We start from the raw sequence: 57671 nt of genomic DNA, 5'->3' as shown, positions 1-57671 counted from the left end.
AGCAGATACACGGCCGCCGTGCCGAACTTCGCGGCCAGGGAGACCCCCGTGGTGAAGGGGAGCAGCACCAGGATCGCGGTGGCCAGACCCACGATCCACGAGAAGAAACGCTCGGGCCGCGGCGTCGCCACGACCAGCAGGTGCAGCAGCCCCGTCGCGGCGAGCGCGGCGACCGCCGAGCCGAGCGCCAGGGCGCCGGTCGTCGCGTCGCCCATCGCGCCGTCGCCCTCCGGGGCGAACACCGGGATGCCGAGCACCCCGCGCACCAGAAGCAGGGCGACGACGGCGGTGAGCGCCGCGACCACCGCCGTCATCACGCCGCCCGCCCACAGCCGTCCGGCGTCGAGGCGGGGTCCCGCGGGCGGCTCGGGCGGGTACTCGGGAGCCCGCGGGGGCGGCGGGCTGTAGGGAGCACCGGACCTGCCGTAGGGCGTGTTCGGAGATTCCACGGGACCTTTCCTCTGATGTCGGGTGCCGGTCTGTCAGGCGGAGGCGAGGAACTTCGCCTTGGCCTGCGCGAATTCCTCGTCGGTGAGCGAACCGGCCTTGTGGAGTTCGGCGAGCCGCGCCAGTTCGTCCGTACCGCCGGTCCCGGACGGATTCTGTGCCGCCGCCTTCCGCACGTAGTCCTGGAAAGCCGCCTCCGCCTGCTGGGAACGCTGGATGTCGCGCTGCCCCATTCCCTTTCCGCGGGCGATGACATAGACGAGGACCCCCAGGAAGGGGAGCACGAGACAGAAGATCATCCAGCCGGCCTTGCCCCATCCGCTGAGGTCGTCGTCGCGGAAGATGTCCATGACGACCCGGAAGAGCAGGAAGAACCACATGATCCAGAGGAAGAAGAAAAGCATGGTCAGAAAGAGGTCGAGAAGGGGATAGTCGTCCATGGCATTTCCTCTTTCTGTCTTTGGACGTGTGTCCGTCGGGTGCTGAGCAGTATCTCCCCCCTCCGCTCCTCCCGCATTTCGGGGAATTGAGTCATCTGGCGCAGTCGAATGGCGGCGCTCTCAGGGGCGGGTGACGCTGGGTCCGGCGTCAACGCCCATCGCCGTAAGGGGAGTTCCATGACGGAGGACATCCGGTCGAATCCGGCGGGAGCACGGATCGTCGCGGCGAACGAGGCGGTGCTGCGGCGCTGTCCGTTCGACTACACCCGGGACATGGACGACTCCCGGCGGGGCTTCCTCGGCACCGCCGACGACCCGCCGATCCGCGACGCCGAGGGCCGCGTGGTCCGGGACCTCGACGCGTACGGCTTCCTGGAGATCACCCTCGACGAACGGGCCTTGCGGACCGTCCTGCTCGGCTCGCCGGCGCCGGCCGAGCTGCCGTCGCGGGGCGCCGCCACCGTCGAGGGCGACCCGGGCGGACTCATCGAACTCCTCGGGCACCTGGACGCGCCCGACCCCGACTTCGCCATCGTCACGCCCTGAGTCTCGTCACGCCCTGAGAGGGGCCCTCGGATGCCCACAGTCGACGCGGTCGCCGTCCGCCGGATGACCGACACGCTCTTCATCGAGCGTTCGCTGCGCAGCCCCGGTTCCACCCGCTTCTGGGGTCTCCTCACCCTGGCCGCGGTCATCGCGGGCGCCGGCGTGATCGGCGACTCCACGGCGACCGTGATCGGCGCGATGATCGTCGCCCCGCTGATGACACCGATCCTGGGCAGCGCACTCGCCCTCGTCCTCGCGGACCGGCCGCAGGTCGTACGGTGCGTGCTGCTCGTGCTCTGCGGCGCGCTCGCGGTGATCGTGATCGGCATGCTGCTCGGCTGGGCGCTCGCCCCGCCGGACGACTTCGCCTCCAACAGCCAGGTGTCGTCCCGGATCAGCCCGCGCCTGATCGACCTGCTCGCCGCTCTGGCCACGGGCACCGTCGGCGCGTTCGCCCTGGTCCGCGCCGACATCTCCGACACGCTGCCCGGCGTCGCCATCGCCATCTCGCTCGTGCCGCCGCTCGCGGTCACCGGGCTGCTCATCACCGTCGGCCGCTACCACGACGCGAGCGAGTCGGCGCTGCTCTTCGCGACGAACGTGGCCGCCATCGTCGCCACCGGCACCATCGTCTTCCTGCTGTACGGGGTCCGGGGCGCGGCCCAGGAATCCGGTCACGCGGTGGGGCAGTTCCACGGGCGCACGCTCGTCGCGGTGGGGGCGCTCCTGGTGCTCATCGCGGTCCCGCTCACCACCGGCACCATCGCCGTCGCCCGCGACCAGGCCCTGGCCGCGAACGCCCGGCCCGTGGCCGAGACGTGGGCGTCGACCGGTACGTGGCAGATCGCCTCGGTCGACGCCCGCAACGGTGTCGTCGTCATCGGCGTCCTCGGCCTGCCGCCCGAGCCCGCCCCGACCGCCCTGCGCGCGGCCCTCGACCGCAACGGCATGCGCGACGCCGACCTCGAACTCCATCTCGTCGGTGGCCGCACGCACTGGTGCCCCGCGGACACGGACACCTGCTCCGTGAAGGAGTCGTCCGTCAGCTGACGTCGGCCTCAGGCGGGCAGCCGCTCCAGGAGCGCCGCGAAGTCCGTGCCGGGCGGCAGCGTCCCGAAGGCGAGCCCCCGGTCACCGGCGAGCCGCGACGCGCAGAACGCGTCGGCGACGGCCGCGGGCGCGTGCCGTACGAGGAGCGAGCCCTGGAGCACGAGCGCCGCCCGCTCGATGACGCGGCGGGCGCGCAGCGGGGCGTCCTCGGTGAGCACCAGTTCGCCCTGGAGCTCGCGCCACGCCGTGTCGAGCCGCGCGTCGGCCCCGGCCGCCGCCTCGATCTCCGCGCGGAACGCCTGGAGCGACTCGGGCTCGCGGGCCAACGCCCGCAGCATGTCGAGGGCGTTGACGTTCCCCGAGCCCTCCCAGATGCCGTTCAGCGGGGCCTCGCGGTAGAGCCGGGGCATGCCTGACGCCTCGTCATATCCGTTGCCGCCGAGGCATTCCAGGGCCTCGGCGACCGCGACGGGCTGCCGCTTGCACACCCAGTACTTGCCGACCGCGGTGGCCAGGCGCAGGAAGGCGCGCTCCCCGTCGTCGCCGCGGTGGGCGCGGTCCGCGGCGCCCGCGAGGCGCAGCGCGAGGGTCGTCGCGGCCTCCGACTCCAGGCAGAGGTCGGCCAGGACGTTGCGCATCAGCGGCTGGTCGATCAGCTTGGCGCCGAACACCGCGCGGTGACGGGTGTGGTGGGCGGCCTGCGCCAGGGACTCGCGCACATGCGCGGCCGAGCCGAGCACGCAGTCGAGCCGGGTCATGGTGACCATGTCGATGATGGTGCGGACGCCCTTGCCCTCGTCGCCCACGAGCCAGGCGACGGTGTCGTCGAACTCCGGCTCGCTGGACGCGTTCGAGCGGTTGCCGAGCTTGTCCTTGAGGCGCTGGATGCGGAACGTGTTGCGGGTTCCGTCGGGCAGCACGCGCGGCACCAGGAAGCAGGAGAGCCCGCCCGGCGCCTGCGCGAGGACCAGGAACAGGTCGTTCATCGGGGCGCTGGTGAACCACTTGTGGCCGCGCAACCGCCAGGTGCCGTCGGCCTGTTCGACCGCCGCGGTGGTGTTGGCCCGCACGTCGGTGCCGCCCTGCTTCTCCGTCATGCCCATCCCGGCGAGCAGCCCGCGCTTGGCGGTGGGCGTGGTCAGGCCGGGCTCGTAGACGCGGCTGGTCAGCAGTGACTCGTACGTCTTCGCGAGCTCGGGGGCGCGGCGCAGCGCGGGCACGACGGCGTACGTCATGGAGACCGGGCACATGTGCCCCTGCTCGACCATGGTGGCCACCATGAACGTGGCGGCGCGGGCGACATGGGCGCCCGGCCGCTCGTCCGCCCACGCGGAACCGGCCGCGCCCGCGGCCACCGTGGCGCGCATCAGCGAGTGGTACGCGGGGTGGAAGTCGACCTCGTCGACCCGGTTGCCGTACCGGTCGTGCGTGCGCAGCTCGGGCTCGTGACGGTTGGCCTGCTCCGCCCAGGCGCGGGCCTCCTCGCTGCCCGCGTACCGGCCGAAGCGGTGCAGCTCCTCCAGGTGCCACGCGGCACCCTCGCGGCGCACGCCTTCCAGGAGCACGGCGTCGTCCGCGACGTCGTGACCCGTCAACGGCGGGGCCTGGTTGGTCACTTCATGCGTCACCGACGGGCTCGTGTGCATGGTGCCTCCGTACTGTGTGTCGTCGAGTGGTCAGGCGGCCGGTGCGCCCGCGCAGCGCAGGGCCATGGCGGTGAGTTCGGCGAGGAGTTCGCCGGCGTCGGCCTCGTCGTGGGTGCCGAGCGGGTCGACGAGCACCTCGCCGACCGCGCCGGTGAGCGCGGCCGCGGTGATCTCGCCGTTCTGCTTCGGCAGCAGGCCCGCCGCCATGCCCTCGTGCACCACCTCGGCGAACAGGGCGTGGTAGCGGCGCCGGAAGTCGAGCCGCTCGGCGCCGACCTGCGGGTCGGCGGGGGCGGCGAGCAGGGCGTAGGCGAGACCGCGGTTCTCCAGGGCGCGGCGGGCGAACACCTCGACGCCGCGCGCGAGCCGGTCGACCGGCTCTCCCGGGCCGTGCAGCACTTCGCCGAGCACCTGGATCTCGCGCTCCGCGGCCCGCCGGAACACCTCGACGGCGAGCGCGGCCTTGGACGGGAAGTGCTGGTACACCGAACCGGCCGCCATGCCCGCCGCGTCGGCCACGGCGGTGACGGACGCCTGTGACCAGCCCACTTCGGCGACGACCGCGGTGGCGCAGGTGACGAGGCGGTCCCGGGCGGCTTCGAGCCGGCGAATTTCGGCTGGGGTCTTGCGGTAGGCCATGAAAGAAGTGAACCATCATTCAGAGTTTCCCGCCACGGTCGGCACAGCCCCGGATCCGATCGGCTCGGCTCGTCAGGAGAACGTGATGCACCTCAGTGCCCTGCTGGACAACGCGGTTCGCTCGGCCGGCCCCAAGGAGGCCGTCGTCTACGGCGAACAGCGCTGGACGTACACGGAGTTCGCCGTCGCGGCCAGGCGCGCCGCGACCGTGCTCCGCGACGCGGGCCTGCACCCCGGCGACCGGCTCGCCGTGATGACGTACAACACCCCGGCGTTCCTGCTCGCGGCGTTCGGTGCCTGGTACGCGGGGGCCACCCTGGTGCCGGTCAATCACAAGCTGGCGACCGCCGAGGTGGCGTACCAACTGCGGCACTGCGGCTCCCGGTTGGCGCTCGTCGACGCGGAGATCGGCGAGCGCGCGACGGCCGCCGACGCGGACGTGCGCTGGCTGATCAGCCACCCCGACGCCGCCACCGGCACCCGCCCCGCCGACTCCTTCGAGTCCCTGGTCGCCGCCGCTGAACCGTACGACGCCGAGTCCGGAGCGGACACGGACATCGCGCAGATCCTCTACACGTCCGGCACCTCGGGCCGCCCCAAGGGCTGCGTCCACACGCATCGCGGCATCGCCCTGACCGCCACCTACACCGGCGTCTCGGTCCCGCTCCGCCGCGACGAGCGCTTCCTGATCTGCATGCCGATCTGGCACGCGTCCCCGCTCAACAACTGGACGCTCGGCACCCTCCTGCTCGGCGGCACGGTCGTCCTCCAGCGCGAGTACGCGCCGCGCGAGATGCTGGAGACGGTGCGGCGCGAGCGGATCACCGGCGTGTTCGGCGCGCCCATCGCCCTCATCGCCCCGGTCCAGGCCGTCCCGGACTTCGCGGACTTCGACCTGTCGTCCGTACGCGCATGGATCTACGGAGCCGGACCCCTGGACGCCGACACCGCGCGCCGCCTGATGAAGGCCTACGGCTCGGAGGACTTCCACCAGGTGTACGGGATGAGCGAGATGGGCCCGGTCGGCGCGACGCTCTCACCGGCCGAACAGGTCGAGAAGGCCGGGGCGATCGGGCGCGGCGGTATGCCGGGCGTGGACCTGAAGGTCGTGCGGGCGGACGGCGGCTACGCGGCGCCGGGGGAGAGCGGCGAGATCTGGCTCCGCTCGGACACCCGGATGGTCGGCTATCTCGGCGACGAGGCCGCCACCGCCGAGGCGTTCGCGGGGGACTGGTACCGCAGCGGCGACCTCGGCCGGGTCGACGAGGAAGGGTTCGTCACCCTCGTCGACCGGATGAAGGACGTCATCATCACCGGCGGCGAGAACGTCGCGTCGCAGGAGGTCGAAGGCGCCCTGCGCGGCCACCCGGACATCCTCGACGTGGCCGTCGTCGGCCGCCCGCACCCGGAGTGGGGCGAGACGGTCGTGGCCGTCGTCGTGCCGAAGGAGGGTGCCGGGCTGGACCTCGCCGGGGTGCGCGACTGGCTGGAGACGAGGATCGCCCGCTACAAGATCCCGCGTGAACTGGTGCTGCGTGGCGCGTTGCCCCGTACGCCCTCCGGAAAGATCACCAAGCATGTGCTGCGGGACGAGCTCGCCGCCGGGTGAACGGGCCGGCGAGCGGCGCGGTCCCGGGTCCGCGTAGGGTCGGCCGCATGGTCGGGGAAGAGGGGCAGCGGCGGCAGCCGGAGCGCAGAGGGCCGGGCCGGCCGCGGCAGGAGCACGTGACCCGGGCCGTGCTCGACGCCGTCGTGGAGCTGGTCGCCGAGAGCGGGATGGGCGCCCTGACGATGGACGCCGTCGCCGCCCGCGCGGGGGTCAGCAAGCCGGCCATGTACCGGCGCTGGCCCACCAAGCAGGACCTCGTCCTCGCCGCCGCCGAGTCCCGGATCGGCCCGCTGACCGTGCCGGACATGGGCGACTTCCGCGCCGAACTGCGGGCGGTCCTGACCGCCCGCGTGGAGGCGTACCGGCAGCCGGGCGTCGACCGGCTCCTCGCCGGTGTCATCGGCTCCGCCGCCGAGGCGGGCGCCGAGCGCGGGGCGTACCGCGCGTACACGGCCCGGGTGACGAGCGAGACGCGGCGCCTGCTCGAGCGCGGGGTCGAGCGCGGTGACGTACGGCCGGATGTCGACGTGGACGCCGCCACGACGCTCGTCGCCGCCTCCCTCGTCTTCCGCATGGTCGGCGAGCAGCGGACGCCGGACGAGGCGCTGGTCGACTCCGTGGTGGAACTGATCGGCCGGGCGGTCTCCGTCACCGCGTGACCGTGCGCTGACCGGACGTCACATCCCGTGCGTGCCAGGCGAATGGGGCCTGGCGCGCGCTTCCGTGTGCCCGCATTTGTGTGCGTGTGCACCGCTGGAAAGGCTCCGGAAATCCATGGGCCCGCACCCCTTGCCCCCGCGCCGCCGAATATCGATACTCGCGGTTACGTAATGAGCGTTCGCAGCCTGGAGGTCCACCCATGCACGACGTCGCGACGAACCCCGTCGAGAACCCGAAGCCGATCCTGGACAAGCCCCTGATGCACTACGGCAGCCGGGTCCTCGAGCGGCTCGCGCCGGGCGCGGAGCAGGCTCCGTACAAGCTCGTCGAGATCAGCCCGCTCACCCCGCACTTCGGCGCCGTCCTGGGCGGCGTGGACCTCACGCGGCCGATCACCGACGCGCTCGCCGACGAGCTGCGGCAGGCGCTCCTGGAGTGGAAGGTGATCTTCTTCCGCGGGCAGACCGGGTTCAACGCCGAGCACCACCTCGCCCTTTCGGCGGTCTGGGGCCCGCCGGAGCCGAACCCGTTCTTCCCGAAGACCGGGACCGTCGGCCTGTCGCGGCTCGCCAAGGACGCCAAGGCGGCCGGCAACAAGAACATCTGGCACAGCGACCACTCGTTCATGGCCAACCCGTCGCTCGGCGCGGTCCTGCGCGCCGTCGAGGTGCCCGAGGCCGGCGGCGACACGATGTGGGCCGACATGGGCGCCGCGTACGACAACCTCCCCGAGGACCTCAAGGAGCGGATCGAGAACCTCACCGCGGTCCACGACTGGGAGGCCAGCTGGGGCGCGCTCATGAACGACGAGCAGAAGGCCGCCTTCCGCGCGCTGTGGCCGCAGGTCGAGCACCCCGTCGTCGTCCGCCACCCGCGCAGCGGCCGCAAGACGCTCTACGTGAACGAGCCGTTCACCCGGCACATCAAGGGCCTGTCCGAGGCCGAGAACCGCGAACTCCTCGACATCCTCGTCCTCCAGGCGCGCATCCCCGAGTTCCAGATCCGCTTCCACTGGGAGCCCGACTCGATCGCGATCTGGGACAACATCGCCGTCCAGCACTACGCGGTCAACGACTACTTCCCGCAGAAGCGCGTCATGGAGCGCATCGCCATCGCCGGGGTCCGGCTGTGACGGCCGCGCCGGCCCTGACTCCAGGGCGGATCGAGGCCCCTGGTGGCGTCGACCGACGCGCCTGGACCGTCACCGCGCTGCTCGTGGTCTTCATGATGGTCAACTTCGCGGACAAGTCCGTCCTCGGACTCGCCGCCGACGAGATCCGCGCCGACCTGCACCTGGACGCCACTCGGTTCGGGCTCGCCAACAGCGCGTTCTTCCTGCTGTTCTCCGTCGCCGCGATCGTCGTCGGGATGCTCGCCGACCGGGTCTCGCCCAAGCTCCTCATCCTCGTCATGGCCGTGCTGTGGTCGGTGGCGCAGGTCCCGGCGGCCCTCGGCGGCGGACTCGCCGTGCTCGTCGCCTCCCGGGTGTTCCTCGGCGCGGCGGAAGGGCCCGCCTTCCCCGTCGCCCAGCAGGCCACCCTGTCCTGGTTCCCGAACGAGCGGCGCGCCCTGCCCGGTGCGCTGATCACCGTCGGCATCACGCTCGGCGTGATCATCTCGGCGCCGGGTCTCACCTGGGTGATCCAGCACCACGGCTGGCGCGCGGCGCTGTGGGTGGTCGCCGCCCTCGGTGCCGTATGGGCCGTCCTCTGGGCGCTGTTCGGCGCGGACAGCCCGCGCCGCAAGGCCGTGAAGGAAGCCGCCGCGGACACGGCGCCGCAGGCCTCGTACCGCAGGATCTTCGCCAGCCGCACCTGGATCGGCACCACGCTCGCCTACTTCTGCAGCTACTGGACCGTGGCCCTGATGCTGGTCTGGCTCCCGTCCTACCTGCGCAACGCGCTGGACTACTCGGCCGGCACCGCGGGCACCGTCGTCGTCGCGCCCTGGGCGGTCGGCGCCGCGGTCCTGTTCGGCCAGGCCTGGCTGACCGGCCGGCTGATGCGGCGGGGAGCGAGCAGCAAGACCGCCCGCGGCCGGGTGGGTGCGTGGACGCTCACCGTCGGCGCCGCCGCCTGTCTCGCCGTCCCCATGACCGACTCCGTCGCCGCGCGGACCGTCCTGATCGCCGTCGGTTTCGGGTTCGGCGGCGCCTACGCCACCATCGCCGCGACGACCGTCGCCGAGATCGCCCCGGGCGCCCGCAGCGGCGGCGCCCTCGGCCTGATGAACGCCATCGTCACCGTCTCCGGGCTGCTCGCGCCCGCGGTCGTCGGCGCGCTGGTCGACGCGCAGGGCGAGGCCGGGTACCGCAACGCGGTGCTCGTCTCGGGCGCCCTCATCGCGATCGGCGCCGTCGCCGCCTTCGCGCTGATCGACCCGGACCGCGACAAATCCCTTCTGTCACAAGCCGCCTGACGGCGCATCAGTACTATCGCCTCCCACCCCCTTACGCAGCACAGGAGTTGACCCGTGACCGCCCCAGCAGAAGCACGCGACACCGCCCCGCTCGACCAGGCCGTCCACGAGCTGCGCGAGCACGCCGAGGCGTGGAGCGGTACCGCCCTGCCCGAGCGGATCGCCCTCCTGGAGCGGATGCTGCCGCGGATCGCCGACGGCGCCGCCGCCATGGTCGCCGGCGCGGCCGCCGCCAAGGGCTACCCCACGACGTCGCCGTGGGCCGCCGAGGACTGGACCACCGCGCCGTGGGCGCTCGCCCAGACCATCGGCGCCTACCTGCACGTATTGCGCCGCGTCGCCGCGGGCCGCGACCCGCTCGACGCGCGGGCCGTCCGCTCCCGCGACGGCCGCACCGTCGTCGACGTCTTCCCCGCCACCGCCTCCGACCGGCTGCTGCTCAACGGCTACACGGCCGAGGTGTGGGCCCTGCCCGGCACCACCCGCGAACAAGTACTGGCCCGCGCGGCGGGGGAGTACCGCGGGCGGCCCGGCGACCCCGCCGTCGCCCTGGTGCTCGGCGCGGGCAACGTCGCCGCGATCACCGCGCTCGACATCGTGCACAAGCTGTACGTGGACGGCGAGGTCGTCCTCGCCAAGATGAACCCCGTCAACGCCTATCTGCGCCCGCACTTCGAGAAGGTCTTCGCCGAGTTCGTGGAGCGCGGCTTCGTCCGCTTCGTCGACGGCGGCGCCCCCGAGGGCGCGTACCTCACCACCCACGACGGCGTCGACACCATCCACGTCACCGGCAGCGACCGCACCCACGACGCGATCGTCTGGGGCACCGGCGCACGCGCCGAGGAGCGCCGGCGCGCCAACACCCCGGTGAACAACAAGCCGTTCACCAGTGAACTCGGCGGCGTCAGCCCGTGCATCGTGACGCCAGGACCGTGGAGCGCGGCCGACCTGCGCTTCCAGGCCGAGCACATCGTCACCAGCAAGCTCAACAACTCCGGCCACAACTGCGTAGCCACACAGGTCCTGTTGGTGCCGGCCGACTGGGACGGTACGGAGAAGCTGCTCACCGAGATCCGCCGCGTCCTGCGCGAACTCCCGCCCCGCGCCGACTACTACCCGGGCGCCGCCGACCGCGTCGGCAGGGTCACCGCCGCCCACCCGGGCGCCGAGGCGCTCGGCCCGGACGACTCCTGCCGGGTCCTGGTCCCCGACATCGAGGGTCTGGACGACGTCATGCTCACCGACGAGGTGTTCGCCAGCGCCCTCGGCGTGGTCCGTCTGCCCGGCGCCGACGCACCCCAATTCCTGCGCACGGCAACGGAGTTCGCCAACGAGCGGCTGCCCGGCACCCTCGGCGCCACGCTGCTCGTCCACCCGCGCACCGAACGCGCCCACCGCGCCGCCGTCGAGGAGGCCGTCGCCGCGCTGCGCTACGGCACGCTCGGCGTCAACTGCTGGTCCGCGTTCGGCTTCCTGCTCGGGTACACGCCGTGGGGCGCGTACCCCGGCCACACCCGCCAGGACATCGGCAGCGGCATCGGCTTCGTGCACAACGCGTTCATGCTGGAGGACATCGAGAAGACGGTGCTGCGCGCGCCGTTCGCCCCCGCGCCGCGCGGCCTGTTCACCGGCTCGCCGTCCCTGTCGCCGCGCCCGCCGTACTACGTCACCAACCGCACCGGCCTGACGACGATGCGGCGCCTCACCGCCTACACGACGGATCCGAGGGCGGCGAGGCTGCCGGGCATCTTCGCGTCGGCGCTGCGCGGGTGAGACCGGTTCCTCGGCCGGTTCCTCGGCCGGTTCTCCGGCCGGTTCTCCGGCCGGTTCTCCGGCCGGTTCTTCGGCCGGTTCCTTGGCCGGTCAGGAACTCAGGATGCGGGCCTTCTCCGTGGCGAACTCCTCCTCCGACAACAGGCCCTGGGCCTTGAGGTCGGCGAGCGCCGTGAGCTGCGAGACACGGTCCGTCGCGGCGGGCGCGGGGACGGGGGCCGCCGCCGGGGGTTGCTGGGCGTAGGCGTTCTGCGCGGCCGCCTGGGCGGCTGCCTGGTCCACCAGCTGTTGCTGCTGGGCCTGGTAGGCCGCCTCCTGCTCCATCTCGCGCTGCGCGCCCCTGCGCTGCATGCGCCCGGACACCGCGGTGGCGGTGCCCGTGATCACGGCGGTGCGCGCCATCGTGCCCAGCAGTCCGGGCCGTCCCATACGTCGAGGAATCACTGACCGTCTCCTTCGCGTGCTGTCTTTTGCCGGGCCGGGCTGTGCGGTCTCAGTCGGCGTCGAGCGCGCCGATCGCCTCGACGACGACGTCCCTCGGGATGCGCTCGAACAGCAGCATCTCGCCCCGCGAATCGCGGACGGCGGCGCCGAGCCGGGCGGCCCAGGTGTTCTCCCAGACGATGACGACGGCCGAAGACTCGGGCGCGAGGCCCTCGGCGACGCCCTGGAGGTCCTCGTCGCTGAGCAGGTCGAACCGGGAGTCGGCGAACTGGCCGAACTCCTCGGCCACCTCGGCGTCGGCGATCTCGACGACGTCGACCGACCCGTCGCCCGACTTCCGTACGAAGGTCAGGTCGAGGATCCGTACGGTGCCGTCCTGCTGCAGCTCGCGCAGCGCGGGCACGATCTCGCCGTTGAAGCGGTTGCCGTCGAAGGCGACCACGGCGACATCGACAGGACCGACCGTGTCGGCCCGCAGACCGCCGGTCTCGTTGGCCACATTGGTCCCACTGGTCACGAGGGAGCCACCTCCAAAGGTGCACAGGCACGGTGCGCGGGCAGGAGTGCGCAAGCCGGAAAGTACAAGTGCGTACAAACCGGATCATAGGTGCGCGTGGAATGCGCGGCGAGCGGTGCCGGAGCGCTGCCGTTACGGCAGATGTGTGGCCGTGCCGCGTGTCGGGCGCGGGTGACCGCCGCGGCACGCACGGCGTTCGGAGGCTGGCCCGGCGGCGACCGCCGTACCGGTCCAGACGAAGGGCGGACGCCCATGACGCAGCACACGTCCCCGGGGCGAGCGCTCCCGCTGCTCCTCGTGGCGGCCCCGCGCGACAAGCATCCGACCGTGATGCGGGAGCTCCAGGACACCCGGTTCACGTACCACCTCGTGCACACCGGGCGGGACGCGCTGCGCGACCTGTACCGGTACCGCCCCGACCTCATGCTGCTCGGCCTGCGCATCACCGACCCCGGACCGTGGGAGGTGCTGCGACGCGTCCGCGAGATCAGCGAGGACCTGCGGGTCATGACGATGGACCGCAAGTACCGGGAGGCCGAGGCGCTGCGCGCGCTGCGGGCGGGGGCCGACGACCTGCTCTGGGGCGACATGCCGATGCCCCTGGCGAGGGAAATGATCATCGCGCGGCTGCGCCGTTCGCTGCCGGTCGAGCCGGCGGACCAGCTGATCGAGGACGGCTATCTGCGGCTCGACGTGCTGGCCCGCGAGGCGTCGGTCGCCAACGCGTTCCTGCCGCTGTCCTCGCTCGAGTTCGACCTGCTCTTCGCGCTGGCCTACAACTCCGGCCAGGTGCTCGGCACCGAGCAGCTGCTGCGGCTCGCCTGGCGCACCCGCCCGGACGGCAGCCCTTCCAAGGTCAAGTACGCGGTGCTCCGGCTGCGCCGCCACATCGAGCAGGCCACCGGCGCCGAGGCTCCGATCGAGACCGTACGCGGCATCGGGTACCGGTACCGGCCGCCGGGCGCGCATCGGTCGTAGGGCCCGGGCCGAACGTCCCTTCCTGCGCCTCGCGGGGCCGCGCAACCCTCGCGCAACCCGTGTGCGACGGCCGGGCCACCGGGCCGTCCCAGAGTCGTGGATGTCGCAGCGAGACCGGCTGCGGCTTCGCGACAGAGCAAGGGACAGCTCGTCAATGACACTCGTAGCGCTCATCCCCGCACACAACGAACAGGACCGCATCGTCGCCACGCTCGCCGGCCTCTACCGGCAGAGCGTGCGCCCGGACCGCATCGTCGTCGTGGCCGACAACTGCGACGACCGCACCGCCCGCATCGCCGGCCACTGCGGCGCCGAGGTCTTCGTGCCGACCGACAACAAGGACAAGAAGGCCGGCGCCCTCAACCAGGCGCTCGTCCCGCTGCTCGCCGAGCTCGACGACGACGCGCAGATCCTCGTGCAGGACGCCGACACCGTCCTCAACCCCGACTTCGTGCGCTGTGCCATCGAGGCCCTGGAGGACGAGACGGTCGGTGCCGTCGGCGGCATCTTCTACGGCGAAGAGGGCGGCGGCCTGCTCGGGATGCTCCAGCGCATGGAGTACCAGCGCTACGCCCTGGAGATACGCCGCAAGAAGAACGAGGCCGTCGTCCTCACCGGCACCGGCACCCTCTTCCGCGCCTCCGTCCTGCGCGAGGTCCGCGAGGCACGGCTCGCCGGCACGATCGGCGGCGGCGAGGGCCACTACTCGCTGGCCTCCCTCACCGAGGACGACGAGATGACGAAGGCCGTCAAGACGCTCGGCCACCGCACCGTCTCGCCGGACGGCTGCTGGCTGACCACCGAGGTCATGCCCTCCGTCCGCAAACTGTGGCACCAGCGGCTGCGCTGGCAGCGCGGCGCCCTGGAGAACCTGCGCGACTACGGCTGGACCTCCGTCACCGCCCCCTACTTCCGCCAGCAGATGCTGCTCGGCGCGGGCACGCTGGCCCTCGCCCTGTTCGCGACGTTCGCCGCCCTCAACCTCGCCCTCGTCGGCTGGGGCGGCCTCTCCCTCTTCTGGACCGCGATCACCCTGCTCTTCGTCGTCGAACGCACCCTGACCGTGCGCCGCCTCGGCTGGCGCGCCGCGCTCCTCGCCCTGCCACTCCTCCCCGAGCTCCTCTACGACGCGTTCCGCCAGGCCGTCTTCGTCCGCTCCCTCATCGACCTGCTGCTGCGCCGGGAGGCCCACTGGGTGGCGACCTGATCCACCCACCCCGGAAAATCCCTGAACCCGGATCCCCGAACCCTGAATCCCGAACCCTGAATCCCTTACGGAAACAAGGAGTTGACCCTCATGTACGGAAGGCCCACGAACGCCGCGATACTCGGCGGCGGCGGAACCGGCGCCCTCGCCGTCACCGGAGCGAACCCGCTCGCCCTGCTCGGCCTCGTCGTCGGCTGCCTCACCCTGATCGCCGCGGGCCTCGCGGTGCGCAGCCTCGTCCCCGTGGTGCGGGGAAAGGACAGGGGTCCCGGCCCGCGCTGACCTGCTTGCCGTTCCGGCAACTTTGTGTGCCGTTCGGCGCGATCCGGCGCAGTATCGACAGAGCAGGCGACACGAGGGACAGGAGGCACCCGGTGACAGACCAGGCAGCTCGCGCAGGACAGCACGAGCACGAGCACCGGCACGGCGAGCGCGACGGGCAGTCGGTCGACGCGATGTTCGAGCCGGCGGGCTGGGACGAGCGGTACGCCGGGCAGGGGCGGTTCTGGAGCGGCAAGCCGAACCCGCAGCTCGTCACCGCCGCCACGGACCTCACCCCCGGCACCGCGCTCGACGTCGGCTGCGGCGAGGGCGGCGACGTCATCTGGCTGGCCGGGCAGGGCTGGCGCGTCACCGGCGCCGACTTCTCGGCCGAGGGCCTGGCCCGCGCCGCCCGTCACGCCGAGGACGCGGGCGTGGCCGACCGCGTCGACTGGTGGCAGGTCGACGCCCGCACCTTCGACGCCGGGAACCGCGCCTACGACTTGGTCACCAGCCACTATCTGCACGCCCCCGACGGCGGCATGGTCGAGGTGACCCGCCGCCTCGCCGGGGCCGTCGCCCCCGGCGGCCTGCTCCTCGTCGTCGGCCACGCCCCGTCGCACGAGTTCTCCCAGCTCTCCGAGAGCCACCGCAAGGCGATGTTCCTCGCCGAGGAACTCCTCCCGGGCCTGCCGGCCGACTTCGAGCCCGTCACCGTGGAACAGCGCACCCGCACCCTCCACCGCGACACCGGTCCGGTCGAGGCGGAGGACTCCCTGCTCCTGGCACGCCGGTCCCGCTGAGACAGGGCCGCCCAGCTCCAAAGGATCCCGCGATCTTGTAATGGATCGTCGCGGGATCCTTTTCTGTTGCCCGGAACCGCTCTCGGGCCTCTTCGGCCGTCTCCCGCAGGATTCGGCGTTTTCGCAGTTCAGGCTCCACGTCGGGCCATGCCTGAAAGGCATGAATCCCAGCCCTGTCAAGTATTTGAGGCTATGGCTGGCTGGCTGCATTCTTGGCCCATCGGAATGCGCGGTTATCGACACCCGAATCTCCGTCGACTTCTCCGCGTACAACAATCCTTTCGATTGGCTGGTTCCCGCATGGCCCGCCCCCTGCCCCTGATCCTCGCCCAGGCGCCCGGCCGCCCGGCCGACGACCTCGCAGGCTTTGCCACCGACGTGGAGCGGCGCGTGAAACCCCACGCACCCGGCGCCCTCGTCGTCTACCCCGAACTGCACCTCGGCGAGAGCGCGCCCGGCGTTCCCGCCGCCCCACAGGAGGCGGCCGAGCCGCTCGACGGCAAACGTGACGCGGCCTTCGCAGAGCTCGCGGGTGATCTGGGCATCTGGCTGGTGCCCGGCAGCGTCTACGAACGATGTACCGACGACCACGTCCACAACACGGCACCGGTCTATTCACCCCAGGGTGAACGCCTCGCCGCGTACCGCAAGATCTGCCCGTGGCGCCCGTACGAGACGACCACTCCGGGCAACCGGTTCGAGGTCGTCGACCTCCCCGGGGTCGGCCGCATCGGCCTTTCCATCTGCTACGACACCTGGTTCCCGGAGATCTCCCGCCAACTGGCCTGGATGGGAGCGGAGTTGATCGTCAACGTGGTCCGCACGTCGACGAGCGACCGCGCACAGGAAGTCGTCCTCAATCGCGCCAACGCCATCGCCAATCAGGTGTTCGTCGCCAGCGTCAATTCCGCCGCCCCTTCCGGGACGGGCCGCAGTCTCGTCATCGATCCCCAGGGCACGGTGCGCGCCGAAACCGTCGATGCCGGCGACTCCACACTCACCGACGTGATCGACCTCGACGAGGTGAGCAACGTCCGCCGCTACGGCACCGCGGGCCTCAACCGGATCTGGGACCAGTTCCGCCCCGGTGACCCGGCCCTCGAACTCCCGCTCTACGGGGGCCGTATCGACCCCGCGACCTGGAACCCCGCCCACACCACCGAGGAGCCGCCGCGATGAACGACGAGACCACCGAGAACACCATGAGACTGGAGGGCGACCTGAGTCTCCTCTCCGTCGTCCTGTTCGGCCTGGCCTACATCTCCCCGGGCATCGTCGTCACGATCTTCGGCGTGGTCGCCGCCACCAGCGGCGGCGCGGCTCCCACCGCGTTCGCCATCGCCACCCTCGCCATGCTGCTCACCGGGCTGAGTTACGCGAAGATGGCACGCGCCGTGCCCGGCGCGGGGTCGGTCTACACCTACGCCCGCACGATGCTCGACAGCCGCATCGGGTTCCTGTCCGGCTGGGCGATGCTGCTCGACTACTTCTTCATCCCGATGGTCGGCTGGCTGATCACGGCGATCTACTTCAACGCCCAGTTCCCCGAGGTACCCAAGTGGGTCTGGCTGATCGTCTCGGTGGGCCTCACCACCGCGGTCAACGTCTTCGGCATGAAGCTCGCGGACCGCGTCAACAAGGTCCTGATGTTCATCGCCCTGGGATCGCTGGTCCTCTTCGCCACCCTGTGCGTCGTCTTCCTCGGCAAGCACGGCTCCTCCGCCCCCGCCACGGACGCCGTGTGGAACTCCGGGACGTCGATCGGCGCGGTCACCGCCGCCGCTGCCATCGCCGCCTACTCCTTCCTCGGCTTCGACGCCGTCTCCACGCTGGGCGAGGAGGCCAGAGGAGGAGCGCGGACGATCGGCCGCGGCATCATCGGCTGCGTCATCGCCGCCGGAGCGATCTTCATCGTGCTGTCCTTCGTGATGCAACTGGTCCACCCCGGCGCGAAGTTCGCCGACGTCGACGCGGCCGCCTACCACCTGAAGGTCCAGGTCGGCGGCGAGACGTACGCCGAGATCATCAACTTCGTCACCATCGCCGGATCCATCGCCTCCTGCATCGCGCTGCAAGCCTCCGCCGCCCGCCTCATGTACGTCATGGGACGCGACGGCGCGCTGCCCAAGGCCGTCTTCGGGAAACTGTCGGCGAAGACGGGCACGCCCGTCCTGAACCTGCTGCTCACCGCGGCCGCCGGTGTCATCGCGATGAAGCTCGACCTGACCACGGCCACCTCGTTCATCAACTTCGGCGCCTTCCTCGGCTTCACCCTGGTGAACGTCTGCGTGATCGCCCACCTGGTCCGAGAGCGCCGCAGCGGCCGCACCCCCAACCTCTTCTCGTACCTGGTGATGCCGGCCATCGGCGCCGGAGTCTCCGTCTACCTGCTCACCAAGCTCGGCGACGACGCCCTGCGGATCGGTGGCGTCTGGCTGGCGATCGGCGTCGTCTACCTGGCCGCCCTGACCAAGGGCTTCCGTCGGCCCGCGCCGGAGATGACCTTCGACGACGACACCGCGGCCACGGATGCGGCCACCGTGTAGCGGCCCCTCCGGATGCGCGCCGTGCAGGGGCGATGCCGGCGGCCTGCACGGTCATGTCCGGGCCGGCTGGGTCAGCGGCCCGGTGCGGGGGCGGCCGAAACCATGGGGGAGAGCTTGTTGGACTCGGAAACGGCCGCGCTCCAGCCGAATTCGTTGTTGTCGCTGAAGTAGTAGTAGGTGGAGCCGTTGGGCATCATCGCGATGGTGATGCCGCCGAACCCGGACATGAACGGGACGTGGAACGGCTGGGTGTACGCGGGGTCGTCCGAGGACGTGAACTCTCGCCCCCAGAAGCCGTTCTGATAGTGCATCGGCGTGGTGCCCGTGGTGGTGGCCCCGCGTTCCGACGGGTTCCGCTGCAGGGAGTCGGCCAGCAGGCCGGGGTGCAGGACCTGGGTGCCGCCCACCGCGCCGCCGTCGTTGTTCAGGAACTTGCCGAACTTGGCGACATCGTCCTGGGTCCAGAACATCCCGTACCCGCCGAAGGGGACGCCGTCAGCGCTGTTGTCCGTACGGGAGGAGACGCGGGCGTCCGGGCTGATGCCGATCGGGGTGAGGACGTCGTCGCGGAGCATGTGGAACAGGTCCGCGCCCGAACCAGCCCGGTTCCGGAGGTAGTTGTTCATCGCGCGGGCGGCCAGGAAGGTGTCGGAGGTGTGGTAGACCCACTTGCTGCCCGGCGCGGCCTTGCGACGGAAGGACAGCGCCGTGTCCCTTTTCGTGGCGTAGGGCTCGGCCAGGAAGAAGTCGGACATGGTGTTGCCCGCCTCGTCGACCTCGTAGCCCGCCGAGGTGTAGTTGCCGGTGGTCATGTCCAGGGTCTGGTCGAGGGTGACACCTGACCAGGCGGCCTTCCCGGCGGCTTCCGGTATCAGGTCGGCCAGGCGCTCGTTCGCGACACCGGCGCCGTAGCGCTGGGCGAGCCGGAGCAGGGCCGTGCCGGCGAAGGCGGACTTGGCGGTGGAGTAGGAGGGCAGCAGCATCTGCCCGCAGAACGGGTACTGGCCCTGCCTCGTCCGACAGCCGCCGACGTAGTTCACGCCGTCGTAGTAGAAGCCGTAGGTGCTGAGTGCGCCGGGAGTGATTCCCGCGCCGAACTTCGCGGTGTCCACGCCGGCGCCGGGGTGGTCGGTGGCGAGCTGCGCGATGGGTTTGGTGGGCAGCCGCCCTGCGACCTCGGCCGCGTAGGCGTCGCGCGCGGCTTCGCTGCCGGGAACGGTGCCCGGCCGGTAGGTGGCGGCCACCTGACCCCACATGTCGAACTGGTGATAGGTGCAGGTTTCCGCGGTGATCTGGTAGCGGACCCGGGAGACCGATGACGCATCGAAGAGGAAGGAAAGCACCCCGTTGTGCACGCAGTTGGCGTTCCGCTCGACCAGCGCGAAGGGCAGTGCGGCGCGCGTGCGGCCGCCGTCGCCGTCTTCCTGCCAGGCCCGGCCGGCCCCCACGGCGAGGTTCCAGGCGATGTTCCCGGTGTAGCGCAGCCCGCGGACGGTGGGGACGAGGTGACTGCCGTTCTGTACGAGGGTGGCACTGAACGGCGGGAGGTGTCGGGTGGCCTCGGTGTCGGAGTAGCCGTAGGGGTCCTTCAGCTTGCGGTAGCCGCCGGCCGTGGCGGTGCCGTCGAGGCTCAGGGTGCCCTCGAAGGTGTGGGCGGGCGGCGCCGCCTCGGTGGGCAGGGCGAACGCGCTGTCCGAAACGGTGTCGTCGGGGGCGGCGGCGCCGGAGAGCTGAGCGGCGGTGAGGACCGTACGCGGCACGGCGCCGCTGCCGGTCAGCGGATCGCCCGGCACCGGGGACGCGCTCCCGGCGAGCACGGGGGACGGAGCCGTGAGCATGCCGGCGAGCAGCGCGGTGAGCAGTGCCGTGACCGTCGCAAGACATCGCAGACCGCGGGGGCGGCGGGCGGCCGGACTGGAAGTCATGGGTGTCCCTCTTCCGGAGCGGGGGCTGTTGTTGCGGCATGGTGTGTGCGCGCAACGAGAGGTGTCCAATACCTGTCAGGACTGGCCACGGTGTCCGGGAAGCATCGGGGCAGGTGCTGCGGTGGAACACGATGCGTCGTCGGACCGGTGGACGGGACGTCAGGACTGGGTGAACTCCCCGGGAACGGCACGGCAACCGCTCGCCGGTGGTGCCGTCGTCCTGCTTCCGGCGGGTCGGGTTCAGCTCCCCGCTGCCTGCGGTCCGTACTGCTCGACGCAGAAGCGAGCCAGGCCGGTGGCGAAGGACTCGATGGTGCGCAGCGCGTAGTGGCCGGCGTCCCAGGCCGCGTGCAGCCGGATCTGCAGGGGCTCCCCGTGGTGGTCCAGGATCAGGAGCGGACGCAGCCCGAAGCGGGGGTCGTCGGAGACGACGGCGATACCGTGACCGGAGGCGGTCATCGCCTGGGCGACCTGCGGGGTGTCGCACTCCAGGACGATGTCGAGGAAACTGCCCGCGTCCTGCACCGCCTGGTCCAGGATGCGGCGGGTGCCGTGCGCGAGGGTGAGGACGATCAGCGGTTCACCGGTCAGTTCCTGGATGGTGATCCGGTCCCGGTTCGCCCAGGGGTGGGTGGGCGGCACATAGGCCCACAGCGGCAGCCGGGCCACGGGCAGCCCGGTGTAGCGGCGGCGCGGCGGGGCCGAGGAGATCGCCACGTCGGCGCCGCGGGTGAGGGCCTGGTAGGCGCGTACCGGGCTCTCCGCCTGCACGGTGACCAGCGGGTCCTCCGGACCCCAGGTGGCCAGGAACGGGGCGATCACATCGGTGATGGTGGTGGTGGGGGCCGCCACGGTGATCCGCATCGCACGGCCGGACGCCAGTGAGCCGGCGGCGGCGAGGGCGGTGTCGGCACGTGTCACGAGGTCCCGGGCGAGCGGCAGGAATCGGCGGCCGGCCGCCGTGAGTTCCATCCGTTTGCCCGTGCGATCGAACAGGGTCACTCCCAGGGACGCCTCGAGTCCGCGCAGCTGGCGCGAGAGCGAAGGCTGGGCGATATGGACTTCGGCTGCTGCCCTGGTCACCGAGCCGCTCTCGACGACCGCCAGGAAGTAGCGCAGCACCCTCAGCTCCACAACGAACCTCCTGCTCATGCCTCGTGAGCATGAAAGCCGACCTCATCAAGTACGTGAGGTCATAGCTTAGGGGCGGGCCGGATGAAGGGCAGGGCCCGCCCTGAGGAGCTCAGAGCCAGTCGCGCCGCTTGAAGATGAAGTACAGGCTGGTGCACACGGTGGCCATCAGCGCGATGGACAGGGGATAGCCGAGCGCCCAGTGCAGCTCCGGCATGTGGTCGAAGTTCATGCCGTACACCGTCCCGACCAGCGTCGGGGCGAAGAGGATCGCGGCCCAGGACGAGATCTTCTTGATGTTGTCTTCTTTGCCCCATTCACCAGCGTGTTTGGGCTGCGAAGGCTGCCTGACTTGGGGTGATGCCTCTTTCTACGTCTTTCACGCTCGTTCAGTTTTGTGTAGCCGTTTCTCCCCAGGCGCTCCCCACGGGACTTGGTTCTCCCCAGATTCTCCCCAGCGAGCTTGCTCGGTAGGTGTGCGTCGTGAGGGTTCAAGGTCCGGTGCCTGGTCACTCTGCACACCGGCTGAAACTTCGATGTACGTGCCCGACCAGGTCCGCACGGCGGAGACGCGTCAATCTGTTCCCGATCAGGCATCATGTGGAGTGCGTGGCGATCCTTGAGCTCATTGAGAAGGCTTGTTGACCTGCGGTTTTGTGGAAGCAGAGATAAATTCGACGTCTTTCCCTGATGGAAACAGTTCGAGGCGTGATGGCTTGCCCATACGGACTGTGGCCTGGGCTTTTCCGATGCGGCGCCTGATTGTTTCCTGTTCTGCTGGCAGGGCGTCCTGGGAGTCCTGACGTTGAAGTGACGCCCATTCTGACGGGCTTTCAGGCGGGGGGCGACGCGGACACGGTCGGCTATCAGCGATGGGACGGGCGCGGTGAAGCGGGTGGCCGAGACGCTCCGGCCGAGCTCGTCGCTGGTAGCCGACCGGCTCAGCTTCCACAGCCCACCGCCTTCAGCAAGCTCTTCCACCGTCACACTGGCCACTCCCGGATCTGGATTCGGGGGGGGGCAGCCGGGAGTCGACGCTGAACATCAGGCTGATCAGGCCCGTAACGCGTGCCGCCTACGCGTTGAAGTCGAGGGGGGGGCGACGAACTGTCCGACCTCCAGTCGTAGCTGTGGCGGAGACTCCTCGCGCGAGGCAGCTTTGGAATCGGGCATCTGCTTCGGTACGGGCGATGCACATGCGGGTGATTTCCTCTTGGCTCTGCCGCGCGAGATCCACACGGATCGATGATGTGAGCGCTTGCCGCTAGCAGTTGTTTCCTCCGTATCCGAAATCTGATGGTCAAGGGCGTGAAAGAGTCGGAGGGGGAGTGCGTACGCCCGCCGCGCTGAGGCAGGGAATGCTTGCGCACGGAGACGTGAGAGAAGCTGCGTTGGTGTGCGGCGGAGGAGGCACCGTGGTACCCCGGCCAGGTGGCGAGACGGACAAGTTCGGCAATCGTTACGAGATGGCCTGGACGGTAAGGCATGCCCTATACCTGCTCCTCGGCCGGGCGGACTCGATCACCCTCGAGCCCGGTGGTGCCTTGGGGGAGGGTGCCGAGTTCGCCTTGCGCCGGAACGGGCGAACCGAGGTATGCCAGGTCAAGCGGCAGAACGGCAATGCCGGCACCTGGACTGTGGCCTCCCTCCGGGACAAAGGCATCTGGAACCACCTGCGTGCTCATGTCGAAGCAGGCGATGACTTCCACTTCGTCTCACTGGTACCGGCCCGTCCGATCCAAGAGCTCGCCGACCGGGCCCGCCGCTCGGACGATTACGACGCCTTCGCCCGAGAATGGCTGACGGACGAGCTCCAAGGACACCTCGACGCCCTTGCCGCCCCTGACATCTACGGCTCTAGGCGGACGGCCTGGCAGATGCTGCGAGGTCTCTGGGTGGGATGCCACGACGAAGCCGATGTCGTCCATGTCAATGCCGCCCTGGCGGAACTGGTCCTCGCTGGAGCTTCTGGCCCGCTCGCTGCCCTGGCGCTCGCCGATCTCCTCATGAACAACTTGGGAACTACGCTCGATGCCCAGACCATCACACGGGGGCTGGCCGCTCATGGTCTGCGACGGAGGCTTCTGACCGACGACAGTGCCGTGGCCGAGGCGGTGGGCGAGGTGACCCGCCGTTGGGCCGCGGCCGTCGAGCGTGAACTGCTCCGGCCCGCCATCGAACGGGTAGAAGCCGGACAGCTGGTGGAACGGATCACTGGAGCCCCCGGTGAGAGCACCTTGGTGACGGGCACTGCGGGTGGTGGCAAGAGCGCAGTGCTGCACCAGGGATATCGTGCGCTCGACGCGCAGGGCACCCCGGTGCTCGCATTTCGCCTGGACCGATTGGACCGATTCTCATCCACACATGAGCTGGGCCGGAAAATCGGCCTTCCGGTCTCTCCGGTCAGCGCGCTCGGGGCGGTGGCGGACGGACGTCCCTGCGTACTGATCGTTGACCAACTGGACGCCATCAGTCTGGCCTCCGGCCGGATGCCCGACACCTTTGACACTGTCGCCGACATGGTGCGCGAAGCTGCGGCGTTCCCTGACATGCACGTCGTCATGGCCTGCCGTGAGTTCGATGTCCACGCCGATCACCGCATCCGCCTGCTCATCGACCGGGACCACTGCGCGCAACTCACCGTCGCTTCTCTCACCGACGATCAGATCGACGCGGCTCTGGCGGGGATGGGGCTGAACCCCGACCGGCTGGGGCCAGACCTGGCCCGCCGGGCGTTGTTTCGGTCGCCACTCCACCTCGCCCTCCTGACGCACGTCGAAGACCGTGCCGAGGCCCTCTCGTTCCGTACGCCCTTGCAGCTGTTCGATGCCTTCTGGGACGCCAAACAGCGGAGCTGCAGGGCCCGGCAGCCTGCCGTGAAATTCGCTGAGACGCTGACAGTGATCGCGGAGGCAATGAGTGCGAGGCAGCGCCTCTCCGTACCTCATACCGTGTTCGATGAGGGCGATCTTGCGGTGAGCGGAGATGTGCTGGTCTCGGAGCACGTCTGCGTACGCGACGGACGGCAACTGGCCTTCTTTCATGAGTCGTTCTTCGACTATGCCTTCGCACGCAGCTGGATCCGCCAGGGCGAGACATTGACCGGTTTCCTCTCGGGCGGAGAGCAAGAGCTCTTCCGCCGAGGGCAAGTCCGGCAGGTACTGCACCACCTGAGAGAACTGGAACCGGAACGGTTTGTCGAGGAAGTCGAGGAACTGCTGACCACCCCGGAGGTCCGCTATCACCTCAAGGAGACAGTGCTGTCGCTGCTCCGAGACCTCGAAAATCCCACCGCGTTGGAATGGGACGCCGTCAGTCGTGTGCTCGATACCAGGCCCCCGTTCGGGGACCATCTTGCAGCCGCGGTGAGCACCGGTCCGTGGTTCGTCCGTGCGGACGAACGGGGCGCCGTCGCGGACTGGCTGGATGGTGACGACCAGCAGGAACACGCCTGGTCGCTCCGGCTCATGCAAGGAGCGGCCAAGAAGCTTCCCGATCGCCTCGCCGAGATACTGGCACCGCACACCTCGCATGACGCGTACAGGAACTGGCTCGGAGGAGTTGTCATCTCCGCTCGGCTGTCAGACAGTCGGCCACTCTTCGACCTGCTCCTCGAGGCGGTGAGGGACGGTCGCTTCGCCTTTCGTGAGCACGGCCTCTGGTACACGGTGGGCGACCTGGGCCAAACCCGGCCCGAATGGGCTGTGGAGTTGCTCGCCTTGTTGTTGTCCCGGGATTCCGGTGCGCTTGATCTCGACGGTGACGGCAGGGTCGCAGGGCTTCTCGGCCGGGACCAGATGGCCCTCCGCATGGTGACTGCCGCAGCATCGGGCGCACCCGAGACCTTCTGCGAGCAGTTGCTGCCTGTACTGCTGGACGTCATGGCAGTAGCCGCCTACCCAGAACGGCCCGGATGGCCAGTCATGGACAGGCACTTCGCCTTCCGTTACCCGGACGAGGGGCCCAGAACTCTGGACGGAGCGCTCTTCCAAGGAGCTGCCACCGCACTGCGGGTGATCGCGGGCAGAGACCCGGAACGCGTCCGCCCATTCGTGGACACACTCGCTGCTACGCATTACGACGCCGCGCAATGGCTGCTCTACCAGGCGCTGATCGCAGCGGGGCCGGCCCTTGCGTCCCGGGCGGGGGAGATCGTTCTCCAGAACAGGAAGCGGCTTCTCTGCGGCTATGCGAGCAGCGTGGTGTGGGGCACGCGGGAAGTTCTTCAAGCGGTGGGGGACACCCTGCCCGGGGACATGTTCCGCCGCCTGGAGGAAGCGCTGTCCTACCTGCGGCTCCCTCCGGACGATGAGTTCGCGCCCTGGCAGGAGTTCACTCTGCTGACGGCACTGCCCGAACGGCGCCTCTCAGCGCGGGCAGTACGCCGCCTCGAGGAACTGCGCAGGCGATTCGGTGGCGTGCAGCAGCCTGACGAACCAGAAGGCATCACATCCGGCTTCATCGGGCCACCCGTCCCACTGGAATCGGCACGACGCATGAGCGATGCCCAGTGGTTGGGCGCCATGCGGAAACACAACGAGGAAAGGACCAACATGCGCGCTTTCACTGGCGGCGCGCATGAGCAGGCCAACGTACTGCAGGACATGACAGCGGCCGATCCGGGCAGGTTCGCCCGCCTCGCGTTGAGCATCGACGCGGCGACGAATCCTGAGTATGGGGCGGCGTTGCTGCGTGGACTGGGCGAGGCGGAGCCGCTGTCGGACCCCAGTGACGTGTTCGAGGCCGTACGTCACCTTGCGAGGCTGGGGAAGCCGGAACACGACCGCTGGTTGGGGCAGGCTCTGGGGAAGTACTTGGATTCCGTGCCGGCAGATCTTGTTGAGGCGTTGCTGGACCGTGCGCTCTCCTCGACCGGCACCGACACTGTGGCCGCTCACGAACCTGATCTCGGCGACCCCGATCCGTACTTTGTCGGGATCAATTCAGTACGAGGCAGTGCGGCCGAGAGTCTGGGCAATCTGCTGATCCATGACCAGGACGGCTCACGGGCCGCCTTGGTGGTGCCCCACCTGGACCGGCTTGCCGCAGATCCGTCCCCGGCGTTCCGGTCGTGCGTGGCGCATCTTCTGCATGCCGCTCTGCGCCACGACCGGGATGCGGTGGCAGCGGCCTTCACCGCGCTGATTACGGGCTTCGACCGGATTTTGTCCACGCGGCACGTGGTCCGCCTGGCCATCGCGTTGGCCCACGGGGATCCTGCGATCGGCAGGTTCGTGGCGCACCGGATGCTGCGTTCGGCCGAGGATGATGTGCGCAGGGTGGGTGGATCGATCGCTGCGTTGGCCGCGATGCAGTGGGAGATGCCTGACCTACTGGAGACGGTCCTTGCCGGGAACGACGGCCCGCAGCGGCGGGGTGCCGCGGAGGTATGTGCCGCACGCCTGGCGAATGCGGGTGACACCGCTCTGGCCCATCGGGCACTCACCTGCTTCTTCCATGATCATGAGGAAGACGTGTGCAGTACCGCGGCCGCTGTGGCCGCAGCACTGCGAGGGCGGCGGCTGAACCGCTTCCGCTCCACCCTGACCGAGCTGATAGGCTCCCCGGCCTTCAGACCGGCCCTGCCGCAACTGCTGATCACGCTTGAGAACGCTCCGGATCGCGTCGACGATCTACTCCTGATGTGCGTGAGACGGTTCATCGATGAGTACGGCCCGGCGTCTACCGATCTCGCGACTCATGCCGCGGCCGATGCCCACCACGTCGGCGGGTTGTTGGTTCGTGCATACGCCCAGGCCGTTCGAGCCGGGCGCCGTTCGGAGATCCTCGACCTCCTGGACGAGCTGTTGCTCCTCGGGTCGTACGGAGTGGCAGAGGCGGTCGCGGGCGTCGATCGGAGATAGCAGCGACCCTCATGTGAGGTGCGGATCGCCATGGTCCAACTCTCTTTGCTCCCTTAGAGGTCATTTCACTTGGTGATGCGACGGCTGAAGAAAGTCGCTGCGATGGGACCAACGAGGCTCGGCACACTGGGCACCATGAGGAGCGTTGAACGACCTGCGTGGGGAGAGGGGCATGAGCAATGGGGCAAGAGCTCACAGTGCTAGCGATCTTCGGAGCTATAGCGGTCGGTCTTGATGTCGCGGCGTTCTACCTTCTGAGAGCATGGCCTGCTGGCAATCGCCCGCGCCATGAAGGCGTCCAATCCACGGCACGATGCACCTTCCTCCAGGTCTTCGACGGCGGTGTGTCACTCCACTTTGAGTACCAGGTGAGAGGCGTCGCATACTGCGGCGAATCTTCCATACTGTCGATTACAGGGACCGCCCCCGGGCAGGACATGGCCATCGTGTATGACCCGGCCCGGCCTTCGCACCCCGATGCCGAGGCGTGTGTGGCGGTCAACAGCACTAATCTGCTGGCGTTTCTCGCCCTGGCTGCTGTGGGTATCGGCCTGTCCTGCTTTACGGCGGTCTATCTCGGCGTAGTCGTTCAGTGAATCGGCAGCTCAGCGGTGAGTCTGCGGTGGCATATGAGGGTTGCTGCGATCGCGGTGAAGGCGAGGAAGTGCTCGGGTTTCCGCTCGTAGCGACGGTGGAGCCGCCGGCAGCCGGACAGCCATGACACGGTTCGTTCTACCACCCAGCGGTGTCGACCCAGCCGTTGGGAGGATTTGATTCCTTTGCGAGCGATGCGGCGCTGGATACCGCGTGAGGACAGCCAAAGTTGCAGGTGGTGGTAGTCGTAGCCCTTGGCGCCGTGCAGCTTGCCGGGCCGGCGACGTCGCGGACCCCGGCGGGAGCGGATCGGTGGAATGCCGCGGACGAGCGGGATGAGGGCCTGGCTGTCGTGGAGGTTCGCTGCGGAGATCCCGATCGACAGCGGCAGTCCCTGGCGGTCGACGGGGTGGATTTTCGATCCGCTCTTGCCGCGGTCGGTCGGATTCGGTCCCGTCAACTGCCCCCTTTGAGGGCCCTCACGCTGACGGAGTCGATCGTGCACCGCGACCAATCCGGCCCGCCCCGTGCACCGAGTTCATCCAGGACCAAGCGGTGGAGCTTTGCCCACACTCGCGCCTCGGTCCACTCGGTGAACCGACGAAAGGCAGTGACCCCGGGCAGGCCGAACCCTGGCGGCAGTTGGTTCCACGTGCAGCCGGACGTGGCCACAAAGATGATCGCGGCCAAGACCTCCCGATCCCCTCGCCGCCGGTGCCCGCCAGCCTGCGGGCGTTGCGGAGGCGGCGGAACCACTCGCTGGAACAACACCCACAGATCCTCCGGCGCCTACCGTTCGACAAGCGCGGCAGTCACCACCCCAGAATGCCGCAAGATCACACCAACTGAAATGACGTCTTAAGAGTTGGCGATCTGGCCCGATGCTTGGGACGAGTCGTGGAAATCCGCAGGAAGGGCCACGTACGGTGATCGAATGGTGGCGATACTGCGGTGCACCCCAGGTGAGGCCAAGTTCCTTGGTAGCCGGAAGCGGCAGGAGCAACTCGATGCCGGCTGGGAGTCGGTCGGAGAACGTAACGAGTGGACGAGCAGGCATGTCGTCCTGGTGGTGACCGGCCAGGCGAGAGGCCGACCGCTCGTCGAGTAAGTGGGGCAGGCCCGGAGCGGTCGCTCTGCCGGGACCTTCCGGCGTGTGGTCGAGGTGACTCAACTCCATCGGGTCGTGCCTCCGGTCTCGATGGAAGATCTGTCCGACCAGCTTCCGCTCCGACACAGGGATGCCGTCGACCGGTCCGGTGTGCTGACGAAGCGGTCCGACGAAGAGCTACGGAACGGCCTCACCGCGCTTCGTGCGGATCTGGCCGCGGTTATCGCCCGGTTGCAGGAAAGAGTGGGCGGTGTCCGGATCCTCGGCAGAGTGCGGGAGCTGTTCCTGGAGCAGCGGGATGCCACCGGACTGGCACTTCAACTGGGCGGATTCGACCGGAGCATCATCGAAGAGGCGCAGTTCCCCGAAGAGGGTGGGGATCAGACACCCGTTCTTGCCACCCTGTCGGGACATCCGGCGCATGAGGATCACCTCGTCGCGCGCGATGCGCAACGCTTCTGATCACCATGAGCCCACGGACTGACGATCCAGCTGCCGGCGAACTCCTCGTCCGGGCGTGCTCCGCAGACGGTGGAAGTCCTGAGACCCATTCGGGTGCCTTGGCCCAGCGGTGGCTATCCGCGCGCGCGGCCTGATCGCTGGCGGCTACCTGGGCAGACGACAGATCAAGCACATCCGGCACCGACCCGTCCGCCCGTACGTCGTCGCGAACAATGAGTAGCTGTACGGATACGCAAACCGCCTGCCCCTGCAAGGATCACGCTCCTGGTCGAGGAGGTACTGGATGGGCAAGCGGCGGCGAAGCAGGCGAGTCGGCTATCTCTTGGTGCATGGTGTCGGCAACCAGCACAAGCACTCCGGTACGGAGAAGTCCGTGCTGCGGCACATGGGGCAGGGAATTCTGGCCCCGATCGTGGGTGTCTACGGCCCTGAGGCTGTCGAGTGGAACGAGGTGCCGGAGCAGCACTCCTCTGATGCTGAGGCTTCATATGGCGTTCCAGCCCATGCGATTGCCCGGCTTCGGGTCAGGGGCAGGTCGGTTGGACAGGTGCTGATGGCGGAGGCGGTCTGGTCCGATCGCTTTCAGCGGCCCCGGTGGTGGTCTCGCTGGCTGCTGACCGCCGTGTACCTCGCACGGTGTCTTCCGACGGTCCTCCTCCTCGTCGGGCCCGATCGGCGAGACCGCGGGATGCTCTTCTACGACGAGCCCGACGGACAGCGACGCGGATTCTGGAGTGTCTTACGTGACGGGCTGAGTTTCACGTTCTTTGCGAGCCCGGAGTACCGGCACATCGGCCGCTTCGCGTGGAGGCTCATGACGCTCTTGGCCGCGTTGGGCGGTCTGGTCGCCCTGACACTTGCGCATCCCTGGGGTGCGCTCGCACTGGTTATCTGCGTGCTGGTGTTGTTCGGTACGCGGCTGAACGTCGCCGATCACGTGATCACCGCAGCGGCGCGGGAGCACGAGCGCGAACGCCTACTGGACTACCTGGAAGACAGGTTGAAGTGGCTGGAGTCCCGGTGTGACGACATCGTGATCGTTGCGCATTCGCAGGGAGGTTACCTGGCTCACCAACTCCTCGCTCGCAACGGAGGGCGCAATCAGAAGAAGGTGGTCCGACTGGTCGCGGTCGGTTCGGGTCTCAAGCCGATCTGGATTCTGAGGCAGACCCGGAACCCCGTCGTCGCGGCAGTCGCATGGCTGCTTCCCCTCGCCTCGGTCAGCATGGTTTGGGGCACCGCTCCGCTGCTGGACCCTGGCTTGTCATCGACTGCGGCAGGCTTTCTGTCCACAAGTGCCAGCGCAATGACCCTGTTCACCTTGCCCGTTGGCGCGCTGACTCCGGAAGTTGGATCCTCGGCGATGCGGGACATGGTCGAGCCGTGGCGTGGACTTCTGGGGGATCTCTATCCGGTCGGGCAGATGTCGGCTACGCATTGGGCAGTCACTGCCTTGAGCGTGGTGCTGGGCCTGCTGTGCGGTCTCCTGATCAAGCATCACGTTCTCCCGTACCATCGCGACAAGCTGGCCCTGCCAACCTGCGATTCGCGCGGCAAGCCAGTTGCATGGCAGGAGTTCAGCAGCCAGCACGACCTGGTCGGGCGCATGCTCTTGCCGGCTCTTCCTGCGGGCGTTGAACAGGATGCGGTCCCCTTGCACGGGCACCCGTTGCGGGACCACACGGCGTATTTCGATCGTCGGGGTTTGCTTGTCCGGCTCTTGGCGGGGTCCCTCCTCGCCGACCTGGAGACGGCCACCCAGTGGAACCTTGGTGCCCGGGTGTGGAAGGAGCATGTCTCCCGCTACGAGACCGCCTTGCGCCGACAGCATGACCGTCGGCGTCTGTTCCAGGCGCTCCTCACTCTGTGGGCGGCGGCGCTCCTGCTGCTCCCGCAGTTGGCGCACGGGGCGAACCTGTTCGAATCCGTCGTCGACAAGTGGCTCCCGATCGCCGTGGTCAGCGTCCTGCTCAGTGCCCTGTTCACGTGGCGTGGTCGCAAGAGCCATCGGCGGCTCATCGCCGCGTTGGACGCCGAACTCAGCGGCACCCCGGAGCCTACGGTTCCGGTCCATCTGCTTCGCCCGGCGAACCGGATGACGCCTGCTGCAGCCCTGGCCATTTCGTCGATGTTCGCGCTCTTCGGCGGCGTAGGGCTGACGATCCTGAAGCAGACGTACCCCCAGCGGATGGTGCCTTCCCCAGGACTCATGACCATGGCGGCGGTCGCCCTCGCCGTCCTCGCCGCAGCGGTGGCCTCCGGCTACAAGGTCAAGCGTCGGTGGTTGTTCGGCGCGACTGCGTTGACCACACTTCCCGTGCTCATGACGCCTGCGACGGAAGTGCCAGGGCTGCCGCTGTGGGCCACGATCCCCGGAGTTACGGTCTCAGCCTTTGTGGCTGCTGCCACTGTTGTCGCGGCGATCTCGCTGACCCGCGCGGCGCCAATCTCGCTGCCTCGCGCCATGGCGCGTGAACCTAGCTGACGCCGTCTGGCTACTGCCCCTCGTCGCCCCCCGAAGAGGGGCAGCGCAGGCATTTCGTGGGGAGTATGGGGGATGAGTGAGCCGGATGAGGCCGTGGACGGCAGTGGCCAGTCGGGGTGGGGGTGACGACATCGCCCGATCGGCTGAGTGCTGCTATAGCCGGTGCGACGGGCCGTCGGAACGGCCAGGGGTGCACCGCTGCGATCAACCCACACCTACCTGAGGGCTTGATTGGTTCTCCCCAGATTCTCCCCAACGGTGGGTGGAGGGTGAATTGCCTGGTCAGAGGCTCGTTGGAGACAAGTAGACGAGATCACCCGCATCACTTCTCCCCAGAGACTCCCCAAGGGCTGATTTCGCCCTGGTCCGTGAGCGGTGCGAGAGGTCACACAAGAGATGAGCTTGGCAACAGCGGCTCAGAGCCAGTCCCGGCGCTTGAAAATCACGTACAAACTGACGCAGACCACCCCCATGAGGCCGATTGCAAAGGGGTATCCGAAGCTCCAGCCCAACTCGGGCATGTTCTCAAAGTTCATGCCGTAGATGGTTCCGACGAGTGTGGGTGCAAAGAGAATTGCGGCCCAGGACGAGATCTTCTTGATCTCCTCGTTCTGCTCGAACCCCGCCTCCGCCAGGGCCCGCATCTCCGCGTTCTGCTGCTGCGTCACGAGCGTCGCGTTCACCGTGAGGATGTCGGTGAGGGCCTGGCGGAAGCCGTCGACGCGTTCGCTGGTGTGGGTGACGTGGTCGGCGACGTCGCGGAGGTAGCGCTGGAGTTCCTCGTCCGTGCCGTACTTCGCGAAGCCCGCCATCAGGCCGTGCAGCATGCCGACCAGGGGGCGGGTCGCGCGCTGGAACTCGACCATTTCCCGGGAGAGTTCGTAGATGCGGCGGGAGACCTCGGGGGCGCCGGAGAAGACCTCCGTCTCGATCTCGTCGATGTCGTTCTGGACGCCGTCGACGACCGGGGCGTAGCCGTCGACGACCGCGTCGAGGATGGCGTAGAGGACCGCTTCGGGGCCCAGGCGCAGGAGTTCGGGGGTGGCCTCCATGCGGCGGCGGACGGCCGACAGGTCGGGGGCCGCGCCGTGCCGGACCGTGATCAGGAAGTCGGGGCCGACGAAGACGTGCAGCTCGCCGAAGTCGACCTCCTCCGGCGCGTCCAGGTACCGGGCGGCGCGCAGGACGACGAAGAGGGTCTCGCCGTAGCGCTCCAGCTTCGGGCGCTGGTGTGCCTCGAGGGCGTCCTCGACCGCGAGCTCGTGCAGGTCGAACTCGGCCGCCAGCGACTTGAGTTCGGCCTCGGTGGGGCGGGCGAGGCCGATCCAGGCCACCGTGTTCGGCTTCTCGCGCAGTTGGCGGTAGGTGTCCGTGAGGGTGTCGGGGCTCGCCACGCGCACCCCGTCCCGGTACAGCGCCGCGTGCACCACACTGTCCGCCTCCTGCGGTGCCGCGGTGGCGTCCCCGGCGGGCTTCCGCGGCGCCTCGGGCTTCGGCCGGGGGTCCGCGCCGCGCCGCCAGGCGTACCGGCGCCCGCCGTGCCGGCCGCCGTGGCCCGGTCGCTCCTGCCGTCGCGGCATCGCCGCCTCCTTCAGCCGTGGGGTCCCGGGCAGCCTAACCAGCGAAGGTGACGCACCTCCGCATCGGCATCGAGGACAGTTACTGTCCTCCATCCCCGCTACCGTCGGCGTATGACGACGAAGCCGATGACCACCCGCGCCCTGGGCCGATCCACCCTGGAGCGGCAACTGCTGCTGCGCCGCAGCGCGCTGACCGCCGAACAGGCCGTCGCCCACCTCGTCGGCCTCCAGGCCCAGGAGGTCCGGCCGCCGTATCTCGCGCTCGCCGCCCGGCTCGACGGCTTCACCCCCGCCGAGCTCTCCGACGGCCTGGAGGCACGGCGCCTGGTCCGCCTCGTCACCATGCGGTCCACCATCCATCTGCACACCGCCGACGACGCCCTGACGGTGCGCCCGCTCGTCCAGCCCGCCAGGGAGCGGGAGTTGAGGATGTTCCGCAAGGGCCTCGACGGGGTGGACCTCGCCCGGCTCGCCGCCCTGACCGAGGCGTACGTCGTCGAGGAGGCGCGCACGCCGAAGCAGATCAGGGAACTGCTCCTGAAGGAGTGGCCCGACGCCGACCCCCTCGCCCTCACCATCGCCGCCCGCTGTTCCCTGCCCCTCGTCCAGGTCACCCCGCGCGGACTGTGGCGGCGCAGCGGCGGCGTCCGGCTGACCACCGCCGAGCACTGGCTGGGACGGCAGGCCGGGCCGGCGCCCACCGCCGACGACACCGTCCTGCGCTACCTCGCCGCCTTCGGGCCCGCCTCCGTGAAGGACTTCCAGCAGTGGGCCGGCCTGACCCGCACCAAGGAGGTCTTCGAGCGGCTGCGCCCCCGGCTCGTGACGTTCCGCGACGAGCACGGTGTCGAGCTGTTCGACCTGCCCGACGCGCCGCGCCCCGACGAGGACACCCCCGCACCGCCCCGGCTGCTCGCCGAGTTCGACAACCTCCTGCTGTCGCACGCCGACCGCACCCGCGTGATCCACGAGGCCGACCGGGGTCGCAACTGGCAGGTGAACACCGCCTACTTGACCTTCCTCGTCGATGGTTTTCTGGCCGGGCTGTGGACCCTGAAGGAGAGCGAGGCAGGCAGCGTCGTCACCTTGGAGCCCTTTGCCGCGCTCACCCGGGGCCGGCGCGAGGAACTCGTCGCCGAGGCCGAGCGCATGGCCGCCGTCCTGGAGGCACCCGGCCCCGTCACCGTGGACTTCGGCACCGTACGGACCTGAGGCTCGTGAAGGCCGACGGCGTCAGTCCGCCCGGCCCGTCGCCGCCACCGTCACCCCGAGCCCGATCAGCGCGAAGCCGCCCGTGCCGCCGATGAGCGACAGGCGTCGGTCGGAGCGCGCGAACCAGGTGCGCGCGGCCGACGCCGTCAAGCCCCACAGGGTGTCCGTGACCAGGCCGATCGTGATCGGTATCAGGCCCAACAGGAGCATCTGGGCGGGAAGCCGGCCCGCCTCGTGGTTCACGAACTGCGGCAGGACCGCCGCGAAGAACACGATGCCCTTCGGGTTGGTGACCCCCACCAGGGCGCCGTCGAGCACCGTGCGCAGATCGCCGCGCGGCGGTCCCACCGGGCCGCTGATGTCCGACGCCTTCATGTCCCGGCGGTGCCGGAACGCCTGTATGCCCAGGTACACCAGGTAGGCCGCGCCCGCGAGCTTCACCGTGACGAACAGGGCCGCCGAGCGCTCCACCAGCGCGCCGATGCCGAGCGCCACCGCCACCACGAGCAGATACGAGCCGAACACATTGCCCAGCGCCGTCGCCACCGCCGTGCGTCGGCCGTGCGCCAGCGCCCGGCCGATCACGAACAGCACGCTCGGGCCCGGGATCACGATCACCAGCAGCGACATCGCCGCGAACGCCAGGAACCGATCCGTCGAGACCATCCGCCCCACCCCGCACACCATCGAAGACACCCCGAAGTCCCCATTGAAGACCATCCCACCGACAATGGCACCGGGATCCCGTTCTAGGGTCGCCGCCATGGAACTGCGCCAGCTCGCCTACTTCGTGACCGTCGCCGAAGAACTGCACTTCGGGCGGGCCGCCGAGCGGCTGCACATCGTGCAGTCCGCCGTCAGCCAGCAGATCCGCCGGCTCGAACGGGAGCTGGGCACCGACCTGTTCGACCGCTCGCCCCGCCACGTGCGGCTCACCGGCGCCGGTGAGCGCCTGCTGCCCGAGGCGCGCGCCGTGCTCGCCGCCGCCGAACGGGCCAGGGCGGCCGTGGCCCGGCGCACCGCCCTGCGGGTCGGTACCAGTACCGGGCTCGGCGAACACCTGGACCGCGTGCTCGGCGCGTACGCCGTCCAGGAGCCGGACATCGAGGTCGAGCTGGTCTCGGCGCCTCCCGCGCAGCGCCTGCGGCAGGTGCGCGACGGGCGCCTCGACGCGGCGTTCCTGCGGTCAGGGCCCGAAGGACCCGAGGCGTCGGACGGGCTGCGCGCCGTTCCCGTATGGCCGGAGCCGCTGGTGGCGGCCCTGCCCGCCCGCCACCCGCTGGCCGAAGCCGCCGAGGTGTCCGTCACCGACCTGGCCGGCCTCGCGCTCAGCCTCACCCGGCGCGACAACCACCCCGCCCTCGTCGACCTCGTCGTGGGCGCCTGCCACGACGCCGGGTTCGAGCCGCGGCCCGGACCCACCACCGGCACCCTCCAGGACACCCTCGCCACCATCGGCACCGGCACCACCCCGATCTGGACGGTCGTGTACGCCGCCCACGCGCGCGTGGTCCACAGCTCCCGGGTCGCCTTCGTGCCGTTCGCCGCGCCCGGACTCGCCCTCACCACGGTGCTCGTGACCCGCACCGAAGGCTCCGACGCCGCCCTCGACGCGTTCCGGAAAGCGTGCCTGAGCAGCGGCGATCACGATCACTGATCGCTGCGCTCACGAACTGCTTCTTGGTCGGGGGCCCGGGACGCGATGGACTGACGTCGTCAGCAAGAACCGGATCGGGAAACCGCCGGGAAACCGGAAAAGGGAGTTCAGTCATGCCGATCGTCACCATCCAGCAGGGTCCCCGCGACGTCGAGCTCAAGCGCGACCTGGTCAAGCGGGTCACCGACGCCTTCGTCGACGCGTACAAGATTCCCGCCGAGACCGTCCAGGTCTGGATCCACGAGGTCCCGACCGACAGCTGGGGCGCCGCCGGGAAGCTGACCGCCGACAAGGCCGCAGGCAAGTAGGACGCCGGGACGGGCGGGGACGCGACAAGAGGCTTACGGAAGCAGCCCCGCCCGCCGCGCCGACGCCACCGCCTCACCGCGCGTGTGCGCGCCCAGCTTCCGCATCGCCGAGCGGAGGTAGCCCTTCACGGTCTCGGGGCGCAGCCCGAGCCGCTCGGCCGCCGCCGCGTTCGTCGCGCCGCCCGCCACGCAGGCGAGCACGTCCACCTCGCGCGGCGCGAGCACCACCGCCGCCTCCTGCTCCACCGGCGTCGCGGCTGACGCCAACTTTCCGCAGACGGCGAGGAGTTCGGCCCGCAGCGCCGGGTCGACGATCCGTGGCGCGAGCGCCCGCAGTGCCCCGTGCGCCTCCCGGACCTCCTCCCACGCGCCGGTGCCTTCCGCCACCGGCGCGGCCGCCGCGGCGAGCAGCGCCTGCGCCTCGTCCCGCACGAGCAGCGCCTGCTCCACGTCGCGCGCCGCGGCCATCGCCGCGCTCAGCGTCCGGTCGCCGAGCGGCTGGGCCGAGCGCAGGGCCCCGTAGAGGACACCGCGCACCCGGCGGCGTACGACGACGGGGACCGCGAGGACCGAGCGCAGCCCCTCGGCCGCGACGGCGAAGTCGTACTCGTGGCTGATGTGGCGCGAGTCGTGGTAGTCGGTGACCGCGCACGCCCGGGCGAGGGTCAGCGCCTTGCCGCCCAGGCCGTTGCCCGCGGTGACGACGAGGCCGCGCAGCGCGTGCGTCGCGGCGCCGCTCAGCTCGGCGAGCCGCACCTGACCTGCCACTCCGGCCCGTCCGGCGCTCGCGGTGAGCCCGCCGAACGCCACCGGCAGGCCCGTGCCCCGGCGCAGTCGCACCAGCGCCGCGCGCATCTCGACCGCTTCCACCGCCTGTGCGGACACCTTCCATCACCTCGCCGAGCTTCGTTCACCCCCGTTCGGGGGTGGTGAGACCTGCGCCACGGACTACACGATGTCAGACACGGTCCGCAACGACGCGAACAAGAAGGACTCCGGGAGCGCACATGACGACGGCGAACGGCCCCACGCAGCAGTTCCGCACCGCCCGCGACTTCCTGTTGCAGCATGCGGAGGACTACGAGACGGCGTACGAGGGCTTCGCCTGGCCCCGGCCCGACCGGTTCAACTGGGCCCTCGACTGGTTCGACGTCATCGCCGAGGGCAACGAGAAGACCGCCCTGCACATCGTGGAGGAGGACGGCGGCGAAGCGCGGTTCTCCTTCGACACGCTGCGCCGCCGCTCCGACCAGGTCGCGAACTGGCTGGCCGCGCACGGCGTGCGGGCCGGCGACCGGGTGCTCCTGATGCTGGGCAACCAGGTCGAGCTGTGGGAGACCATGCTCGCCGCGATGAAGCTGCGCGCCGTCGTCATCCCGGCGACCCCGCTGCTCGGCCCCGCCGACCTCACCGACCGCGTCGAGCGCGGCCGCGCCCGGCACGTCGTCGTACGCCCCGAGGACGTCGCCAAGTTCGGCGAGGTGCCGGGGGAGTACACCCGCATCGTCGTCGGGTCCGGCGGCGCACCCGAGGAGGGCTGGCTCGCGTACGAGGATTCGCAGGCGGCCGACGAGACCTTCGCGCCCACCGGGGAGACCCTCGCCGACGACGCGCTGCTGCTCTACTTCACGTCCGGCACGACGGCCCGCCCCAAGCTCGTCGAGCACACCCATGTGTCGTACCCCGTCGGGCACTTGGCGACGATGTACTGGATCGGTCTTCGCCCCGGCGACGTCCATCTGAACATCTCCTCGCCCGGCTGGGCCAAGCACGCCTGGTCGAACTTCTTCGCGCCGTGGAACGCCGAGGCGACCGTCTTCCTCTACAACTACACGCGCTTCGACGCGGGCCGACTGATGGACGCCATGGACCGCGCGGGGGTGACCTCCTTCTGCGCGCCGCCGACCGTGTGGCGCATGCTCATCCAGGCCGACCTCACCCAACTCCGCACACCGCCCAGGGCAGTCGTGGCCGCGGGCGAGCCGCTCAACCCGGAGGTCATCGAGCAGGTCAAGCGGGCCTGGGGCGTCACCATCCGCGACGGGTTCGGGCAGACCGAGACGGCCGTGCAGGTCTCCAACAGCCCCGGTCAGCCGCTCAAGACCGGTTCCATGGGGCGGCCGAGCCCCGGCTTCAAGGTCGAGCTCCTCGACCCCGTCACGGGCCGGCCGGGCGCGGACGAAGGGGAGATCAGCCTCGACCTGTCCGCGCACCCCGTCGGCCTGATGGTCGGCTACCACGGCGATCCGGAGCGCACCGCCGAGGCGATGGCGGGCGGCTTCTACCGCACCGGCGACATCGGCGCACGGGACGCCGACGGCTACCTGACCTACGTGGGCCGCGCCGACGACGTCTTCAAGGCGTCCGACTACAAGATCAGCCCCTTCGAGCTGGAGAGCGCGCTGCTCGAGCACGAGGCCGTCGCCGAGGCGGCGGTGGTGCCCGCCCCCGACGAGCTGCGGCTCGCCGTCCCCAAGGCGTACGTCGTGCTCGCAGAAGGGTACGAACCCGGCCCGGACACCGCCAAGTTGCTCTTCGAGCACTCCCGCGCGGTCCTTGCCCCGTACAAGCGGCTGCGCCGCATCGAGTTCGGCGAGCTGCCCAAGACCGTCTCCGGGAAGATCCGCCGCATCGAGCTGCGCGAGGCGACCGCGCGCGGCTCCGTCGCCGAGTACCGCGAGGAGGACTTCCGGTGACCGCCCTCCCCGCCGCACTCTCGTATGCCCACGGCACCAGCGAGGTGCCGCTCCTCGGCGACACCATCGGCGGCAACCTCCAGCGGGCCGTCGACGCGTGGCCCGACCGCGAGGCGCTCGTCGACGTACCGAGCGGGCGCCGCTGGACCTATGCCCAATTCGGCGCGGACGTCGACGAGTTGGCGCGCGCACTGCTCGCGCGCGGCGTCACGAAGGGCGACCGGGTCGGCATCTGGGCGGTCAACTGCCCCGAGTGGGTCCTCGTCCAGTACGCGACCGCGCGCATCGGCGCGATCATGGTGAACATCAACCCGGCGTACCGGGCCCACGAGTTGGCGTACGTGCTGAAGCAGTCAGGTGTCTCGGTGCTGATCGCGTCGACCGGGCACAAGGGTACGGACTATCGGGAGCTGGTCCGTCAGGTCGCCCCCGAATGCCCCCAGTTGCGTGAGCGCGTCTTCATCGGCGAGGCGAGCTGGGAGGCGCTCGTCGCGGCCGCGGCTGCGGTTCCGTACGAGCAACTGGCAGCCGTGCAGGCCGAGTTGTCGTGCGACGACGCGGTCAACATCCAGTACACCTCCGGCACCACCGGCTTCCCGAAGGGGGCCACGCTCTCCCACCACAACATCCTCAACAACGGCTACTGGGTGGGCGAGACGGTCGGCTACACCGAGCAGGACCGGGTGTGCATACCGGTGCCCTTCTACCACTGCTTCGGGATGGTCATGGGGAATCTGGGCGCCACGTCCCATGGCGCCTGCATGGTCATCCCGGCCCCGTCCTTCGACCCCGCCGCCACGCTGCGCGCCGTGCAGCAGGAGCGGTGCACGTCGCTGTACGGCGTACCGACCATGTTCATAGCCGAGTTGAACCTGCCGGACTTCGCCTCGTACGACCTCGGCAGCCTGCGCACCGGCATCATGGCGGGCTCCCCGTGCCCCGTCGAGGTCATGAAGCGGGTCGTCGCCGAGATGAACATGGCCGAGGTGAGCATCTGTTACGGGATGACCGAGACCTCGCCCGTCTCCCTCCAGACCCGCCGCGACGACGACCTGGAGCGGCGCACCGGCACCGTCGGCCGCGTCCTGCCGCACATCGAGGTCAAGGTGATCGACCCGGCCACCGGCGTCACGCTGCCGCGCGGCGAGCCCGGCGAACTGTGCACCCGCGGCTACAGCGTGATGCTCGGCTACTGGGCGGAGCCCGAGAAGACCGCCGAGGTCATCGACGCCGGACGGTGGATGCACACCGGCGACCTGGCGGTGCTGCGCGAGGACGGCTACGCGCAGATCGTCGGCCGGATCAAGGACATGATCATCCGCGGTGGCGAGAACATCTACCCGCGCGAGGTCGAGGAGTTCCTGTACGGGCATCCGAAGATCGCCGACGTCCAGGTCGTCGGGGTGCCGCACGAGACGTACGGCGAAGAGGTCCTCGCCTGCGTCATCCTGCGGGACCCGGCGGACACGCTCGGCCTCGACGAGTTGCGCGCGTACTGCCGCGACCGGCTCGCGCACTACAAAATCCCCAGCAGGTTGCGCATCCTCGAGTCGTTTCCGATGACCGTGAGCGGGAAGGTCCGGAAGGTGGAACTCCGCGAAGGATACGGGGAGTTGTAGGACGTGAACGGGAGCGGGCGCTACAGCTCCCGTCGCATGCAGACCCTGGCCCACCGGTCGAGGCCGTGCTCCGCCTCCGCCGCGCGAATGCGGCGCAGGCCCGGCGTGATCTCGGCCTCGGTGAGCCGGTGGAAGCCGAGGCGCTCGTAGTACGGGGCGTTCCACGGCACGTCGGTGAAGGTGGTCAGGGTGAGAGCGGCCAGGTCCTGGTCGCGCGCGCAGTCGGCGGCGCACGCGACCAGGGCCCGGCCCACCCCGCGCCGCGCGGCGTCCGGATGCACCGTGACCTGCTCGATGTGGAAGGCGCCTTCGACGACCTCGCCGACCAGGTAGGCGGCGACCGTGCCGTCGTCCTCGACCGCGACCCAGGCGTGGCCCGCGCGCCGGTAGCGCTCCAGCTCGGCGGTGGTGAACGGCGCGTCGTCGGCGATCGCGTCCATCCCGACCGTACGGAAGATCTCCCCGGCGGCGGTCTCGATGTCCTGGAGGCGGGGGAAGTCGGCGGGTTCGGCGAGGCGGAACTTCATCCGGCCAGTATCACCGCCCGGCCTGTCGGTCACGCCCCGCTCGCGATCAGTTCGTCCGCCGGGCTGTTCACCGGCTGGGGCACCCCCGCGAGGTCGAGGACGAACAGGGGGATGCCCAGTTCGTCCGCGCGGGTGCGGGCCGTGTCCAGGTAGCCGGCCAGGGAGAAGTAGACGCAGGCCGCGGACTCCGTCATCGCCTGGAGCCACAGGCACTCCACGTCGCGCACCGTCGCGGGCCGCACCGACGGCTCGACCTGGGCGATCACGCCGCGGGCCGCGAGGCCGATGCCGGACGGCGGGCGCTGGTCGGCGCGGCGCACCTCCAGATAGCCGAGCCAGCGCAGATACAGCGCGGCGGCGGTCACCGCGTCGCGCGCGGTGCGGATCGCCACCGGCTGGAAGGCGGGGCGGGGCGTGGCCGCCGTGCGCGGCAGAGGTATGTGCGCGGGCGCGGGGAGCTGGTCGCCCTGGACCGGGACGCGCAGCACGGTGCCGCAGTCGCAACCCAGCTCGGGGCGCGGCCAGCGGTCGCGGCGGCCGCACATCGGGCAGCGCAGGGTGACCCAGTCGTCGGCCCAGGTGCGGTCGCTGACCGGCTCGGCGGCGGCGCCGCGCAGCAGCGGGGGAGCGACCGGCGCCCCGCACGCGCAGGGCAGGACCGGGGCGACGTACACATGCTCGCGCGTGCAGGCCGGGCACCGTACGCGGACCGGCTCGGCCATGGTCCACCCCCCTCCGTGGCGCGCGTTCCGGATCGACGTCGGTCTCATCATCCACCTTGACGGCCTCTGAGGAGCCCCTCTACATTGCTTCCATATAGCAGAACCTAGTTTCCGCATCATGGAATAACAAAGTTCGACCGCGGAGACCAGGACGCCATAGACCAGGACGGAATTCAGAGCTCGCCGCGGGGCGCGACGGGAGCGCGAATCCGACAGCCGGACAAGTAGCAGTCAGTCACAGCAGAAGTCGGGAGCACTCATGGCTCGAATGACCGCCGCCCGCGCGGCCGTTGAGATCCTCAAGCGCGAAGGCGTCAGCAACGCGTTCGGCGTGCCCGGTGCCGCCATCAACCCCTTCTACAAGGAGCTCAAGGAGAGCGGTGGCATCGACCACACGCTCGCCCGCCACGTCGAGGGCGCCTCGCACATGGCCGAGGGCTACACCCGCGCCAACCCGGGCAACATCGGCGTCTGCATCGGTACGTCGGGCCCGGCCGGCACCGACATGATCACCGGCCTCTACTCCGCGATCGGGGACTCCATCCCGATCCTGTGCATCACGGGTCAGGCCCCGAGCCACCTGCTGCACAAGGAGGACTTCCAGGCCGTCGACATCGCCACGATCGCCAAGCCGGTCGCCAAGATGGCCGTGACGGTCCTGGAGGCCGCGCAGGTCCCCGGCGTCTTCCAGCAGGCCTTCCACCTGATGCGCTCGGGCCGTCCCGGTCCCGTCCTCATCGACCTGCCCATCGACGTCCAGCAGACCGAGATCGAGTTCGACCCGGACACGTACGAGCCGCTGCCGGTCTACAAGCCGGCCGCGACCCGCGCGCAGATCGAGAAGGCGATCCGCCTCCTCGTCGCGTCCGAGCGCCCGCTGATCGTCGCGGGCGGCGGCATCATCAACGCGGACGCGAGCGACCTGCTCGTCGAGTTCGCCGAGATCACCCACACCCCTGTCGTTCCCACCCTGATGGGCTGGGGCACGATCCCCGACGACCACGAGCTGAACGCGGGCATGGTCGGCCAGCAGACCGGCCACCGCTACGGCAACGCCACGTTCCTGGAGTCGGACTTCGTCCTCGGCATCGGCAACCGCTGGGCCAACCGGCACACCGGCTACAAGCTCGACGTCTACCGCGGCGAGCGCACCTTCGTGCACGTCGACATCGAGCCGACCCAGATCGGCAAGATCTTCGCGCCGGACTACGGGATCACGTCCGACGCCAAGGCCGCGCTCGAACTCTTCGTCGAGGTCGCGCGCGAGCTCAAGGCCGCGGGCGAACTCCCCGACCGCAGCGCCTGGGTCGCCTCGCACCTCGAGCGCAAGGAGACCCTCCTGCGCCGTACGCACTTCGACGACATCCCCATGAAGCCGCAGCGCGTCTACGAGGAGATGAACAAGGCGTTCGGCAAGGACACGCGCTACGTGACGACCATCGGTCTGTCGCAGATCGCGGGCGCCCAGATGCTGCACGTCTACAAGCCGCGCCACTGGATCAACTGCGGCCAGGCGGGCCCGCTCGGCTGGACGATCCCGGCCGCGCTCGGCGTCGCCAAGGCCGACCCGGACACCCAGGTCGTCGCCCTCTCCGGTGACTACGACTTCCAGTTCATGATCGAAGAGCTGGCGGTCGGCGCGCAGCACCGCATCCCGTACGTCCATGTCCTGGTGAACAACGCCTACTTGGGCCTGATCCGCCAGGCCCAGATCGGCCTGGACATCAACTTCCAGGTCAACCTGGAGTTCGAGAACCAGAACAGCCCCGAGCTCGGCGTCTACGGCGTCGACCACGTCAAGGTCGCCGAGGGCCTGGGCTGCAAGGCGATCCGGGTCACCGACCCGAACGAGCTGGGCGAGGCCCTGGAGCGCGCCAAGAAGCTCGCCCAGGACCACCGCGTCCCGGTCGTCGTCGAGGCGATCCTGGAGCGCATCACGAACATCTCGATGAGCCCCACGGCCGACATCAGCGCGGTCAAGGAGTTCGAGGAGATCGCGACGGAGCCGGGGCACGCGCCCACGTCGATCCGGCCGCTGAAGGTCTGACAGCCCGGACCCCACACCGAAGGGGCGGGCCACCGGTGCACCGGTGGCCCGCCCCTTCGGTGTGCACGGGGGTTGTCAGTGCCACGCTCCACAATGCGGCCCATGCCGATACGAGTTGACATGAGCCTGGAGTGGCAGCTGCGGGAAGTGCGCAAGAGCATTTCCGACGAGGGGGTGGACGCCGCGGTGTCCGCTGTCGTCGCTCATATGCACGGTGGGCGCGGTAGAAGGCGTCGCGGTGGCAAGGAGATGGTCCGCCTGCTGTCCGCGGCGCGTGAGGTCGCGGCCCGCGCGGACGAGTGGGCGGTGGCCAGGCAGCTTCACGACTCCATCGAATATGCCGAGGGCCGCATCCTCAGACCGGAGTTCGAGGAGCGCTACCGGCTCTTCCAGGACGGCGCGCGTGATGAGACCAGCCGAGAGTTCCTCGCGAACACGGTGTGGGCCACACATCGCTGGATGGTGTCCGCCGCCCAGAAGTATCTGGCTGACCATCCCGATGCCGCCGCGACCGACCTCGTCGATCACTTCCGGGCCCAGGGCGAGGACTCCCGGTTCCTGCGGGCTCCGGAGGATCGCCCTGGGCGTTACGTGATACCGAGGGGCATGGCGGAGACCGCGCTCTGGCTGGAGCGCGTTCTGCGCGGCAACCGCATCGACATCGAGGACCCGGCCCAGGCGGCCAGGGAGATCGTCACCTCACCGGAGGCGCTGGCGCTGCTGGCAGCGGACGACAAGGGGCGTCTGCTGCTGCGCGCCGCCGAACTGCGGCAGCGTTCCGCTGATGTGGCCGCGTTGCGGCGGGTGGTCGAAGACCCCGGTGCATCGGAGCACGACCTGCAGAAGGCCGTGCAGGGCCAGCCGTGGATCTTCGGTGGGCGGTACGTGGGCGAAGCCGCGCAGAGGCGGCTGGTGCCGGGCGACGAGGTGGACATACCGCTGCTCCGTGCGGACGGCTCCTTGCACATCGTCGAGCTGAAGCGTGCGATGAGCTTGAGGAAGCCGCTGGTCAAGCGGTACCGGAACGCTTGGGTGCCGACGGCTGAGGTGCATGACGCGGTGGGCCAGGCAGTGAACTACCTCGTCGGCCTGGACGAGAACCGGGAGCGCATCCGTGAGGAGTTCGGCATCGAGACGCGCAGGGCCGGCGCCATCGTCCTGATCGGACATCCGTGGCTGCAACCCGATGTGCCGGAGGTGGAGATCAGTGAGGCCCTGCGTACGTTCAACACCCATGTCGCCCGCGTCGAAGTGCTGACCTACAAGGAACTGCTGGACAACGCCGAGCGCTCCCTCGCCGGCTGAGCGAACAAAAGAGCGCCGAGTTCGGGACCGTCCGAACTCGGCGCTCTGCATGGGAAGTTGTTGCCGTCCGACGGCGCGCGACTGGCGGAACATGCATGCGCGCCACCGGACGGAGTCCGTGTGGCTGGGACCGCGGCGGCGGGGCGACGGATCTCGGGGTCGTACTGCCTCAGGTCGACAGCGATCCCGGAACCTTCACCACCGCACTGGCTCGCACCTGCCGCCGCGGTCCTCGTCCTCCCGCAGCCACCGGCAGACCACCCCTCATCCGGGTCGTGCCAGTGGTGCGGGCTTGCGTGTACGGAGCTGACCTCCCGTCAATCCCCGTACACGGTCTGTGTAGTTACTGGGGTCAGTCCTCGCGCAGGGCGCGGACCGCTTCCTCGACGCGCTTGCCGTAGTCCGGGTCGGCGGCGTGGAAGTGGGCGAGGTTCTTCTCCACGATGTCGTCGCGCGAGACCTGGGAGAGGCCGCCCGCGATGTTCGCGACCAGGCGTCCCTTCTCGTCCTCGGACATCAGGCGGTACAGCTCGCCCGCCTGGAAGAAGTCGTCGTCCTTGGTGTGGGCCGGCGCCTCGTGCGTCCCCGTGTAGCCGGAGACCGCGAGCGGCGCGGCGAGCGCGCGGCCGGTCTCGGCGGGGCCGTCGTAGGAGTTCGGCTCGTAGTTCTTGCGGGCGCGGTCGTAGGCGTTGGTCGCCATCAGGCCGTCGCGGCCGTAGTTGTTCGCGGTGGTCGCCTTCGGCGCGTTCACCGGGAGCTGGGTGTGGTTGACGCCCAGGCGGTAGCGCTGCGCGTCGGCGTACGCGAACAGGCGGCCCTGGAGCATCTTGTCCGGCGAAGGACCGATGCCGGGAACGAAGTTGTTCGGGGAGAACGCGGCCTGCTCGACCTCGGCGAAGACGTTGTCCGGGTTGCGGTCGAGGACCAGGCGGCCCACGCGCTGCAACGGGTAGTCCTTGTGCGGCCACACCTTGGTGAGGTCGAACGGGTTGAAGCGGTACTCGGCCGCCTCGGCCGCCGGCATGATCTGCACGTACAGCGTCCAGGACGGGTTCACACCGCGCTCGATGGCCTGGAGCAGGTCCGTCTGGTGCGAGTTGGCGTCCTTGCCGGCCAGCTCGGCGCCCTGCTCGGCGGAGAGGCAGCGGATGCCCTGGTTCGTCTTGAAGTGGTACTTCACGAAGAAGGCTTCGCCCTGCTCGTTCGTCCACTGGTAGGTGTGCGAGCCGTAGCCGTTCATGTGGCGGTACGACGCGGGGATGCCGCGGTCGCCCATCAGCCAGGTGATCTGGTGCGTGGCCTCGGGGGCGTGCGCCCAGAAGTCCCAGACGTTCTCCGGCTCCTGCTTGCCCGTGAACGGGTCGCGCTTCTGGGAGTGGATGAAGTCGGGGAACTTCAGCGGGTCCTTGATGAAGAAGACCGGGGTGTTGTTGCCGACGAGGTCGTAGTTGCCCTCTTCGGTGTAGAACTTCACCGCGAAACCGCGCGGGTCACGGACGGCGTCCGCGCCACCGAGGTTGTCGGCCACGGTCGAGAAGCGCAGGAAGAGCTCGGTGCGCTTGCCGATCGTGGAGAGGAAGTCGGCGTACGTGTAGTCGGTGACGTCGTCCGTCACCTCGAAGTAGCCGTACGCGCCGGAGCCGCGGGCGTGCACCACGCGCTCCGGGATCCGCTCGCGGTTGAAGCGGGCGAGCTTCTCCAGAAGGTGCTGGTCCTGGAGGAGGAGCGGGCCGCCCGAACCGGCGGTGGCGGAGTTCTGGTTGTCGGCGACAGGGGCGCCGGACTCGGTCGTGAGCACACGCTTCGGCATTATTCGAGGCGACCTTCCGTGCAGTGGCTGCTGACGATGGGGGCAACTCAGAGGCAGTGCTGTGGAGCGTAAGGACCCCTGAACTGCTACGTCAACAGTTTGTTGAAGTTGTCGGAGTCGGAATGAGGTTCCGGGCCGCGGCGGCGCCTGGGCGCGACAGGACAGGTGTCAGCGCCGCCGCGGCCCGGAAGTCTGGGGGCCGCTTACGCGACCTGGTTGCCCGAGAGGCGCTCGACGGAGCGCAGCAGGGCCGAGTGGTCGAGGCCGCCGTCGCCCTGGGCGCGCAGCGAGGCGACGAGCTGGGCGACCACGCCGCCGACGGGCAGGGCCGCGCCGACGTTGCGGGCGGCGTCGGTGACGATGCCCATGTCCTTGTGGTGCAGGTCGATCCGGAAGCCCGGCTTGAAGTCGCGGTTGAGGAAGTTGTCCTTCTTGCGCGTCAGGACGGTCGAGCCGGCGAGGCCGCCGTTGAGGACGTCCAGGGCCGCCTTCAGGTCGACGCCCGACTTCTCCAGGAAGACCACGGCCTCGGCGCACGCCTGGATGTTCACGGCGACGATCAGCTGGTTGGCGGCCTTCACGGTCTGACCCGAGCCGTGCGGACCGCACAGCACGATGGTCTTGCCGAGCGCCTCCAGGAGCGGCTTGGCCTCGTCGAAGTCGGCCTGCTCACCGCCGACCATGATGGACAGGACGGCCTCGATGGCGCCGGCCTCGCCGCCGGAGACGGGGGCGTCGATGACGCGGATGCCCTTCTCCTTGGCGTTCTTCGCCAGGTCGACCGAGGTCTGCGGGGTGATCGACGACATGTCGACGATCAGCGCACCGGCCTTCGCGTTCTCCAGGATGCCCTCGGGACCGTACGCGATGGCCTCGACCTGCGGCGACGCGGGGACCATCGTGACGACGACATCGGCGTCGCGCACGGCCTCGGCGATCGACTTCGCGGCGGTGCCGCCGGCCGCGGCGAGGCGGTCCAGCTTGTCCTGCTCCAGGGTGAAGCCCGTGACGTCGTAACCGGCCTTGATCAGGTTCTCCGACATGGGCGAGCCCATGATGCCGAGACCGATCCACGCGACCTTGGGAAGGTTGTTGCTCATGAGGGTGACTCCAAAAGCGTTGGTACGGCGATGAGTTGAGGGACCGGTGCCGGCTCAGGCGGCGCGGTGCTCGTGGGGCAGCCAGCCGAAGGACTCGGCGCTCGGCGCGTCGCCCGGCTTGTACTCCAGGCCCACGTAGCCCTCGTAACCGGCCTTCTTCAGCTGGTCGAGCAGCTCCTCGAGCGGCAGCGATCCGGTGCCCGGCGCGCCGCGGCCCGGGTTGTCGGCGATCTGCACGTGCGCCGTCTTGTCGGCGTAGGCGCTGATGACCTGCGGGAGGTCCTCGCCGTTCATCGACAGGTGGTACAGGTCCATCAGGAACTTGGCGTTGCCGAGGCCGGTCGCCGCGTTCACCTTGTCCACGATCTCGATCGCCTTGGGGGCGCTCACGATCGGGCACTTCGGCGACTCGGGCTTGTTCAGGGCCTCGATGAGCAGCACGGCGCCGACACGGTCGGCCGCGCGGGCCGCCAGCACCAGGTTCTCCAGGGCGAGTTCGTCCTGCTCCTGTTCCGAGGCGCCGTCGACGCGGTTGCCGTAGAGCGCGTTGAGCGCCGTGCAGCCGAGGGACTGTGCGAAGTCGGCCGCGACGTCGAGGTTCGCGCGGAACTTCTCGCTCTCCTCGCCCGGGATCGACAGGGCGCCCCGGTCCGGGCCCGGCAGCTGACCCGCGTAGAAGTTCAGGCCGGTCAGCTGGACGCCCGCGTCCTTGATCGCGTCACGCAGGGCGTCGAGCTCGGACTGCTCGGGTACGGGGGCGTCGACCCAGGGCCACCACAGCTCGACCGCGGTGAAGCCCGCCGCGGCCGCGGCCGCGGGGCGCTCCAGGAGCGGGAGTTCCGTGAAGAGGATCGACAGGTTGACGTTGAAGCGCTGGTCTGCGAATCCCATCGGGGTCGGCGCTCCCTTCGGGTTTGAAGTGGTCGAGCTTCCGTATTGCGGAAGTTCGTTTCTGCGTGATGGAAGATTGCATGCGATCCGGGGGAGCTGTCAAGAGGGGCTGCCGGAAAAGCGCCGATCGGCATTAGGTTGAGCGCGTGCGATTGAGAGTGGAGTTCACGACCGAGCCCTTCGATCTGGACGAGGCGCCGCCGCACGCGGTGGTCGCCCGCGACGTCATCCAGGGCGCCGACCTGGACGCGGTGGACGTCGGACCCTTCGGCAACACCGCCGAGGGCGAGGCCGACGGCGTGCTCACGGCGGTCGACGCGCTGCTGCGCAAGGCGCTCGCGGCCGGGGCGACCCGGGTCTCGCTTCAGGTGAACGTGCTCGCGGACGAGTCCGGGGAGGGCGATAAGTGACCGGGACCGTCGGCGACGCCGCCGACCCCTTCGTCAGAGCGGTCAAGCCGCTGGTCGACGCCATGGGCGGCGAGATGCTGGCGCCGCAGGAGGCGGGCCAGGACGACGTCGTGCTGAGCTGGGAGGGCGCCGACGTGATAGCCGTCCGGCTGCCCCAGCTGGCCGACTCGCTCGATCACATCCTGGCGGCCATGGAGCGCAAGGAGGGCAAGCCCCTCGCCGAGCTCGACCGCAGGGAGAAGCAGGAGGTCGTCCGCGTCCTGGAGGCGCGCGGCGCGTTCTCCGTGCGGCACGGCGTCGAGACCGTGGCCGGCGCCCTCGGGGTTTCGCGCTTCACGGTCTACAACTACCTGAATCGTGAGAAGGCGCCCTGATCCCGCGCCCCTGACCTGGGCGAACCGTCTCACCCCCGAACCGCCGTCCGTTAACCGGACGGCGGTTTTTGTCACTCCAAGTTTTCAACAAAGTGTTGACGCGGTGTTTCGGAGGGCGTTAGCTATCCGCAGCCCGTCCAGCACAAGGCCACGGAGGAACCCCGTGACTTCAGGTACGACACCGGGCCTGACCCGGTTCAACACCTCGGACGAGAGCGCGGCCGCGGCCGAGCTCCACGAGGTGTGTGCTTCATCGGCGTGGGGGAGCAAGATCCTCGCCCAGCGCCCCTTCGCCACCAGCGAGTCCCTCTTCGAGGCCAGTGACGCCGCGATGGCCGAGCTGACCGCCGACGACCTCGCCGAGGCGATGGCGGGGCACCCGCCGATCGGCCGCCCGAAGCCCGGCGACCCGACCTCGTCGCGCGAACAGCGCGGCATGGCGGGGGCCTCCGAGGAGCTCAAGGCACAGATGCTCGAACTCAACCTGGCCTACCAGGAGCGGTTCGGACATGTCTTCCTCATCTGCGCCACCGGCGCCACCGCCGAACAGATGCTCGCGGCGCTCAAGGACCGGATCGGCAACACGCCCGACCAGGAGCGGGAGATCGTCCGCGCCGAACTGGGCAAGATCAACCGTATCCGTCTGACCCGCCTCGCAGAGCACGTAGAAGAAGGGGACAACGCCTGATGAGCACCGCGACCACGGCGTCGGTGTCCACGCACATCCTGGACACCAGCATCGGACGCCCCGCCGAGGGCGTCGCCATCTCCCTTGCGGCGCGCGCCGGTTCGGGTGCCGCATGGGTCGCGCTCCGTGGCTCGGCCACCGACGCGGACGGGCGCTGCAAGGACCTGCCGGCGCTGCCGGAGGGAACCACTCACGTCCGCCTCGACTTCGAGACGGAAGCGTATTTCGACAAGAAGCAAGCCGATGCGCAGCAGGACGCCCCCGCGAATCGGGACAGCGTCACGACCGGAGCGTTCTTCCCGGAGGTGGCGATCACGTTCGCCGTCGTACCGGGCGAGCACTACCACGTGCCGCTGCTGCTCAACCCGTTCGGCTACTCCGTTTACCGAGGGAGCTAGCAGACATGCCCACGATCCTGGGACAGAACCAGTACGGCAAGGCGGAGAACCGCGTTGTCAAGATCACGCGGGACGGCGACACCCACCACATCAAGGACCTGAACGTCTCGGTCGCGCTCAGCGGTGACCTCGACGACGTCCACCTCACCGGGTCGAACGCCAACTGCCTGCCGACCGACACCACCAAGAACACCTGCTTCGCCTTCGCCAAGGAACACGGCATCGAGTCGGCCGAGCAGTACGGCATCGCGCTCGCCCGGCACTTCGTCGACAGCCAGCCGTCCATCCACCGGGCGCGCATCCGCATCGAGGAGTACTCCTGGGAGCGGATCGCCGGATCCGACGCGGGCTCCAACTTCATCGGCGCCGACGAGGTCAAGCACTCCTTCGTCCGCAAGGGCCAGGAGACCCGGCTCGCGCAGATCACGTACGACGGCGAGAAGTTCGAAGTCCTCACCGGGCTCAAGGACCTGACCGTGATGAACACCACGAACTCCGAGTTCTGGGGCTTCATCAAGGACAAGTACACGACGCTTCAGGAGGACTACGACCGCATCCTCGCCACGTCGCTGTCCACCTGGTGGCGGCACAGCTGGACCGGCGAGGACGACGCGCGCACCCCGCAGTGGAACAAGTCGTACGAGCAGTCGAAGAAGCACATCCTCCAGGCGTTCGTGGAGACGTACTCGCTGTCGCTCCAGCAGACCCTGTTCCAGATGGGCTCGCGCGTCATCAACAACCGCAGCGAGATCGACGAGATCCGCTTCTCCGCGCCGAACAAGCACCACTTCCGCCAGGACCTGTCGGCGTTCGGTCTGGAGAACGAGGCGAAGGACGGTGCCGTGTACTGGGCCGCCGACCGCCCCTACGGCCTGATCGAGGCCACCATCCTGCGGGACGGCGCCGAGCAGCGCATCCCGGTCGACATGACCAACCTCTGACAGACCAACCTCTGACACTCCTTGTCATGTCTGTGTGAGTAACAGCTGTGTGAGTAACAGCCTTGTGAGGCGTGCCCCCGTCCACCCGCAGTCGGCGGGGGCACCTCCTCCGGAGGGAAGAACATGGCAACGCCTGCAAAGGGGCCGGCTGAAGGCCCGTGTTCCACCTCACCGGTGAGCACCGCGACGGTGCACCCGGTGGACGAAAAGCTCCATGCCTCGCGGCTCGTCCCCGCCGCGCTCCAGCACATCGCCGCCATGTACGCCGGCGTCGTCACCCCTCCGCTCATCATCGGCCAGGCCGTCCGCCTCGACACCGCGGGCCAGACCCGGCTGATCGCCGCCTCGCTGCTCATCGCGGGGGTGGCGACCCTGCTCCAGACGCTCGGCGTCAAGGGCTTCGTCGGCAACCGGCTGCCCTTCGTCAACGCCGCGTCCTCCGCGGGCATCGCACCGATGCTCGCCATCGCCGAGACCAACGCACGCGGCGACCAACTCCCCGCCATCTACGGGGCCGTCATGGTCGCGGGCATCTTCTGTCTCGCCATCGGCCCGTTCTTCGGGCGGCTGTTGAGGTTCTTCCCGCCGCTCGTCACCGGCGTCGTCATCACCCTCATCGGCGTGACCCTGATGCCCGTGCCCGTCGGCTGGGCGCAGGGCGGCGACAAGACGGCCGCCGACTACGGCGACATGCGCTACCTCGCGCTGGCCGGCTTCACCCTCGTCGTCATCCTCCTGATGCAGCGCTTCGGCCGCGGCTTCGTCAAGCAAGTCGCCCTGCTGTTCGGCCTGTTGATCGGCACACTCGCCGCGATCCCGTTCGGCATGGCCGACTTCTCCTCGCTGAAGTCCGCGCCCGTCGCCGCGCTCCCGACGCCGTTCGCCTTCGGCGCGCCGGAGTTCCAGCCCGCCGCGATCATCTCGCTCTGCCTCGTCATGCTCGTCCTGATGACCGAGTCGAGCGCCGGGATGCTCGCCATCGGCGAGATCTGCGAGCGCGACTGCGACGGGAGGACCATCACGCGCGGACTGCGCACCGACGGCATCGCCACCTTCCTCGGTCCCGTCTTCGGCGGCTTCCCGACCTCGGCCTTCGCGCAGAACGTGGGCGTCGTCTCGCTCACCAAGGTGCGCAGCCGCTACGTCGTCGCCGTCGCCGGCGCCACCCTGATCGTCCTCGGCGCCTTCCCGGTGCTCGGCGCGGTCGTCTCCATGGTGCCGATGCCGGTCCTCGGCGGTGCGGGCATCGTCCTGTTCGGCTCCATCGCCGTGAGCGGCATCCGTACGCTCTCCGAGGCCGGACTCGACGACAGCTCCAACATCATCCTGGTCGCCGTCTCGCTCGGCGCGGGCATCATCCCGCTCGCCGCGCCCACCTTCTACGCCGACTTCCCGGCCTGGGCGCAGACCGTGCTCGGCTCCGGCATCAGCGCCGGCGCACTCGTCGCCGTATCGCTGAACCTGTTCTTCCACCATCTCGGCACCCGCAGCAGCGCCAGCGCGGCTGCGGCACTCAAATCCTCCTAGGGTCCTGCCGTGCCCAATCGCCACTCACGAAATGAAGGAAGCACCATGGCACCTTCTACGGCTAGCTCCACCGCTTCTTCGGCAGACCGCATCGTCATCGAGAACGTCGCCATCGCGACGGTCGACGCACAGGACACCGAGTACGCCTCGGGGTACATCGTCGTCACCGGCAACAAGATCGAGTCCATCGGCGCGGGCAAGGCCCCCGAGGGCCTGGAGAACGTCGTGCGCCGCATCGACGGCACAGGACACCTCGCCACGCCCGGCCTGGTCAACACGCACCACCACTTCTACCAGTGGATCACCCGTGGCCTCGCCACGGACCACAACCTGTTCAACTGGCTGGTGGCGCTGTACCCGACGTGGGCGCGCATCGACGAGCAGATGACGTACGCGGCCGCGCAGGGCTCCCTCGCGATGATGGCCCGCGGTGGCGTGACCACCGCCATGGACCACCACTACGTCTTCCCCAAGGGCTCGGGCGACCTCTCCGGGTCGATCATCCGCGCCGCCTCCGAGATGGGCGTGCGCTTCACCCTGGCCCGCGGCTCCATGGACCGCAGCGAGAAGGACGGCGGCCTGCCGCCGGACTTCGCCGTCGAGACCCTCGAAGGCGCCCTCGCGGCGACCGAGGAGACGGTGAACAAGCACCACGACTCCTCCTTCGACGCGATGACGCAGGTCGCCGTCGCGCCGTGCTCCCCCTTCTCCGTCTCCACCGAACTCCTCAAGCAGGGTGCCGAGTTGGCGCGCCGGCTCGGCGTACGGCTGCACACCCACGGCAGCGAGACGGTCGAGGAGGAGAAGTTCTGCCACGAGCTGTTCGGCATGGGCCCGACCGACTACTTCGAGTCGACGGGCTGGCTCGGCGAGGACGTGTGGATGGCGCACAGCGTCCACATGAACGACTCCGACATCGCCGCGTTCGGCCGCACGAAGACGGGTGTGGCGCACTGCCCGTCCTCGAACGCCCGCCTCGCCGCGGGAATCGCCCGCGTTCCCGACATGCTCGCCGCCGGTGTGCCGGTCGGCCTCGGCGTCGACGGCACCGCCTCCAACGAGTCGGGCGAACTCCACACCGAACTGCGCAACGCGCTCCTCATCAACCGCCTCGGCGCCCACCGCGAGGCCGCCCTGAACGCCCGTCAGGCGCTGCGCCTGGGGACGTACGGAGGCGCCCAAGTCCTCGGCCGGGCAAGCCAGATCGGCTCGCTCGAAGCCGGGAAGCTCGCCGACCTGGTCCTGTGGAAGCTGGACACCCTGGCCCACTCGTCCATCGCCGACCCGGTGACCGCGCTCGTCTTCGGCGCGGCCGCACCGGTCACCCTCTCCCTCGTCAACGGCAAGCCGGTGGTGGAGAACAGCCGCCTCCTGCACGTCGACGAGGACGCCATCGCCCGCTCCACGCGGGACGAGGCACAGCGCCTCGCGCGGATCGCCGCGCAGGACTGATTCCCGAAATCTCCGGTCAGGGGGGACGGCCCCTGACCGGGGACTCGAGCTGCCGAGCGGGCAGTTCGAGTGCCGCCCCGGAGCGTGGCCCAAAGCCTCACGTTCCCGGGGCGGTCTGTAGTACCTGAGCACCACCTGGGCGCACAACAACCGAACACCGAGCACCACCGCACCTTGCACCACCTCCCAGAAGCGAAAAGCGCCGGCGACCGTCCGGGGCTGGAAAACAACCGGAGGAGCCGCTGTGGCGACGACGCCCAGGTTCACCAAGCAAGGCACCACCCCCGCGGACCAGGCAGCGGGGCATACCAAACATCCGGTCGACGAGACCCTGCCACCGCTGAAGATGGCGACGACGGGCCTCCAGCACGTCGCGGCGATGTACGCGGGCGTGGTCGCGCCCCCGCTCATCGTCGGCGCCGCGATCGGACTGAGCGCCAAGGAACTGACGTTCCTCACCGGCGCCTGTCTGTTCACGGCCGGTCTCGCGACCTTCCTCCAGACGCTCGGCATCTGGAAGATCGGCGCCCGGCTGCCCTTCGTGAACGGCGTGACGTTCGCGGGCGTCGCCCCGATGCTCGCCGTCGTCGCCTCGACGAAGGACAAGGACGACGCGCTGCCGATCATCTTCGGGGCGGTGATCGTCGCCGGACTGCTCGGCTTCGTCGCCGCACCCTTCTTCTCGAAACTGGTCCGCTTCTTCCCGCCGGTCGTCACCGGTACGGTCATCACGCTGATCGGCGTCTCGCTGCTGCCGGTGGCGTTCGGCTGGGCCCAGGGCCCCAACGCCCAGGCGCCGGACTACGGTTCGATGAAGAACCTCACGCTGGCCGGCATCACGCTCGTCATCGTCCTGGTGATACGCCGCTTCACCACCGGCTTCGTCAAGCAGATCGCCGTGCTGCTCGGCCTGATCGTCGGCACGGTCGTCGCGATCCCGTTCGGCGTCACGGACTTCTCGCCCGTCGGTGACGCGGACATCGTCGGCTTCCCGACGCCGTTCCACTTCGGCGCCCCCCAGTTCGCGGGCGCGGCCATCGTCTCGATGATCGTCGTCATGATCGTCTCGATGACCGAGTCGACCGCCGACATGCTCGCGCTCGGCGAGATCGTCGGCCGCCCCGCCGACGAGAAGACCATCGCGGCCGGGCTGCGCGCCGACACCCTCGGCTCCGCGATCAGCCCGCTCTTCAACGGCTTCATGTGCAGCGCCTTCGCCCAGAACATCGGCCTCGTCGCGATGACGAAGATCCGCAGCCGGTTCGTCGTGGCGGCCGGCGGCGGCTTCCTCGTCCTGATGGGCCTGTGCCCGATGGCGGCCTCGCTGATCGCGGTCGTGCCGCGCCCGGTCCTGGGCGGCGCCGGCGTGGTGCTCTTCGGCTCGGTCGCGGCCAGCGGCATCCAGACCCTGGTCAAGGCGAACCTGGAGAAGGACAACAACGTCCTGATCGTGGCCGTCTCGCTCGCCGTCGGTCTGATCCCCATCGCGGCACCGGAGTTCTACCACGCGTTCCCGGAGCGCGCGAAGATCATCCTCGACTCGGGCATCTCCACCGGGTGTGTGGCCGCGGTCGTCCTGAACCTGCTGTTCAACCACATCGGCCGCACGAAGGAAGCCGACGACGTCACCTCGCCCATGGAATCCGGCGGAGCCATCGCCGAACAGCGGACAGGGTCCGCGGCGGCGGGGGCGCACTGACGGAAACGGGGTGCGCGGCGCGCCGGGTGAAGGCAAGATCGACGGCATGTCCACGCCTTCCCCCGCTCCGCGCGCCCTGCCCGACCCGACCGTGCTGCACCCCATGCCGGGGCAGGAGCGGGTCGTCCTGCTCAAGCCGCTGATCACCTCGGAGCTCATCGAGGTGGGGGAGTTCTCGTACTACGACGATCCCGACGCGGCCACCGAGTTCGAGACCCGCAACGTCCTGTACCACTACGGCCCCGAGAAGCTCCGCATCGGCCGGTTCTGCGCGTTCGGCACGGGGGTCCGGTTCATCATGAACGGCGCCAACCACCGGATGGACGGCGCGTCCACGTTCCCGTTCCCCATCATGGGCGGCGCCTGGGCGGACCACTTCGACCTGATCACGGGGCTGCCGTCGCGGGGCGACACGGTGATCGGCCATGACGTGTGGTTCGGCAACGGGGTCACGGTGATGCCCGGGGTCACGGTCGGGCACGGGGCGGTGGTGGCGACGGGGGCGGTCCTCACGGATGACGTCCCGCCGTACGCGATCGTGGGCGGCAACCCGGCTCGGGTGATCCGGTCCCGGTTCGAGCCGTCCGTCGTGGAGCGGCTTGTCGAACTGGCGTGGTGGGACTGGCCGTTGGAGACGGTCACGGAACATGTGCGGTTGATCATGTCGGGGTCGGTGGAGGCTCTGGAGCGCGTGTCGCCCCGATAGGGGTGCGGGGAGCTGCGCGCTCAGCCACGACGGCGCTGACGCCCCGGGGCTCCGCCCCGGACCCCGCTGCTCAATCGCCGCAGGGGCTTGATCTTGCCCAGCCCCGTCAGGGGCGCGGGAACTGCGCGCTCAGCCACGACGGCGCGGCACCCGCCATCCGAATCTCGACCGGCAACGGCGCTGAGGCTGCGGGGCTCTGCCCCGGACCCCGCTGCTCGATCGCCGCAGGGGCTTGATTTTGTTCAGCCCCGTCAGGGGCGCGGGGAACTGCGCGCTCAGCCACGACGGCGCGGCACCCGCCATCCGAATCTCGACCGGCGACGGCGCTGAGGCCGCGGGGCTCGGCCCCGGATCCCGCTGCTCGATCGCCGCAGGGGCTTGATTTTGTTCAGCCCCGTCAGGGGCGCGGGGAACTGCGCGCTCAGCCACGACGGCGCGGCACCCGCCAT

Annotated in this window: 50 protein-coding genes and 1 pseudogene (1 of these 51 only partly in view); 33 read left to right on the top strand and 18 right to left on the bottom strand. The window is 69.6% G+C overall.

The annotated features are described in order from the left end of the window. A protein-coding gene (locus AB0L37_RS29425; RefSeq protein ID WP_365511872.1) for a DUF6069 family protein crosses the window boundary here: on the bottom strand, positions 1–449 show its 5' portion. The gene continues 64 nt to the left of window position 1, outside the view; the window shows 449 of its 513 coding nt (coding positions 1–449); it begins with the start codon at positions 447–449; its stop codon lies off the left edge, out of view. A 33-nt stretch (positions 450–482) separates the two neighbouring features. Further along, positions 483–887 carry an SHOCT domain-containing protein gene (locus AB0L37_RS29420; protein ID WP_365511869.1) on the bottom strand — a complete coding sequence of 135 codons (405 nt, stop codon included), beginning with the start codon at positions 885–887 and terminating at the stop codon, positions 483–485. 177 nt (positions 888–1064) lie between these two features. On the opposite strand from AB0L37_RS29420, the gene AB0L37_RS29415 reads away from it, so the two are divergent. Both AB0L37_RS29415 and AB0L37_RS29410 read left to right on the top strand, forming a co-directional pair. Further along, positions 1065–1433, top strand: coding sequence for an alkyl sulfatase C-terminal domain-containing protein (locus tag AB0L37_RS29415; RefSeq protein ID WP_365511866.1), 369 nt, complete (start codon positions 1065–1067; stop codon positions 1431–1433). Positions 1434–1463: 30 nt separating this feature from the next. Then, the gene (locus tag AB0L37_RS29410; protein WP_365511863.1) at positions 1464–2483 is read left to right on the top strand and encodes a TIGR00341 family protein; all 1020 of its coding nucleotides are present in this window, start codon (positions 1464–1466) and stop codon (positions 2481–2483) included. An 8-nt stretch (positions 2484–2491) separates the two neighbouring features. Here AB0L37_RS29410 and AB0L37_RS29405 read toward each other — a convergent pair whose 3' ends face one another. Together AB0L37_RS29405 and AB0L37_RS29400 are read right to left on the bottom strand one after the other, a co-directional pair. Further along, positions 2492–4129, bottom strand: coding sequence for an acyl-CoA dehydrogenase family protein (locus AB0L37_RS29405; RefSeq protein WP_365511860.1), 1638 nt, complete (start codon positions 4127–4129; stop codon positions 2492–2494). Between the two features lie 30 nt (positions 4130–4159). Continuing rightward, positions 4160–4768, bottom strand: a complete 609-nt coding sequence (locus tag AB0L37_RS29400) for a TetR/AcrR family transcriptional regulator (protein WP_365511857.1) — start codon at positions 4766–4768, stop codon at positions 4160–4162. An 85-nt stretch (positions 4769–4853) separates the two neighbouring features. On the opposite strand from AB0L37_RS29400, the gene AB0L37_RS29395 reads away from it, so the two are divergent. The 5 genes from AB0L37_RS29395 (at position 4854) to AB0L37_RS29375 (ending at position 11228) form a co-directional block, all read left to right on the top strand. Then, a complete protein-coding gene (locus AB0L37_RS29395; RefSeq protein WP_365511854.1) occupies positions 4854–6377 on the top strand; it encodes an AMP-binding protein in 1524 nt (507 codons plus the stop codon). Between the two features lie 47 nt (positions 6378–6424). Continuing rightward, positions 6425–7036 carry a TetR/AcrR family transcriptional regulator gene (locus AB0L37_RS29390; protein WP_365511851.1) on the top strand — a complete coding sequence of 204 codons (612 nt, stop codon included), beginning with the start codon at positions 6425–6427 and terminating at the stop codon, positions 7034–7036. Between the two features lie 200 nt (positions 7037–7236). Then, a complete protein-coding gene (locus tag AB0L37_RS29385; RefSeq protein WP_365511848.1) occupies positions 7237–8169 on the top strand; it encodes a TauD/TfdA family dioxygenase in 933 nt (310 codons plus the stop codon). Further along, on the top strand, positions 8166–9455 hold the full coding sequence (locus AB0L37_RS29380) for an MFS transporter (protein ID WP_365511845.1): 1290 nt from the start codon (positions 8166–8168) through the stop codon (positions 9453–9455). The genes AB0L37_RS29385 and AB0L37_RS29380 overlap by 4 nt, the downstream gene beginning before the upstream one ends. Positions 9456–9509: 54 nt before the next feature. Beyond that, entirely contained in the window at positions 9510–11228 is a 1719-nt protein-coding gene (locus tag AB0L37_RS29375; RefSeq protein ID WP_365511843.1) for an aldehyde dehydrogenase family protein, read from the top strand. A gap of 90 nt (positions 11229–11318) precedes the next feature. Here the strand turns inward: AB0L37_RS29375 and AB0L37_RS29370 are convergent, their stop codons facing one another. Then, positions 11319–11672 carry an SHOCT domain-containing protein gene (locus tag AB0L37_RS29370; protein ID WP_365511840.1) on the bottom strand — a complete coding sequence of 118 codons (354 nt, stop codon included), beginning with the start codon at positions 11670–11672 and terminating at the stop codon, positions 11319–11321. A 49-nt stretch (positions 11673–11721) separates the two neighbouring features. After that, complete coding sequence (locus AB0L37_RS29365) at positions 11722–12189, bottom strand: DUF6325 family protein (RefSeq protein WP_365511837.1); 468 nt, start codon at positions 12187–12189, stop codon at positions 11722–11724. A gap of 252 nt (positions 12190–12441) precedes the next feature. Between AB0L37_RS29365 and AB0L37_RS29360 the strand changes: the two genes are divergently transcribed. From AB0L37_RS29360 to AB0L37_RS29335, 6 genes are all read left to right on the top strand, one after another. After that, the gene (locus AB0L37_RS29360; RefSeq protein ID WP_365511834.1) at positions 12442–13167 is read left to right on the top strand and encodes a response regulator transcription factor; all 726 of its coding nucleotides are present in this window, start codon (positions 12442–12444) and stop codon (positions 13165–13167) included. 154 nt (positions 13168–13321) lie between these two features. Continuing rightward, positions 13322–14374: a glycosyltransferase family 2 protein gene (locus tag AB0L37_RS29355; RefSeq protein WP_365511831.1), complete on the top strand. Its 1053-nt coding sequence runs from the start codon at positions 13322–13324 to the stop codon at positions 14372–14374. Positions 14375–14464: 90 nt separating this feature from the next. Continuing rightward, positions 14465–14656 (top strand): hypothetical protein, encoded by a 192-nt coding sequence (locus AB0L37_RS29350; protein WP_365511828.1) that lies wholly within the window; start codon positions 14465–14467, stop codon positions 14654–14656. Positions 14657–14748: 92 nt separating this feature from the next. Next, a complete protein-coding gene (locus tag AB0L37_RS29345; protein ID WP_365511825.1) occupies positions 14749–15438 on the top strand; it encodes a class I SAM-dependent methyltransferase in 690 nt (229 codons plus the stop codon). A gap of 300 nt (positions 15439–15738) precedes the next feature. After that, the gene (locus AB0L37_RS29340; RefSeq protein ID WP_365511823.1) at positions 15739–16617 is read left to right on the top strand and encodes a carbon-nitrogen hydrolase family protein; all 879 of its coding nucleotides are present in this window, start codon (positions 15739–15741) and stop codon (positions 16615–16617) included. Then, the gene (locus tag AB0L37_RS29335) at positions 16614–17984 is read left to right on the top strand and encodes an APC family permease (RefSeq protein ID WP_365511820.1); all 1371 of its coding nucleotides are present in this window, start codon (positions 16614–16616) and stop codon (positions 17982–17984) included. Before AB0L37_RS29340 ends, AB0L37_RS29335 begins: the two co-directional genes overlap by 4 nt. Before the next feature lie 71 nt (positions 17985–18055). Here the strand turns inward: AB0L37_RS29335 and AB0L37_RS29330 are convergent, their stop codons facing one another. From AB0L37_RS29330 to AB0L37_RS29320, 3 genes and pseudogenes are all read right to left on the bottom strand, one after another. Next, positions 18056–19909, bottom strand: a complete 1854-nt coding sequence (locus tag AB0L37_RS29330; RefSeq protein WP_365511817.1) for a hypothetical protein — start codon at positions 19907–19909, stop codon at positions 18056–18058. 240 nt (positions 19910–20149) lie between these two features. Then, on the bottom strand, positions 20150–21061 hold the full coding sequence (locus AB0L37_RS29325) for a LysR family transcriptional regulator (protein ID WP_365511814.1): 912 nt from the start codon (positions 21059–21061) through the stop codon (positions 20150–20152). Positions 21062–21152: 91 nt separating this feature from the next. After that, a pseudogene (locus AB0L37_RS29320) lies at positions 21153–21338 on the bottom strand (CorA family divalent cation transporter); the annotation flags it as partial. Positions 21339–22506: 1168 nt separating this feature from the next. On the opposite strand from AB0L37_RS29320, the gene AB0L37_RS29315 reads away from it, so the two are divergent. Both AB0L37_RS29315 and AB0L37_RS29310 read left to right on the top strand, forming a co-directional pair. After that, entirely contained in the window at positions 22507–26904 is a 4398-nt protein-coding gene (locus tag AB0L37_RS29315; RefSeq protein ID WP_365511811.1) for a hypothetical protein, read from the top strand. A gap of 179 nt (positions 26905–27083) precedes the next feature. Beyond that, positions 27084–27500, top strand: a complete 417-nt coding sequence (locus AB0L37_RS29310) for a hypothetical protein (protein ID WP_365511808.1) — start codon at positions 27084–27086, stop codon at positions 27498–27500. Here AB0L37_RS29310 and AB0L37_RS29305 read toward each other — a convergent pair. Further along, positions 27494–28275, bottom strand: a protein-coding gene (locus tag AB0L37_RS29305) for an IS5 family transposase (RefSeq protein ID WP_365512022.1) whose coding sequence is annotated in 2 segments (ribosomal slippage) — positions 27494–27964 and positions 27967–28275 — 780 coding nt in all. Because the reading frame shifts where the segments join, the coding sequence is not laid out codon by codon here. The two genes, AB0L37_RS29310 and AB0L37_RS29305, sit on opposite strands and share 7 nt — an antisense overlap. A 376-nt stretch (positions 28276–28651) precedes the next feature. Between AB0L37_RS29305 and AB0L37_RS29300 the strand changes: the two genes are divergently transcribed. Together AB0L37_RS29300 and AB0L37_RS29295 are read left to right on the top strand one after the other, a co-directional pair. Continuing rightward, positions 28652–29068: a hypothetical protein gene (locus AB0L37_RS29300; protein ID WP_365511805.1), complete on the top strand. Its 417-nt coding sequence runs from the start codon at positions 28652–28654 to the stop codon at positions 29066–29068. 283 nt (positions 29069–29351) lie between these two features. Continuing rightward, entirely contained in the window at positions 29352–31553 is a 2202-nt protein-coding gene (locus AB0L37_RS29295) for a hypothetical protein (protein ID WP_365511802.1), read from the top strand. A 416-nt stretch (positions 31554–31969) separates the two neighbouring features. Here AB0L37_RS29295 and AB0L37_RS29290 read toward each other — a convergent pair whose 3' ends face one another. Further along, positions 31970–33133 carry a magnesium and cobalt transport protein CorA gene (locus AB0L37_RS29290; protein WP_365511800.1) on the bottom strand — a complete coding sequence of 388 codons (1164 nt, stop codon included), beginning with the start codon at positions 33131–33133 and terminating at the stop codon, positions 31970–31972. Positions 33134–33244: 111 nt separating this feature from the next. Between AB0L37_RS29290 and AB0L37_RS29285 the strand changes: the two genes are divergently transcribed. Then, a complete protein-coding gene (locus AB0L37_RS29285) occupies positions 33245–34345 on the top strand; it encodes a winged helix DNA-binding domain-containing protein (RefSeq protein WP_365511797.1) in 1101 nt (366 codons plus the stop codon). 21 nt (positions 34346–34366) lie between these two features. Here AB0L37_RS29285 and AB0L37_RS29280 read toward each other — a convergent pair whose 3' ends face one another. Continuing rightward, a complete protein-coding gene (locus AB0L37_RS29280; protein WP_365511794.1) occupies positions 34367–35011 on the bottom strand; it encodes a LysE family translocator in 645 nt (214 codons plus the stop codon). Positions 35012–35108: 97 nt separating this feature from the next. Between AB0L37_RS29280 and AB0L37_RS29275 the strand changes: the two genes are divergently transcribed. Next, complete coding sequence (locus tag AB0L37_RS29275; protein ID WP_365511791.1) at positions 35109–36002, top strand: LysR family transcriptional regulator; 894 nt, start codon at positions 35109–35111, stop codon at positions 36000–36002. A gap of 113 nt (positions 36003–36115) precedes the next feature. After that, complete coding sequence (dmpI, locus tag AB0L37_RS29270) at positions 36116–36310, top strand: 4-oxalocrotonate tautomerase DmpI (RefSeq protein WP_365511788.1); 195 nt, start codon at positions 36116–36118, stop codon at positions 36308–36310. Positions 36311–36343: 33 nt separating this feature from the next. On the opposite strand, the gene AB0L37_RS29265 is transcribed toward dmpI, so the two are convergent. Next, entirely contained in the window at positions 36344–37195 is an 852-nt protein-coding gene (locus AB0L37_RS29265) for a helix-turn-helix transcriptional regulator (protein ID WP_365511785.1), read from the bottom strand. 122 nt (positions 37196–37317) lie between these two features. On the opposite strand from AB0L37_RS29265, the gene AB0L37_RS29260 reads away from it, so the two are divergent. Both AB0L37_RS29260 and AB0L37_RS29255 read left to right on the top strand, forming a co-directional pair. Next, positions 37318–39006 (top strand): AMP-binding protein, encoded by a 1689-nt coding sequence (locus AB0L37_RS29260; protein WP_365511782.1) that lies wholly within the window; start codon positions 37318–37320, stop codon positions 39004–39006. Beyond that, positions 39003–40625 carry an AMP-binding protein gene (locus tag AB0L37_RS29255; RefSeq protein WP_365511779.1) on the top strand — a complete coding sequence of 541 codons (1623 nt, stop codon included), beginning with the start codon at positions 39003–39005 and terminating at the stop codon, positions 40623–40625. The genes AB0L37_RS29260 and AB0L37_RS29255 overlap by 4 nt, the downstream gene beginning before the upstream one ends. Positions 40626–40645: 20 nt before the next feature. On the opposite strand, the gene AB0L37_RS29250 is transcribed toward AB0L37_RS29255, so the two are convergent. Both AB0L37_RS29250 and AB0L37_RS29245 read right to left on the bottom strand, forming a co-directional pair. After that, complete coding sequence (locus AB0L37_RS29250) at positions 40646–41152, bottom strand: GNAT family N-acetyltransferase (protein ID WP_365511776.1); 507 nt, start codon at positions 41150–41152, stop codon at positions 40646–40648. 29 nt (positions 41153–41181) lie between these two features. After that, a complete protein-coding gene (locus tag AB0L37_RS29245; protein WP_365511773.1) occupies positions 41182–41874 on the bottom strand; it encodes a hypothetical protein in 693 nt (230 codons plus the stop codon). A gap of 259 nt (positions 41875–42133) precedes the next feature. Between AB0L37_RS29245 and gcl the strand changes: the two genes are divergently transcribed. Together gcl and AB0L37_RS29235 are read left to right on the top strand one after the other, a co-directional pair. Then, the gene (gene gcl / locus AB0L37_RS29240; protein WP_365511770.1) at positions 42134–43921 is read left to right on the top strand and encodes a glyoxylate carboligase; all 1788 of its coding nucleotides are present in this window, start codon (positions 42134–42136) and stop codon (positions 43919–43921) included. Positions 43922–44023: 102 nt separating this feature from the next. Continuing rightward, positions 44024–45226 carry a Shedu immune nuclease family protein gene (locus AB0L37_RS29235; protein ID WP_365511767.1) on the top strand — a complete coding sequence of 401 codons (1203 nt, stop codon included), beginning with the start codon at positions 44024–44026 and terminating at the stop codon, positions 45224–45226. A 352-nt stretch (positions 45227–45578) separates the two neighbouring features. On the opposite strand, the gene AB0L37_RS29230 is transcribed toward AB0L37_RS29235, so the two are convergent. The 3 genes from AB0L37_RS29230 to AB0L37_RS29220 form a co-directional block, all read right to left on the bottom strand. After that, positions 45579–47036 (bottom strand): catalase, encoded by a 1458-nt coding sequence (locus AB0L37_RS29230; RefSeq protein ID WP_365511764.1) that lies wholly within the window; start codon positions 47034–47036, stop codon positions 45579–45581. 203 nt (positions 47037–47239) lie between these two features. After that, positions 47240–48136, bottom strand: coding sequence for a 2-hydroxy-3-oxopropionate reductase (locus AB0L37_RS29225; RefSeq protein ID WP_365511761.1), 897 nt, complete (start codon positions 48134–48136; stop codon positions 47240–47242). Between the two features lie 54 nt (positions 48137–48190). After that, positions 48191–49027: a TIM barrel protein gene (locus AB0L37_RS29220; protein WP_365511758.1), complete on the bottom strand. Its 837-nt coding sequence runs from the start codon at positions 49025–49027 to the stop codon at positions 48191–48193. A gap of 146 nt (positions 49028–49173) precedes the next feature. Between AB0L37_RS29220 and AB0L37_RS29215 the strand changes: the two genes are divergently transcribed. The 9 genes from AB0L37_RS29215 (at position 49174) to AB0L37_RS29175 (ending at position 57222) form a co-directional block, all read left to right on the top strand. Further along, positions 49174–49437 carry a hypothetical protein gene (locus AB0L37_RS29215; protein WP_365511755.1) on the top strand — a complete coding sequence of 88 codons (264 nt, stop codon included), beginning with the start codon at positions 49174–49176 and terminating at the stop codon, positions 49435–49437. Then, positions 49434–49811, top strand: coding sequence for a helix-turn-helix domain-containing protein (locus AB0L37_RS29210; protein ID WP_365511752.1), 378 nt, complete (start codon positions 49434–49436; stop codon positions 49809–49811). Before AB0L37_RS29215 ends, AB0L37_RS29210 begins: the two co-directional genes overlap by 4 nt. Before the next feature lie 163 nt (positions 49812–49974). Then, complete coding sequence (uraD, locus tag AB0L37_RS29205; protein ID WP_365511749.1) at positions 49975–50499, top strand: 2-oxo-4-hydroxy-4-carboxy-5-ureidoimidazoline decarboxylase; 525 nt, start codon at positions 49975–49977, stop codon at positions 50497–50499. Beyond that, positions 50499–50897 (top strand): hydroxyisourate hydrolase, encoded by a 399-nt coding sequence (gene uraH, locus AB0L37_RS29200; protein ID WP_365511746.1) that lies wholly within the window; start codon positions 50499–50501, stop codon positions 50895–50897. The genes uraD and uraH overlap by 1 nt, the downstream gene beginning before the upstream one ends. Positions 50898–50902: 5 nt before the next feature. Continuing rightward, positions 50903–51838: a factor-independent urate hydroxylase gene (gene pucL / locus AB0L37_RS29195; RefSeq protein ID WP_365511743.1), complete on the top strand. Its 936-nt coding sequence runs from the start codon at positions 50903–50905 to the stop codon at positions 51836–51838. Between the two features lie 123 nt (positions 51839–51961). Continuing rightward, positions 51962–53365, top strand: coding sequence for a nucleobase:cation symporter-2 family protein (locus AB0L37_RS29190; protein ID WP_365511740.1), 1404 nt, complete (start codon positions 51962–51964; stop codon positions 53363–53365). A 45-nt stretch (positions 53366–53410) separates the two neighbouring features. Then, positions 53411–54817, top strand: coding sequence for an 8-oxoguanine deaminase (locus AB0L37_RS29185; RefSeq protein ID WP_365511738.1), 1407 nt, complete (start codon positions 53411–53413; stop codon positions 54815–54817). Between the two features lie 346 nt (positions 54818–55163). Next, positions 55164–56516, top strand: coding sequence for a nucleobase:cation symporter-2 family protein (locus tag AB0L37_RS29180; protein ID WP_365512020.1), 1353 nt, complete (start codon positions 55164–55166; stop codon positions 56514–56516). A 46-nt stretch (positions 56517–56562) separates the two neighbouring features. Then, positions 56563–57222 (top strand): CatB-related O-acetyltransferase, encoded by a 660-nt coding sequence (locus tag AB0L37_RS29175; RefSeq protein WP_365511735.1) that lies wholly within the window; start codon positions 56563–56565, stop codon positions 57220–57222. Positions 57223–57671: the final 449 nt, after the last annotated feature.

The organism is Streptomyces sp. NPDC052225 (assembly GCF_040679615.1).
GTDB lineage: Bacteria > Actinomycetota > Actinomycetes > Streptomycetales > Streptomycetaceae > Streptomyces.
Note: the sequence above shows the minus strand (reverse complement) of the source record. Positions and strands in the feature narration are given on the sequence as shown.

Bases quoted from the DNA above. Each gene is read 5' to 3' on its own strand.
- AB0L37_RS29175 (WP_365511735.1), top strand. From the start codon at position 56,563: ATGTCCACGCCTTCCCCCGCTCCGCGCGCCCTGCCCGACCCGACCGTG.
- AB0L37_RS29295 (WP_365511802.1), top strand. From the start codon at position 29,352: ATGGGCAAGCGGCGGCGAAGCAGGCGAGTCGGCTATCTCTTGGTGCAT.
- AB0L37_RS29330 (WP_365511817.1), bottom strand. From the start codon at position 19,909: ATGACTTCCAGTCCGGCCGCCCGCCGCCCCCGCGGTCTGCGATGTCTT.
- AB0L37_RS29180 (WP_365512020.1), top strand. From the start codon at position 55,164: ATGGCGACGACGGGCCTCCAGCACGTCGCGGCGATGTACGCGGGCGTG.
- AB0L37_RS29275 (WP_365511791.1), top strand. From the start codon at position 35,109: ATGGAACTGCGCCAGCTCGCCTACTTCGTGACCGTCGCCGAAGAACTG.
- AB0L37_RS29390 (WP_365511851.1), top strand. From the start codon at position 6,425: ATGGTCGGGGAAGAGGGGCAGCGGCGGCAGCCGGAGCGCAGAGGGCCG.
- AB0L37_RS29260 (WP_365511782.1), top strand. From the start codon at position 37,318: ATGACGACGGCGAACGGCCCCACGCAGCAGTTCCGCACCGCCCGCGAC.
- AB0L37_RS29285 (WP_365511797.1), top strand. From the start codon at position 33,245: ATGACGACGAAGCCGATGACCACCCGCGCCCTGGGCCGATCCACCCTG.
- AB0L37_RS29185 (WP_365511738.1), top strand. From the start codon at position 53,411: ATGGCACCTTCTACGGCTAGCTCCACCGCTTCTTCGGCAGACCGCATC.
- AB0L37_RS29340 (WP_365511823.1), top strand. From the start codon at position 15,739: ATGGCCCGCCCCCTGCCCCTGATCCTCGCCCAGGCGCCCGGCCGCCCG.
- uraH (WP_365511746.1), top strand. From the start codon at position 50,499: ATGAGCACCGCGACCACGGCGTCGGTGTCCACGCACATCCTGGACACC.
- AB0L37_RS29290 (WP_365511800.1), bottom strand. From the start codon at position 33,133: ATGCCGCGACGGCAGGAGCGACCGGGCCACGGCGGCCGGCACGGCGGG.
- AB0L37_RS29315 (WP_365511811.1), top strand. From the start codon at position 22,507: ATGGCCTGGACGGTAAGGCATGCCCTATACCTGCTCCTCGGCCGGGCG.
- AB0L37_RS29225 (WP_365511761.1), bottom strand. From the start codon at position 48,136: ATGAGCAACAACCTTCCCAAGGTCGCGTGGATCGGTCTCGGCATCATG.
- AB0L37_RS29420 (WP_365511869.1), bottom strand. From the start codon at position 887: ATGGACGACTATCCCCTTCTCGACCTCTTTCTGACCATGCTTTTCTTC.
- AB0L37_RS29220 (WP_365511758.1), bottom strand. From the start codon at position 49,027: ATGGGATTCGCAGACCAGCGCTTCAACGTCAACCTGTCGATCCTCTTC.
- AB0L37_RS29405 (WP_365511860.1), bottom strand. From the start codon at position 4,129: ATGCACACGAGCCCGTCGGTGACGCATGAAGTGACCAACCAGGCCCCG.
- dmpI (WP_365511788.1), top strand. From the start codon at position 36,116: ATGCCGATCGTCACCATCCAGCAGGGTCCCCGCGACGTCGAGCTCAAG.
- AB0L37_RS29350 (WP_365511828.1), top strand. From the start codon at position 14,465: ATGTACGGAAGGCCCACGAACGCCGCGATACTCGGCGGCGGCGGAACC.
- AB0L37_RS29250 (WP_365511776.1), bottom strand. From the start codon at position 41,152: ATGAAGTTCCGCCTCGCCGAACCCGCCGACTTCCCCCGCCTCCAGGAC.
- AB0L37_RS29190 (WP_365511740.1), top strand. From the start codon at position 51,962: ATGGCAACGCCTGCAAAGGGGCCGGCTGAAGGCCCGTGTTCCACCTCA.
- AB0L37_RS29335 (WP_365511820.1), top strand. From the start codon at position 16,614: ATGAACGACGAGACCACCGAGAACACCATGAGACTGGAGGGCGACCTG.
- AB0L37_RS29245 (WP_365511773.1), bottom strand. From the start codon at position 41,874: ATGGCCGAGCCGGTCCGCGTACGGTGCCCGGCCTGCACGCGCGAGCAT.
- AB0L37_RS29395 (WP_365511854.1), top strand. From the start codon at position 4,854: ATGCACCTCAGTGCCCTGCTGGACAACGCGGTTCGCTCGGCCGGCCCC.
- gcl (WP_365511770.1), top strand. From the start codon at position 42,134: ATGGCTCGAATGACCGCCGCCCGCGCGGCCGTTGAGATCCTCAAGCGC.
- AB0L37_RS29235 (WP_365511767.1), top strand. From the start codon at position 44,024: ATGCCGATACGAGTTGACATGAGCCTGGAGTGGCAGCTGCGGGAAGTG.
- AB0L37_RS29230 (WP_365511764.1), bottom strand. From the start codon at position 47,036: ATGCCGAAGCGTGTGCTCACGACCGAGTCCGGCGCCCCTGTCGCCGAC.
- AB0L37_RS29415 (WP_365511866.1), top strand. From the start codon at position 1,065: ATGACGGAGGACATCCGGTCGAATCCGGCGGGAGCACGGATCGTCGCG.
- AB0L37_RS29410 (WP_365511863.1), top strand. From the start codon at position 1,464: ATGCCCACAGTCGACGCGGTCGCCGTCCGCCGGATGACCGACACGCTC.
- AB0L37_RS29360 (WP_365511834.1), top strand. From the start codon at position 12,442: ATGACGCAGCACACGTCCCCGGGGCGAGCGCTCCCGCTGCTCCTCGTG.
- AB0L37_RS29325 (WP_365511814.1), bottom strand. From the start codon at position 21,061: ATGAGCAGGAGGTTCGTTGTGGAGCTGAGGGTGCTGCGCTACTTCCTG.
- AB0L37_RS29400 (WP_365511857.1), bottom strand. From the start codon at position 4,768: ATGGCCTACCGCAAGACCCCAGCCGAAATTCGCCGGCTCGAAGCCGCC.
- AB0L37_RS29310 (WP_365511808.1), top strand. From the start codon at position 27,084: ATGGGGCAAGAGCTCACAGTGCTAGCGATCTTCGGAGCTATAGCGGTC.
- AB0L37_RS29385 (WP_365511848.1), top strand. From the start codon at position 7,237: ATGCACGACGTCGCGACGAACCCCGTCGAGAACCCGAAGCCGATCCTG.
- pucL (WP_365511743.1), top strand. From the start codon at position 50,903: ATGCCCACGATCCTGGGACAGAACCAGTACGGCAAGGCGGAGAACCGC.
- AB0L37_RS29355 (WP_365511831.1), top strand. From the start codon at position 13,322: ATGACACTCGTAGCGCTCATCCCCGCACACAACGAACAGGACCGCATC.
- AB0L37_RS29280 (WP_365511794.1), bottom strand. From the start codon at position 35,011: ATGGTCTCGACGGATCGGTTCCTGGCGTTCGCGGCGATGTCGCTGCTG.